At 63.7% G+C, this 44860-nt stretch carries 46 protein-coding genes; 12 read left to right on the plus strand and 34 right to left on the minus strand.

Annotation, left to right across the window (positions count from 1 at the left end; genetic code table 11):
* The first annotated feature begins 38 nt into the window (after positions 1-38).
* The 3 genes from ACEN8I_RS21775 to fabG are packed head-to-tail and all read left to right on the plus strand — an operon-like array spanning position 39 to position 4188.
* Positions 39-1247, plus strand: coding sequence for an acetyl-CoA C-acetyltransferase (locus ACEN8I_RS21775; RefSeq protein ID WP_413330698.1), 1209 nt, complete (start codon positions 39-41; stop codon positions 1245-1247).
* Positions 1248-1252: 5 nt separating this feature from the next.
* Complete coding sequence (locus ACEN8I_RS21780) at positions 1253-3400, plus strand: 3-hydroxyacyl-CoA dehydrogenase NAD-binding domain-containing protein (protein ID WP_413330699.1); 2148 nt, start codon at positions 1253-1255, stop codon at positions 3398-3400.
* 44 nt (positions 3401-3444) lie between these two features.
* The gene (fabG, locus tag ACEN8I_RS21785; protein ID WP_413330700.1) at positions 3445-4188 is read left to right on the plus strand and encodes a 3-oxoacyl-[acyl-carrier-protein] reductase; all 744 of its coding nucleotides are present in this window, start codon (positions 3445-3447) and stop codon (positions 4186-4188) included.
* A gap of 861 nt (positions 4189-5049) precedes the next feature.
* On the opposite strand, the gene ACEN8I_RS21790 is transcribed toward fabG, so the two are convergent.
* The 12 genes from ACEN8I_RS21790 to ACEN8I_RS21845 form a co-directional block, all read right to left on the minus strand.
* Positions 5050-5511, minus strand: coding sequence for a DUF4124 domain-containing protein (locus ACEN8I_RS21790; protein ID WP_413330701.1), 462 nt, complete (start codon positions 5509-5511; stop codon positions 5050-5052).
* Positions 5512-5807: 296 nt separating this feature from the next.
* Positions 5808-6281, minus strand: a complete 474-nt coding sequence (locus ACEN8I_RS21795; RefSeq protein ID WP_413330702.1) for an STM3941 family protein — start codon at positions 6279-6281, stop codon at positions 5808-5810.
* An 87-nt stretch (positions 6282-6368) separates the two neighbouring features.
* Positions 6369-6746 carry a hypothetical protein gene (locus tag ACEN8I_RS21800; RefSeq protein ID WP_413330703.1) on the minus strand — a complete coding sequence of 126 codons (378 nt, stop codon included), beginning with the start codon at positions 6744-6746 and terminating at the stop codon, positions 6369-6371.
* A gap of 187 nt (positions 6747-6933) precedes the next feature.
* Entirely contained in the window at positions 6934-7386 is a 453-nt protein-coding gene (locus tag ACEN8I_RS21805) for a DUF2846 domain-containing protein (RefSeq protein WP_413330704.1), read from the minus strand.
* Between the two features lie 286 nt (positions 7387-7672).
* A complete protein-coding gene (locus ACEN8I_RS21810) occupies positions 7673-8173 on the minus strand; it encodes a hypothetical protein (protein WP_413330705.1) in 501 nt (166 codons plus the stop codon).
* Positions 8174-8367: 194 nt separating this feature from the next.
* Positions 8368-8676 carry a hypothetical protein gene (locus tag ACEN8I_RS21815; protein WP_413330706.1) on the minus strand — a complete coding sequence of 103 codons (309 nt, stop codon included), beginning with the start codon at positions 8674-8676 and terminating at the stop codon, positions 8368-8370.
* Between the two features lie 574 nt (positions 8677-9250).
* The gene (locus tag ACEN8I_RS21820; RefSeq protein ID WP_413330707.1) at positions 9251-11128 is read right to left on the minus strand and encodes a PAS domain S-box protein; all 1878 of its coding nucleotides are present in this window, start codon (positions 11126-11128) and stop codon (positions 9251-9253) included.
* 267 nt (positions 11129-11395) lie between these two features.
* Positions 11396-11803 (minus strand): GNAT family N-acetyltransferase, encoded by a 408-nt coding sequence (locus ACEN8I_RS21825; RefSeq protein WP_413330708.1) that lies wholly within the window; start codon positions 11801-11803, stop codon positions 11396-11398.
* 119 nt (positions 11804-11922) lie between these two features.
* Positions 11923-12462, minus strand: coding sequence for a hypothetical protein (locus tag ACEN8I_RS21830; RefSeq protein ID WP_413330709.1), 540 nt, complete (start codon positions 12460-12462; stop codon positions 11923-11925).
* Between the two features lie 121 nt (positions 12463-12583).
* The gene (locus ACEN8I_RS21835; protein ID WP_413330710.1) at positions 12584-12883 is read right to left on the minus strand and encodes a hypothetical protein; all 300 of its coding nucleotides are present in this window, start codon (positions 12881-12883) and stop codon (positions 12584-12586) included.
* A 43-nt stretch (positions 12884-12926) separates the two neighbouring features.
* Positions 12927-13400 (minus strand): YcxB family protein, encoded by a 474-nt coding sequence (locus ACEN8I_RS21840; protein ID WP_413330711.1) that lies wholly within the window; start codon positions 13398-13400, stop codon positions 12927-12929.
* A gap of 80 nt (positions 13401-13480) precedes the next feature.
* Positions 13481-14344, minus strand: coding sequence for an AraC family ligand binding domain-containing protein (locus ACEN8I_RS21845; RefSeq protein WP_413330712.1), 864 nt, complete (start codon positions 14342-14344; stop codon positions 13481-13483).
* Positions 14345-14420: 76 nt separating this feature from the next.
* On the opposite strand from ACEN8I_RS21845, the gene ACEN8I_RS21850 reads away from it, so the two are divergent.
* The 4 genes from ACEN8I_RS21850 to ACEN8I_RS21865 all read left to right on the plus strand — a co-directional run bounded on the left by ACEN8I_RS21850 (position 14421) and on the right by ACEN8I_RS21865 (position 17128).
* Entirely contained in the window at positions 14421-14780 is a 360-nt protein-coding gene (locus tag ACEN8I_RS21850) for a cupin domain-containing protein (protein ID WP_413330713.1), read from the plus strand.
* Positions 14781-14858: 78 nt separating this feature from the next.
* A complete protein-coding gene (locus ACEN8I_RS21855; RefSeq protein WP_413330714.1) occupies positions 14859-15815 on the plus strand; it encodes a GNAT family N-acetyltransferase in 957 nt (318 codons plus the stop codon).
* Positions 15816-15962: 147 nt separating this feature from the next.
* Entirely contained in the window at positions 15963-16538 is a 576-nt protein-coding gene (locus tag ACEN8I_RS21860; RefSeq protein ID WP_413330715.1) for a chromate transporter, read from the plus strand.
* Positions 16535-17128 carry a chromate transporter gene (locus tag ACEN8I_RS21865; protein ID WP_413330716.1) on the plus strand — a complete coding sequence of 198 codons (594 nt, stop codon included), beginning with the start codon at positions 16535-16537 and terminating at the stop codon, positions 17126-17128. The genes ACEN8I_RS21860 and ACEN8I_RS21865 overlap by 4 nt, the downstream gene beginning before the upstream one ends.
* Before the next feature lie 15 nt (positions 17129-17143).
* On the opposite strand, the gene ACEN8I_RS21870 is transcribed toward ACEN8I_RS21865, so the two are convergent.
* Together ACEN8I_RS21870 and rlmB are read right to left on the minus strand one after the other, a co-directional pair.
* Positions 17144-18289, minus strand: a complete 1146-nt coding sequence (locus ACEN8I_RS21870) for an NAD(P)/FAD-dependent oxidoreductase (RefSeq protein WP_413330717.1) — start codon at positions 18287-18289, stop codon at positions 17144-17146.
* The gene (gene rlmB / locus ACEN8I_RS21875; RefSeq protein WP_413330718.1) at positions 18286-19038 is read right to left on the minus strand and encodes a 23S rRNA (guanosine(2251)-2'-O)-methyltransferase RlmB; all 753 of its coding nucleotides are present in this window, start codon (positions 19036-19038) and stop codon (positions 18286-18288) included. The genes ACEN8I_RS21870 and rlmB overlap by 4 nt, the downstream gene beginning before the upstream one ends.
* A gap of 206 nt (positions 19039-19244) precedes the next feature.
* Here rlmB and ACEN8I_RS21880 point away from each other — a divergent pair, with 206 nt between their 5' ends.
* Positions 19245-20123, plus strand: a complete 879-nt coding sequence (locus ACEN8I_RS21880; RefSeq protein WP_413330719.1) for a DUF3365 domain-containing protein — start codon at positions 19245-19247, stop codon at positions 20121-20123.
* A 34-nt stretch (positions 20124-20157) separates the two neighbouring features.
* The gene (locus ACEN8I_RS21885) at positions 20158-22416 is read left to right on the plus strand and encodes a protein kinase domain-containing protein (RefSeq protein WP_413330720.1); all 2259 of its coding nucleotides are present in this window, start codon (positions 20158-20160) and stop codon (positions 22414-22416) included.
* 28 nt (positions 22417-22444) lie between these two features.
* Here the strand turns inward: ACEN8I_RS21885 and ACEN8I_RS21890 are convergent, their stop codons facing one another.
* Positions 22445-23161 carry an ABC transporter ATP-binding protein gene (locus tag ACEN8I_RS21890; protein ID WP_413330740.1) on the minus strand — a complete coding sequence of 239 codons (717 nt, stop codon included), beginning with the start codon at positions 23159-23161 and terminating at the stop codon, positions 22445-22447.
* Positions 23162-23198: 37 nt separating this feature from the next.
* Here ACEN8I_RS21890 and ACEN8I_RS21895 point away from each other — a divergent pair, with 37 nt between their 5' ends.
* Genes ACEN8I_RS21895 through ACEN8I_RS21905 form a run of 3 tightly spaced genes read left to right on the plus strand, consistent with a single transcriptional unit; the run spans position 23199 to position 26070 of the window.
* Positions 23199-23912: an arylesterase gene (locus ACEN8I_RS21895; RefSeq protein ID WP_413330721.1), complete on the plus strand. Its 714-nt coding sequence runs from the start codon at positions 23199-23201 to the stop codon at positions 23910-23912.
* On the plus strand, positions 23909-24976 hold the full coding sequence (mnmH, locus tag ACEN8I_RS21900) for a tRNA 2-selenouridine(34) synthase MnmH (RefSeq protein ID WP_413330722.1): 1068 nt from the start codon (positions 23909-23911) through the stop codon (positions 24974-24976). Before ACEN8I_RS21895 ends, mnmH begins: the two co-directional genes overlap by 4 nt.
* Positions 24973-26070, plus strand: coding sequence for an SMP-30/gluconolactonase/LRE family protein (locus ACEN8I_RS21905; protein WP_413330723.1), 1098 nt, complete (start codon positions 24973-24975; stop codon positions 26068-26070). The genes mnmH and ACEN8I_RS21905 overlap by 4 nt, the downstream gene beginning before the upstream one ends.
* A 75-nt stretch (positions 26071-26145) precedes the next feature.
* Here ACEN8I_RS21905 and ACEN8I_RS21910 read toward each other — a convergent pair whose 3' ends face one another.
* The 19 genes from ACEN8I_RS21910 to ndk all read right to left on the minus strand — a co-directional run bounded on the left by ACEN8I_RS21910 (position 26146) and on the right by ndk (position 44671).
* On the minus strand, positions 26146-26331 hold the full coding sequence (locus tag ACEN8I_RS21910) for a hypothetical protein (protein WP_413330724.1): 186 nt from the start codon (positions 26329-26331) through the stop codon (positions 26146-26148).
* Positions 26332-26410: 79 nt separating this feature from the next.
* Positions 26411-27589, minus strand: a complete 1179-nt coding sequence (locus ACEN8I_RS21915; protein WP_413330725.1) for a PLP-dependent transferase — start codon at positions 27587-27589, stop codon at positions 26411-26413.
* A gap of 224 nt (positions 27590-27813) precedes the next feature.
* The gene (locus ACEN8I_RS21920) at positions 27814-28338 is read right to left on the minus strand and encodes a phosphoribosyltransferase (RefSeq protein WP_413330726.1); all 525 of its coding nucleotides are present in this window, start codon (positions 28336-28338) and stop codon (positions 27814-27816) included.
* A gap of 89 nt (positions 28339-28427) precedes the next feature.
* Entirely contained in the window at positions 28428-29771 is a 1344-nt protein-coding gene (locus ACEN8I_RS21925) for an adenylosuccinate synthase (RefSeq protein WP_413330727.1), read from the minus strand.
* Between the two features lie 54 nt (positions 29772-29825).
* Positions 29826-31016, minus strand: coding sequence for an ATP phosphoribosyltransferase regulatory subunit (locus ACEN8I_RS21930; protein WP_413330728.1), 1191 nt, complete (start codon positions 31014-31016; stop codon positions 29826-29828).
* A gap of 118 nt (positions 31017-31134) precedes the next feature.
* Positions 31135-31323, minus strand: coding sequence for a DUF2065 domain-containing protein (locus tag ACEN8I_RS21935; RefSeq protein ID WP_413330729.1), 189 nt, complete (start codon positions 31321-31323; stop codon positions 31135-31137).
* A gap of 6 nt (positions 31324-31329) precedes the next feature.
* Complete coding sequence (hflC, locus tag ACEN8I_RS21940) at positions 31330-32232, minus strand: protease modulator HflC (RefSeq protein ID WP_413330730.1); 903 nt, start codon at positions 32230-32232, stop codon at positions 31330-31332.
* Positions 32233-32243: 11 nt separating this feature from the next.
* Positions 32244-33662: an FtsH protease activity modulator HflK gene (gene hflK / locus ACEN8I_RS21945; protein WP_413330731.1), complete on the minus strand. Its 1419-nt coding sequence runs from the start codon at positions 33660-33662 to the stop codon at positions 32244-32246.
* Between the two features lie 57 nt (positions 33663-33719).
* The gene (hflX, locus tag ACEN8I_RS21950; RefSeq protein WP_413330732.1) at positions 33720-34853 is read right to left on the minus strand and encodes a GTPase HflX; all 1134 of its coding nucleotides are present in this window, start codon (positions 34851-34853) and stop codon (positions 33720-33722) included.
* A 44-nt stretch (positions 34854-34897) separates the two neighbouring features.
* Positions 34898-35149, minus strand: coding sequence for an RNA chaperone Hfq (hfq, locus tag ACEN8I_RS21955; protein ID WP_007871209.1), 252 nt, complete (start codon positions 35147-35149; stop codon positions 34898-34900).
* A gap of 69 nt (positions 35150-35218) precedes the next feature.
* Positions 35219-36562, minus strand: coding sequence for a ribosome biogenesis GTPase Der (der, locus tag ACEN8I_RS21960; protein ID WP_413330733.1), 1344 nt, complete (start codon positions 36560-36562; stop codon positions 35219-35221).
* Positions 36563-36593: 31 nt separating this feature from the next.
* A complete protein-coding gene (gene bamB / locus ACEN8I_RS21965; protein ID WP_413330734.1) occupies positions 36594-37748 on the minus strand; it encodes an outer membrane protein assembly factor BamB in 1155 nt (384 codons plus the stop codon).
* On the minus strand, positions 37745-38437 hold the full coding sequence (locus ACEN8I_RS21970) for a YfgM family protein (protein ID WP_413330735.1): 693 nt from the start codon (positions 38435-38437) through the stop codon (positions 37745-37747). The genes bamB and ACEN8I_RS21970 overlap by 4 nt, the downstream gene beginning before the upstream one ends.
* Before the next feature lie 99 nt (positions 38438-38536).
* Entirely contained in the window at positions 38537-39886 is a 1350-nt protein-coding gene (gene hisS / locus ACEN8I_RS21975) for a histidine--tRNA ligase (RefSeq protein WP_413330736.1), read from the minus strand.
* Between the two features lie 5 nt (positions 39887-39891).
* Positions 39892-41148, minus strand: coding sequence for a flavodoxin-dependent (E)-4-hydroxy-3-methylbut-2-enyl-diphosphate synthase (gene ispG / locus ACEN8I_RS21980; protein ID WP_413330741.1), 1257 nt, complete (start codon positions 41146-41148; stop codon positions 39892-39894).
* Positions 41149-41168: 20 nt separating this feature from the next.
* Positions 41169-42209, minus strand: a complete 1041-nt coding sequence (locus ACEN8I_RS21985; protein WP_413330737.1) for a helix-turn-helix domain-containing protein — start codon at positions 42207-42209, stop codon at positions 41169-41171.
* Positions 42202-43020 (minus strand): type IV pilus biogenesis/stability protein PilW, encoded by an 819-nt coding sequence (pilW, locus tag ACEN8I_RS21990; RefSeq protein WP_413330738.1) that lies wholly within the window; start codon positions 43018-43020, stop codon positions 42202-42204. The genes ACEN8I_RS21985 and pilW overlap by 8 nt, the downstream gene beginning before the upstream one ends.
* The gene (gene rlmN / locus ACEN8I_RS21995) at positions 43017-44165 is read right to left on the minus strand and encodes a 23S rRNA (adenine(2503)-C(2))-methyltransferase RlmN (protein ID WP_413330739.1); all 1149 of its coding nucleotides are present in this window, start codon (positions 44163-44165) and stop codon (positions 43017-43019) included. The genes pilW and rlmN overlap by 4 nt, the downstream gene beginning before the upstream one ends.
* A gap of 80 nt (positions 44166-44245) precedes the next feature.
* Entirely contained in the window at positions 44246-44671 is a 426-nt protein-coding gene (gene ndk, locus ACEN8I_RS22000; RefSeq protein WP_007871196.1) for a nucleoside-diphosphate kinase, read from the minus strand.
* Between the last annotated feature and the right edge of the window lie 189 nt (positions 44672-44860).

Genomic DNA, 44860 nt, shown 5'->3' on the forward strand with positions numbered 1-44860 from the left:
GCTCCGAATCATCCCCGCCCTCCCCCGAGGAAAAACCCATGAGCACCGAAGCCTTTATCTACGACGCCATCCGCACGCCGCGCGGCAAGGGCAAAAAAGACGGCAGCCTGCATGAGGTCAAGCCCGTCAACCTGCTGGCCGGCGTGCTGGCGGATTTGCAAAAGCGCAACGGCTTTGACACCGCGGCCGTCGACGACGTGGTCATGGGCGTGGTTTCACCCGTGGGCGAACAGGGCGCCGTCATTGCCAAGGTAGCTGCGCTCAAGGCCGGCTGGGACTTCCGCGCATCCGGTGTGCAAATCAACCGCTTTTGCGCCTCGGGCCTGGAGGCCGTCAATCTGGCCGCGCAGAAAGTGCGCTCCGGCTGGGAAGAGCTGGTGGTGGCTGGCGGCGTTGAAAGCATGAGCCGCGTACCAATTGGCGCCGACGGCGGCGCCTGGGCGCAAGACCCCGAAACCAACAGCGCAACCCTGTTTGTGCCGCAAGGCATAGGCGCCGACCTGATCGCCACGCTCGAAGGCTTCAGCCGCGCCGACGTGGACACTTTCGCGCTCGAAAGCCAGCAACGCGCCGCCAGGGCGCGTGCTGCCGGCTACTTTGCCAACTCCATCGTTCCGGTCAAGGACTTCCTGGGCCAGACCATCCTGGGCGAAGACGAATTCATCAAGCCGCAAACCACGCTCGAAGGCCTGGCCTCGCTCAGGCCCGCCTTCGACCAGCTGGGCGCCATGGGTTTTGACGCCGTGGCGCTGCAGCGCTACCCGCAGGTCGAGCGCATACAACATGTGCACCATGCCGGCAATTCTTCAGGCATCGTCGACGGCGCGGCCGCCGTGCTGGTGGGCTCGGAAGCCGCCGGCAAAACCCACGGCCTCAAGCCGCGCGCCCGCATCGTCGCCGCGGCGCTCAGCGGCGCCGATCCCACCATCATGTTGACCGGCCCCATGCCGGCTACGCGCAAGGCCCTGGCCAAGGCCGGCCTCACGGTGGAGCAGATCGATCTGTTCGAAGTCAACGAGGCCTTTGCCGCCGTGGTGATGCGCTTCATGAAAGAGATGAAGGTGCCGCACGACAAGGTCAACGTGAACGGCGGCGCCATCGCCATGGGCCACCCGCTAGGCGCTACCGGTGCGATGATTTTGGGCACGCTGGTCGACGAGCTGCACAGGCGCAAGCTGCGCTACGGCCTGGCCACGCTGTGTGTGGGCGGCGGCATGGGCATTGCCACCATTGTGGAAAGAGTCTGAACGCCATGAAGACCATCCAGTACCAGATCGACGATGGCATCGCCACCATCACCTTTGACGAGCCCAACTCCCCCGTCAACACCATGTGCCTGCAGTGGCAGGAGGACCTCAGCGAAGTCACCGCCCAGGTGGTGAAAGACAAAGCTGCGCTGAAGGGCATCATCCTGGCGTCGGCCAAATCCACTTTTTTTGCCGGCGCCGACCTCAAGGCGGTGATGCGCCTCACGCCGGCTGACGCGCCCAAGGCCTATGCCGAAGTCGAGCGCGTCAAGAAAAACTTCCGCACCCTGGAAACCCTGGGCATTCCCGTGGCCAGCTGCCTCAACGGCACGGCGCTGGGCGGCGGCTGGGAGGTCGCGCTGGTCGGCCACTACCGCGTGGCGGTGGACGACCCCAAAACCCAGTTCGGCCTGCCCGAGGTGACCCTGGGCCTGCTGCCCGGCGCCAGCGGCGTGACCAAGATGACGCGCCACCTGGGCCTGATGGGCGCCCAGCCCTACCTGGTCGAGGGCAAGACCTTTGGCCCACGCCAGGCGCTGGAGTTGGGCCTGGTGCATGAACTGGTGGCCGACGCGGGCGAGTTGCGCGCCAAGGCCCTGGCCTGGCTGGCCGCCAACCCCCAGGCGCAACACCCCTGGGAAGCCAAGGACTACAAAATCCCGGGCGGCACGCCCGCCAACCCCAAGATCGCCGCGGCCCTCAGCGTCGCGCCCGCCATGCTCAAAAAGCAGACGCGCGGCCTGTACCCCGCGCCCGAAGCCATCCTGGCGTGCATGGTCGAAGGCACGCAGGTGGACCTGGAAACCGCCTTGCGCATTGAAAGCCGCTACCTCGCCAGGCTCATGACCGGCAGCAATGCCAAGGCCATGATCAACACCTTTTTCTTCAACCTGAACGCCATCAAGAGCGGGCAGTCGCGCCCGGCGCGGGTGCCCAGGTTCAAACCCAACAAGGTTGGCATCCTGGGCGCCGGCATGATGGGCGCGGGCATCGCCTATGCGCAGGCCAGCCGGGGCATCGCTACCGTGCTCAAGGACGTCAGCCAGGACAAGGCCGAGGCCGGCAAGGCCTACAGCGGCAAGATCACCGCGCCGCGCGTCGAGAAAGGCCGCATGACGGCCGCCGAGCAAAGCGCCCTGCTCGCGCGCATCACCGCGACCGGCCAGGCCGCCGACCTGTCCGGCTGCGAACTCATCATCGAGGCCGTGTTCGAGCGGCGCGACCTCAAGGCCAAGGTCACGCAGGAGGCCGAACCGCTGCTCGCGCCCGGCGGCTTTTTTGCCTCCAATACCTCCACCCTGCCGATTTCCAGCCTGGCTACGGCCAGCGACCGCCCTGAAAAATTCATAGGTATCCACTTCTTCAGCCCGGTCGACAAGATGAAGCTGGTCGAGATCATCCGCGGCAAACAAACCGATGACGAAACCGTGGCCCGCGCCTTCGACTATGTGCAGGCCCTGGGCAAGATCCCCATCGTCGTCAACGACTCGCGCGGCTTTTACACCAGCCGCACCTTCGGCACCTTTGTGATGGAAGGCGCGGCCATGCTGGGCGAAGGCATTCCCGCCGCCGCCATCGAGAACGCCGGCATCCAGGCCGGCATGCCCGTGGGCCCGCTGGCCGTCCTTGATGAAACCGCGCTCTCGCTGAGCGTGCACGTGCTGGACCAGACCCGCACCGACTTCACGGCCGAAGGCAAGACCTACACGGCAACGCCCGGCGAACTGCTGGTCGAGCGCATGGTGAAAAAACTCAAGCGCCCCGGCCGCGCGGCCGGCGGTGGCTTTTACGACTACCCCACAGAGCCCGGCGCGAAAAAGCAGCTGTGGCCCGAGCTCAAGGCCCTGTTCGAGAAACCCGGCATGGCCTGGGAGATCCAGGAACTCAAGGACCGCCTGCTCTACCGCCAGGCCGTGGAGACCGCCCGCTGCCTGAGCGAAGGCGTGCTGACCACGGTGCACGACGCGAACATTGGCTCCATCTTCGGCATAGGCTTTCCGGCCTGGACGGGCGGCGCCATGCAGTTCATTTACGGCATGGGGTTTGAGGCCTTTGCCAAACGCTGTGCCGAACTGGCCGCCAAGCACGGCTCCGGTTTTGCGCTCAGCGACACAGTCAAGGACACGATCCGCAGACACCAGCCTGTATATTGAACGGCGCCTCGCCCCTTTTTTCATTCACCTCATCCGACCATTTCATGCCAAGACTCCAGAACAAGATCAGCCTCATCACCGGCGCCGCTCAGGGCATAGGCCTGGCCACCGCCCTCAAGTTCGCGACAGAAGGCGCCACCGTCATCATCTGCGACGTCAAGCAGGCCGGCGTCGACGACGCCGTCAAGCAGTGCCAGGCCTTGGGCGCCCAGGCCATGGGATTTGTGATGGACGTGACCCAGCGCGCCATGGTCGACGCCGTGGTCGGCAAGGTCAAAGACCAGTTCGGCCGCATCGACGTGCTGGTCAACAACGCCGGCATCACCCAGGACGCCCGCCTGCAGAAAATGACGCTGGAACAATTCGACAAAGTCATAGACGTCAACCTGCGCGGCGTTTTTCACTGCGCACAAGCCGTGGCCGACACCATGGTGGCCCAGGGCAGCGGCGTGATCCTCAATGCGAGCTCCGTCGTCGGCATTTACGGCAACTTCGGCCAGACCAACTACGCCGCCAGCAAGTTCGGCGTGATCGGTTTCACCAAAACATGGAGCCGCGAACTGGGCCCCAAGGGCGTGCGCGTCAACGCCGTCGCACCGGGTTTTGTGGCCACGCACATCCTGGACACCATCCCCGAGAAAGTCCTGAAAGAAATGGAAGCCCACGTGCCGCTCAAGCGCCTGGGCCGGCCTGAGGAGATTGCCAATGTCTACGCTTTCCTCGCAAGCGACGAGGCGAGTTATGTCAACGGGGCGGTGATTGAGGTGTCTGGGGGGATGTCGGTTTAGGAGCGGCGGAAGCGGACGCTTGGGACGCGGAGCGCGATCTCAACGACCAGCTGACCGATGAGGCACATCTATCGGTCGGCGAACTCATTCAGGGACTAACCAAGGCCCAACAGGAAGAGATCACGGGCCGCTACAAGAAGGACCACGACGCGGGCAAGGCGCCTTCCAAGGCCGCAGACGTTTTGAAGCCGCGAGGCTTGCACAAGCTGATCGAGGGGAACTACGACGCGGACAACTGGAAGACGACGGCCGTCATATTGGGCAGTTCAGGGGTCAAACCGACACTGTTGGACTCGGCCGCCAAGGTGCACGCGCTGATGCATGGGGAGGCTCGATCGTGATGGCCAGCTAAGTCCTCATGGGGATTGGGACGATCCTGATTGTTTGGCTTGCTGGCCTGGACATGCTCGGCGAACTGACAGCCAGCGAGGAAACCAGCTCGCTCATTGAGCGCCTCCTGGCATTGGATCAGAACCATCACCTGGCGGAGGCGTTTTGCGTCTGCGAGGCCCTGCGTCGGTAAAGTGCACAAGCAAAACGCAGACTGTTCCGAGGATAGGCAGTAACCACACGATCAGGCATTGAAGGACCTTCTGAGTCGTAGTGAGTGCCGGCATGAGTGCAACCCATGCAGTGAGGGCAATGTTCGCCACGGTCAGAACGACGACGCATAGGGCGAGTGTGTTCATCATCTAACGTAATGTATACCGCCAGGTTGATACCGGGAAAATGGTCGGGTCGAAGAAGGAGCAGCGGGCGAGGCAGGAGGAACCCGGGCCGTGATTCGCATGCGATACGAGGAATTGCCCCGAGGGGCGGTTTCATTGGCGTGGAATTGCGGCTTCCGGGAAAACGCCGGCGCTACCGCTGGCGGCAAAACGCGCGCACATCATTCTGCGCAACCTCAAGATCATATTTGTCCGTGGGTTTTCCATTGCTGTGCCTGACTGCGCCGCTCAGAACATCACGGGCAAGCACGCATCGTGACGCATCAGTGCCATCTTCTTTGCCCCCTGAGAGTGAACGGGGAGGCTTTGGCGGGAGTGACGTGTCCACTCCGCTCTCCGGCGAAGATGATTGGCTTTGTTTGCTGGATTCACGCAGGTATTCAGTTGAGGGTTTGGCGATTGGGGCCTGTGCCGGCTGCGTTGGCAACTTCACGACGTCTGTCCTGGCCGCGCCCGCATCATCCTTGTTCGCGGAATAATGGGTTTGCCCCTTGGCATCTACCCATTTATAGACTTGCGCATGGCTGCTTGGCACGAACAGCAAAGGCACCAGCAAGGCGCCCCATATCCACAGCTTGAGGTTTGAATTTTTCATGTTTTGATGTGTGGGGATAGCATCCACTTTATTGACTGGATACGAACGGCCGACCAAGCGCCGTGCGCTAACTTTCACCGGGGACCTTGCTATAGCACTCTACGCCATGCATGCCCATTGGAACAGAGAACTCCGTGGGTGACAGGAAGCGCATATGTGTACCCCCTTCACTGCGTCCTGTGCCACCGACGTACACCTGGTCTCCGTTTTGATCGCAAGCAGGCTGCAATGTGAATCCCGAAAACGGCCGGACTAGCACTTGCCGGCAGCCGCCGGCACGATGGCAAGTTCGGGCCTCACGCCTGGTACCTGGCTCGGAGAGCATTCAACAGCGCGGCCAACTCTTCGGCGTCCATGCCATAGGTGTCCGGAAAAGCAGCCTCGACGCCGGCCAGCGTGGTTGAAACCTTACGCATCTTCACGCTGCCCTGAAAATCAGTGGCATAGTTCCAGCCTACCATCTGATTCATCTGAATACGTATCGGCATAAAGCCCCGGACATCGCGCCAAGGCACAAAGGCTCGCCGAAACAGGCTCGTGAACGCAAAGCCCTGCTCCGTCAGTTCAAGGCAGGAGGCCCGTGGATGCAGGTTCACCGCGCCGACCACCGCACACAGCCCGAAGAATGCGATGCTCATCCACCCTGTCAACGGCTCCTTGTCCAACAGGAACACGCCGCCCGCCACGAACAGGAGCGAGCCGAACAGGACGCCCAGCATCTTTCGCTTGCTTGTGTACAGCATGAGCGGCAGTTCGTTGTGCTGGGGCATTGTTTGAGGCCTAACTCTGGAGACAAGCGGCCGTCAATGGGCAGGCGAGGCACGCCGCCTTGAGCGGCATAAGGGAACTCACACACGCTAGCATTTCAGGCCGGTCCTGCGGGAACTCCAATAAACCAAGCCGAGGGCGATCGTAAAAATTACGGCCGTGACAATAGATGCCGTATCAATTTCGTCCTTGAGGAAGTAAGAGACCGCCGCGGTCCCCCACATCACCAGGGAGAGCAGCAACCAGAGCAGGACGCCGGTCGAAGGCATGCGCGACTTGTAAGCGCCTATCCCGTAGATCTTTGCACTTCGATCCCACATTTCATTGAGCTCAAGCACCTTGGCCTCACATGCGCCTTTGCAGGCGAGCCCATTTCCAACGTCTACGGCACATTCGGGACAAACCGCCCTGAAGCAGGTTTTGCATAAACCCACGGCCGGTGCCGGACCATGTTTAAAACAATTCATTTTTAAAGTGTGCTGAAAGGACGACGGCGAAACGGAACCTGAGCTCAAACGATTCTAGGTGTGCAGCCTGCGCGCCGTCTCCTCAAAATGGACCGGCGCAGGCAAAAACAACCGATGGTGTTGTATTCGCCCCCGTGAACTGCTTTGCGCCGGGATAGGAATGCCGAAACGATGGCCCCAGCCCAAACTAGTCGGACCGGGTCGTCTTTGCAAGCTCCGGCAGGGCTTCGGCTTCCGGCACTTCCTCGATTAGCACTGTCTTTGAAACCATGAGCATGGGGCGGATGACCATGGCTGAGTTGAAGCGCGAAAGCACACGGTAATAGCGGCGCTGTCCACTCTGGGCATCAAATGTGAGCTCCTGTTTGCCGTCCCACCACCAAATGTTTTGCAAAGTCAACTTGTGGCTTCCTGGCGAAACGCCGAAAAAAAGGTGGCCCGCATTCATCAGGCGGCCGACCTTGGCGTCGTCAACGTAGACGTAGGGATAGCCCGCGCCGTTCACGAATCCGCCTGGCCGGTATATGGTAATGGCGGCTTGCTCTTCCGTGGGTACTTGTACGGGAAGATGCGCACCTGGCCCCGCGCATCCCGCCAGAAAAAAAACACCCAAGGCACAGACCATGGTTCGGATAAACATCGGAAAACCTCTTTCATGAAATGGAGTACAGACAGACTGCGCTGGGCCTGGGACGGCGCATGTGCGGCCTGGGCCACGCCGGCCCGCCATCATTTCAGCCGCCTTATATGTTGCAACCGCAGGCTATAGACCAGGATCCCGGATATGAGAGCCAGGTCCAGACGTCCGGGAAACGAGACACTCTGCGTCTGCACCTTTTGCAGGCCCAAGAGCAGGTAAACCACAAAAAAGGAAACGGTAGCCCGCGCAGGCAACGCCGGTTTGGCACGGCTCCGATCCCGGCCCGTCATGTGTGATCTCCGCCCGCGCCTTGGCGGTGGCCTTCGCCCATGGCCGTACCGGCCCCGGCGGCGCGGAGGTCCTTTGCCTCATAACGCTTGCTCACTTTCCGGCCCTGCTCCTCAAGAAAGAAAACCCACCGGCCTTGCTGGTGGTGCCAGTTCCGGCCCCGCACCGGTGCCACGCGGTAGGAGGGATTACCCGCATGGGCAAGAACCTCAACGAGTTGGCCCTGAAAAAATTCCGGCTCCGGCTTCCCCTGGGTCACCTCTTCATCCGACAGGCTGGCGGCGACGGGTTGGAGCTCCGGCATTGAAATCAAAGACGCTTGCAGCTCCGCGCGGGTGAAACCCATGGAAAAACCAAAGGCCATGTAGCGATTCACGGCCGGCCTGGGCCCGCTGTCAAAAAAACCGGGACCTTCCAGGTATCGCCTCAACTGGCCGACGAGCCATTCGAGGCGCCGCAGCCGCCCTGTGGTCGAAGAGGCAAAAATTTTCGGATTCACGATTGCTCCGTAAAAGTGGTGGAGCCGTATGAAACGAAGCAACTGTTACAGCGGGGTTAACAAGTTCAAAAAAAAGTTACCGGCAAAACCAGCCCTTGGGCAAACGCCGACGCGCCCCTCTGCCGTTCGAAAGCTGTCATGGCGATGCACCGCCGCCAAAATGAGAAACGGCCACCAAGGGCCGTTCTTTGCATTCAGTCATTAAATTCACTCGGATGAATCGTGTCGTAGACATGGCCTTCGCAGCAGAAGACCACCATCCAAAGCCCGAACTTGTGGTCGGAATCAGGGGGGATCAATTTGTTGAGCGCCCGCGCAACAGCTTGTTTGATTCCCACATCGACGTCCTTCCCGTCTGATGCCAGTGTTTCAACCGTCACCATCACCAGGGCCTCTTTTTCATAGAGCTCAACCTGCGGGATCGACCACCGCGCATCCGTTGCATCGACAAAGGCGAGCGCTACTTTTTCAGGAAGTTCCGGCTGGGAAGTAAACGTACCCATGGCTTGTGATGTGAGTCCTGCAAGGCAGCTGAATCAGCGATGGCTGGATGATGCTTTATGGCAAGGGCGCGTCAACAGCTTCGGGAGGAAACGGAATTTTTCACCGAAATTAGTTCCTGTTTTGCGCCTCAAAACCGCGCCTGGCCGCCGCCGGCTTAATCCGAAACGCCCCGGAAAGTGGCGAATCCCCCCTCCGTGACATATTGCGCTTCCACGGGCCTCGCCTCGGCCTCTCGGGAAACTACTCACTCAAGGTGTGCAAAATGCCATGGCGCGCCGGCGCCCGACGTGTCAGCATTCAGTCAACACCCAAGGAAATACATGCCCGCCGTTTTGCCCACCCGTTTGCCCCTTCCCGGGGATGCCACCCTCGAGAAAACCCGGCATGCCGACGGTGCAGCGCGTGAGGAGCGTCATAACAGCCTGGCGGCGAGGATAGCCGCGCACCGGCAAGGCACCGGCCCCGCGCCAACTGCCGCGGAATTAGAGCAATGCAGGGAAGACGCCGCATTCGAGCAGGCCATGGGCAGGCTGCTGGCGGAGGCGCCTCTGTCCCGCTAGGCGCTCAGCCAGGTCAGTCCAGGCGCTGGATCAGGTCTTCCAGGGAAGGAAAATCGACCGGCTTCACCAGGTGGCAGTCAAAGCCGCCGGCCAGGGTCCGGTTCCTGTCGTCCTCATGGCCGTAACCGGTAATGGCGGCAATGAGCATGCCGGGGCCGTACGACAAGCCGCGCAGCTCGCTGGCGACTTCAAACCCATTCATGCCCGGCATGCCGATATCGACCAGCGCGGCATCCGCCCGGTAGGTTTTTGCGATCTCCAGCGCGTCGGGCCCGTTGTAAGCAACCTTGGCCGAATGCCCAAGCAGGCGGAGCACTTCCGCGAGGCTGTCGGCCGCATCCCGGTTGTCGTCAACGACCAGGAATTTTTTTGCAGGTTCATCGGCAGCCGCCGGCTTGCCGACGCTGGCCCCGGGAATTGAAAACTTGAAGCGGCTTCCCCTGTCTGGGCCCTCGCTCTCGGCGCTGAGCACGCCGCCATGCATTTCCACCAGCGACTTGGCCAGCGTCAAGCCTATGCCCAGGCCGCTTTCCTTGGCGGCCGACTGCATGTCGCCCTGGGAAAACAGCTCAAAAATCTCCTGGATCGCGGTCCTGGTAAGGCCCAGCCCGGTATCCGACACCTCGGTCCACACCTGGGCCCCTTCCGCCCAGCAGCGCAGCGTGATACGCCCGCCCGATGGCGTGTACTTGGCCGCATTGGTCAAAAGGTTCTGGACCACCTGGGTCAGCCGTATGCTGTCGGCGTCCACATAGACGTCGTCCTGCGGCAGCTCCAGGGAGAAAGTGTGGTGCCTGGCGTCCATCATGGGGCGCATGGCCTCCGCGGCCCGGCTCAGGACCTGGTTGTAGAGCACGGTTTCTTTTTTGAGATGTATCTTGCCCGTGGTCAGGCGCCCCACGTCCAGCAGGTCGTCGACAAGCCGTGTCATATGGGTCAGCTGGCGGTCTATCATCTCGCGGCTGTTTTTGACCACCGGGCTGGGCGCGGGCTCGAGCTGCAGGACGGTGACGGCATTGCGTATGGGCGCCAGCGGGTTGCGCAGCTCATGCGCGAGCATGGCCAGGAATTCATTCATGCGTCGGCTGGAGCGCTCCAGTTCCTCGAGCCGCCGGCGCTCGGACATGTCGCGGGTGATTTTGGCGAAGCCGCGCAACTGCCCTTCGGCATCGCGGATGGCCGTGATGACCACATTCGCCCAGAACCGGGTGCCGTCCTTGCGCACGCGCCAGCCCTCTTCTTCCGCGCGGCCTTTTTCAAGCGCCGTCCGCAACTCGTTTTCGGGCATGCCGATCGCCAGCTCCTCGGGCCGGTAAAACATGCGGAAGTGCCGGCCTATGGCTTCGGCGGCGGTGTAGCCTTTGAGGATCTGCGCACCGGTGTTCCAGCTTTGGATGATGCCCTCGGGGTCCAGCATGAAGATCGCATAGTCCTGCACGCCCTCCACCATCAGGCGCAGCCGCTCTTCGCTTTCGCGCAGGGCCTGTTCCTGCCTGCGCCTTTCGCTGAGGTCGCGGGTCACCTTGGCGAATCCCGCATGGGTCCCGTCCGGATCGGTCAGCGAGGTGATGATCACGTTGGCCCAGAAGCGCGAACCGTCCTTGCGCACCCTCCAGCCCTCGTCCTCGAAGCGGCCCTGTTTTTTGGCGAAAGCCAGTTCCTGCTGGGGCCAGCCGGTGGCCCGCGCCTCGTCCGTGTAAAACATGGAGAAATGCCGCCCTATCACCTCATCGGCGGTATAGCCCTTGATACGGGTTGCGCCCGCATTCCATGACACCACGTGCCCGTCCGGATCCAGCATGAATATCCCGTAGTCCACCACGGAATCGACCAGCAGGCGAAAGCGTTCGATGCTGACGGAATCCACCGGCAGGACGGCACTGAGGTTCACGGCGCTCAATCTCCCGCCCTGGCAAACGGCTCGCGCACGCTCGGCGTGAACATTGAGCTGACTGCGTACAAATACAGCATCACAAGAGGACCCAGGCAAAAAAAAACCCGGGCGGCCCGGGCCTTGAAACTGGTAATTCCAGAGGAGTGAGTGCGGTCCCTGGACGGGACCGCAGCTTCAATATAGCCAAGCCAAAAGTAACATTCTGTAGGAGAATGCCGCGTTCCAAAGCCCCCAGGCGCTTGCGGCAGGCCGTGGCGCCTGGCCTTAGTGCTTTCGCCGGATCAGAAACGCGCTGCCAGCCGGCTCAAATCCCTGCGTCGGGTAATAAGACATCGCGTCGGGCGCGGAGAGCAGTATCAGGGACACCTGGTCGCCAATCACGGCGCGCGTGCGCCGGATCAGCTCCTTGCCTATGCCGGCGCCCTGGTACTTTTTATCGACGGCGAGATCCGAGAGGTAGCAGCAATAGGCATAGTCGGTCAGCGAGCGGCTCAGGCCCACCAACTCATTGCCCACCCAGGCCGACAGCACCAGGCTGGGCACGGAAAACATGCGCGCGATCCGGGGCAGGTCGCCCGTCGGGCGCTTGAGGCCGGACTGGTCAAAGACGCGCACGACGTCAATCGGGTCCAGCGGGTAGTTGTGGCGGTATTCAACGGTGATGTCTGTCATGGGCAAGGAGGGTAGAGTTTGTCGTCATCGTTTTATCCGGCATCGGCCATCGCCGCAATGGACAGCTTTCGGCCAAAGACACCAGAACAGCACCTCACGCCCTAAGGTGGCATCGAGTCTCAGGCAGCGTTTCGCTCAAAGTACCGTTGGTAGACATTGGTGTAATTTGTACCTGCCTGGCACGAGGTGATGTCCTCGTACTTGAGGCTCACCAGCTCATCGTCCCAATTTGCGGCGCCTGAAAAACACTCCAGCCGCACCTCGCCATGCGCCATTTCTTTCACCCTTCCAATCACGAAGTCCGGCGCCTCCAGGCGCTCGCATTCAAGAATCAGCAGTGGATACCTGTGTGCGAGATCAGCGATGGCGGAGCTCCAGTCCTCCAAATTGATTCGTAGTCCAAACGGAACCTGCGCTACAAGCCCATCCGCATCCAGAAGGGTTTGTTGGAATCTATCCGTTGCAGTGCAACGCACCTCCGTGATGTCGGCAACAGCCAGAACCATGAGCCCATCGAGGTGGAAATCGTAGACATACTGAAGAAGCACCAGTTCGTCCGACGCACCGATGACGAATCCCTGAATGGTGTGGTCGTCGATCTCATCCCGCCGGAGCGAGATGAGCGAACGCTGGTCCTGATGAGTGACAAGGTCGTGCATTGTCAGTGTGTCCTGGGGGTTGAAGATGGCAAGCGGCTCTTCATTTGGCGAATGATCAACTTAAAAATCAGCCGGGTGCGCGTTCTCCACATAAAGAAAAGAAGCGCGACCGTTCGACTCGTCAGCAGCCCTTCAAAGAAATACCACCAATACAAGCAGCTTCGTGCGGATATATGACAACCAGCAACCCTGCAGCCAGTAACGGTAAAACGACGAGAAACTTCATCCATCCACGCAACACGGCAATCTCGCGCCCTTCAGAGCGCAGAAACAACCGGGAAGCCGTCACCATTTCAAGCCAGATGAGCAACACGCCTATTCCGGCAAAACGGATTCCTTCGACTTGCCCAAACCGCCATACAACGACTACCCACAAAATGGGATAGATGAGCAGAGTCAGGAGCAAGAGGAGTACGCGCATAGGTCCGGCGGATCAATGAATTAGCAGCAGGTAGGGCCTCGGCTCAAGCAGCATCTATTTTTTCCCTGACCAACGCCAAAAAGCGGTCTCTTTGTTCTTTCGAGGAGAACGCCCTATTGGGAATGATGTGCGCCATGTGAGCGGCTACATAGACGGCAACAAAACCAGGACGGGAAACTGCTTTGACGATTCCCGGCCAATAGAAGAATGACTTGTTGAACTTTGTTTCTTCAAAAAAAGCCTCATCTTGAATTTCAACAATGTGCATCGTCAGAACACTCTTGTTGTCTTTTGAAAAAAGGTACGCAGCGTTAAAACCGAACTGTAATACCCACATGGCAAGGTACCAAAGAGAGGCAGAAGTGGCCGCAGCCGACGTGGTCCCATAGTTCAATTCCGACCAAAAGAACAAAGCAAAAAAGAGCAGATACAAGCCTTGAAGAACCGGGGAGCGAAACTGATGCACGGCGTTAAAAAGCAGAAGATCGGAAAATTTGTTTTCGTATTCGATGCGCATGATGTAGAGACTCAGGATTGGAGATGAGCGGCCACCCTGGGTCCATCCGCTCGCCGAAGACGTTGACCGTCATTTTGCACTCACGAAGATGACATCACGAACCCAGCCCTCATCTGCCGCAGCCACGCCCCGGGCGCCAGCCCCACACTGCCCTTGAAGCGCCGGCTGAAGTGGCTCTGGTCGGCGAAGCCGCAGGCGGCGGCCACCTCGGCCAGGCCTTGCCCGGCCAGCATGGCGGACTGGGCGCGTTCCAGGCGCACGGCATTGAGGTAGATATGGGGCGGCACGCCGAATTGTCGGGCGAAGGCGCGGGTCAGGTGCACGCGCGACAGGCCAGCCTCGCGCGCCAGGGCATCGACGGTGATGTCCTGGTCGTAGTGGCTGCGCAGGTAGTCGCGGATGCGGGCCATGCGGACGGCGCCGGCGGCCTTGCTGTCCTCGCCCGCGCTGCGCCGCTCGCCGTAACGCTGCAGCAGCCGCACCAGCACGTCGCGCGTGAGCTCCTCGGCGCGCAGCGACTCCTGGGCCTGGCCGGCCGCGCCTATGGCCTGCGCCAGCGCGCGGCCCATGGCCGCGTCACGCACCACGGGCTGGCGAAAGTAGGCCGCCATGTCGAGGCCGGCTTCCTTGTCGCGGCATTCATCGACCACCTGCGGCGCCACGTAAAGCATGCTGTAGCCAAAGCCCTCCTGCGTGCCGCGCTGGCCGTCGTGCGGCTCGTCGGGGTTGAAGAGGATGACGTCGCCGCGCAGGCTGGCATGCAGGCTGCCGCCGCAATGAAAGGTCTGCACGCCGGAGGCGGTGACGCCTATGGAATAGGTTTCGTGGCTGTGGCGCTCAAACGTGTGTTCAGTGAAGTGGGCCTTCATCTGCGTCACGCCGGCTAAAGCGCCGGGACGAAAGCGAGCCCAGTCCTGGGTAGTGGGTTCCTGGGCGTGGTGCATGAAACAATCGTACAAGACGCGGCAGGCGCGGACAAGCAGACTCCTTTCTTCCAACACAACGCAAGAGGAGTTTTCCGTGAAAACAGACGCCGTAGACCTGCAGGCCAAGCTCGCGAGCTTTGAGGGCCACTGGCAGCCGCGCACCGTGAGCGAATTCAACGGCCATGACGTGATGGTGGTCAAGGTGCAAGGCGAGTACAGCTGGCATTCGCACCCCGAAAGCGACGACTTCTTCCTGGTGCTCAAGGGAGAACTGCACATCGACATCGAGGGCAGCCCCACCGTGATACTCAGGCCCGGCCAGCTTTACGTGGTGCCGCGCGGCGTGCGGCACCGGCCGCGCGCCGCACAGGAGGCCCAGCTGCTGCTGATAGAACCGACGGGTGCGCCCAACAGCGGCGATGCGGCCACGGCGGCCCCGCGCAGGGTGATCTGAAGCCGGACCTCGGCATTGGAATCCATCGGGGAATTCAATTACTTGACTTTGTCAATTAATTGCTTGACGATAGCCGACATGGCCACGTCAAGCTCCCCCACCCTTCCCACTCCCCCTGCCACGGCGCACATCAAGGCAATACGCGGCTTTAACCGCTTCTACACCCAGCGCATCGGCGTGCTGGACCCTTACCTGGGCAGCGAGTTCTCGCTGACCGAGGTGCGTGTGCTTTACGAACTGGCCCACCGCGACCAGCCGACCGCGACCGAGCTGGGGCGCGATTTGTCGCTGGACGCAGGCTACTTAAGCCGCATCCTGCGGCGCTTTGAAAGCAAAGGCTGGCTGGCGCGCGTGCCTTCGCCGGCCGACGCGCGGCAAAGCCTGCTCAAGCTGACGCAGGCCGGGCACAAGGTATTCGCGCCGCTGCAGCAGCAGTCGCGCGACGAGGCGGCCGCCCTGCTGGCCCCGCTGGCGCCGGAGGACCAGCACAAAGTGGTGAGCGCGATGGGCACGGTGCAGCGCCTGCTGGCCAGCCCGGACGAGGCCGCGGCGACGCGCACGGTGGTGCTACGCGACCCGCGGCCCGGCGACATGGGCTGGGTGGTGCAGCAGCACGGTGAAATCTATGCGCGTGAATACGGCTGGAACAGCGAGTTCGAGGCGCTGGTGGCCGACATCGCGGGCAAATACCTCAAGAACCACCGGCCCGACTGCGAGAAATGCTGGATCGCCGAGCTCGACGGCGATCGCGTGGGCGCGGTGTTCGTGGTGCGCAAGTCGGCCACGGTGGCGCAGCTGCGCATGCTGATCCTCGCGCCGGGCGCGCGCGGCCTGGGCTTGGGCGGGCGGCTCTCGGACGAATGCATCGCCTTCGCGCGTGCCAAGGGCTACAAAAAAATGGTGCTCTGGACCAACAGCTGCCTGACAGCGGCGCGCGCGATTTATGCGAAGCGCGGCTTCGAACTGGTCAAGAGCGAGCCCTACCAGGGCTTTGGCCATGAGTTGGTGGGTGAGACCTGGGAGCTAAAGCTTTAAGGCTACAGATTTGAACGTTCCGGAAGTCCTCAGCGCGGGGGGCCTCGTGAACCGCGAAGGGCGGGCTATTGTTTTAATAGCAGATGAAGCGCCTCGGCTTCTTGCGCGCGAACCGGGCCATGCGCTAGGCGCGGCGATAATGGGCGCATGAGCCTCCCGCCCGCGCAAGAGCATCCGCAACCCAAGTCCCTTACCGACCTCTTTGTTTCATTCACGCTGCTGGCCCTGCAGGGTTTCGGCGGCGTCCTCGCTGTCGTGCAGCGCGAGCTGGTCGAGAAAAAACGCTGGATGACGCGCGAGGAATTCATCGAAGACTGGGCGGTGGCGCAAATCATGCCGGGCCCCAATGTGGTGAACCTGTCCTTGATGGTGGGCGGGCGCTATTTCGGCCTCAAGGGCGCGCTCGCGGCGCTGGCCGGCATGCTGACGGTGCCGCTGGTGCTGGTGCTGCTGCTGGCGGTGCTGTATGCCCAGTTCGCGGGCCACCCCGGCGTGGCGGGCGCGCTGCGCGGCATGGCAGCGGTGGCCGCCGGGCTGATCGGCGCGACTGGCCTCAAGCTTTTCGGCGCACTCAAGAAGAACGTGCTAGGCATGCGGCTGTGCGTGGGCCTGGGTGTGCTGTGCTTTGCGTCGATCGCACTGCTGCGCATTCCGCTGGCTTATGTGCTGCTGAGCCTGGGCCTCATAGCCTGCGTGCTGGCCTACCGGAAGCTCAAGCCATGAACGAATCGCTTCAAACGCTGCATCTGGCCTTCGGTGCGCGCGACTGGTTCGACCTGTTCCTGCACTATCTCTCGCTGTCGCTGCTGTCGGTGGGCGGGGCCATCACCACCGCACCCGACATGCACCGCTTCCTGGTCGACAAGCAACACTGGCTGACCGACGCACAGTTCAACGCCTCCATCGCCATCGCGCAATCGGCACCCGGGCCCAACGTGCTGTTCATCGCATTGCTGGGCTGGAACGTGGGCCTGAACGCCGGCGGCATGCTGACCGGACTGCTGGGCGTGTTCATGACGATGCTGGGCATCCTGATTCCGAGCACCACACTGACCTACACCGCCGCGCAGTGGGGCCATCGCAACCGCGAACTGCGGGCTGTGCGCGCCTTCAAGCAGGGCATGGCGCCCATCGTGGTGGCCTTGCTGATCGCCACCAGCTGGATTCTGGCCAGCGCCAACGGCAGCTCGCTGAAGGACTGGCCGGTATGGCTGGTGACGGCGGCCTCGGCCATCATCGTCTGGCGCACCCGCATCCATTTGCTGTGGCTGCTGGGCGCGGGCGCGCTGCTGGGCTGGTACGGGTTGATCTGAGCCGCAGCCGAACAGCTACTTCGGCTTGCCGCGCCGGTGAAAGTACACCATGCGCGCCGCCTGCCGCATGGGCTCGGTGTCCAGGGCCAGGTTGAAGATCCAGTCGGCCTGGAAATGGTCAAACAGCCAGCGCAGCGTGCGCTTGGCGCGAAATGTCGGGTAGTTCCGCACCAGCCCGCGCATCGGATCGGCCGGGTCGCCGCCGTCGACCGCGCCACCTTGCAGAAACGCCGCCACGGCGCTGCCCACCGCGTCGCCATGCTCCAGCGCCGTATGGATGCCGCCGGCCGTGACCGGCGACACCATGCCGGCGGCGTCGCCGACCAGCATGACGCGCGCATCGGACACGCGCTTCAACACGCCGCCGCAGGGAATCATGCCGGCGCGCGTCGCCAGCGGCGCTGCATTGCCGACATCGACGTGAGGCGCGATCTTGGCCGTGAAAGAGTCCATCCAGGTCTGTTTGGGGGGCACACCCGAGGCCGACATCCGCCGGGCCAGGCCGATCTGCTGGATACCGACGCCGGCGACAGCCCAGCCGATATAGCCGGGGGCGAGCTTGCGGTCTATGAAGCAGTGCAGCAGGTTGACGTCCAGCCGGGCCTGGCCGTATTCATGCTCGATGCCGAACAGGAACTGGGTATTGAGCGACAGGCCCAAGGCCTTGGCGACACGCGAATGCGGGCCGTCGGCGCCGACCAGGTAGCCGGCCTGCAGCACGGCCGGCTCCTGAGAGGCCACCGATTTGACCGACACGACCCAGCCACCGCCGCTGTCCCGCGCGGCGCTCTCAAACAAGGTGCCGGCCAGCAGCGTGACGCCGTCTGCCTGGACGGACGCGCACATCCAGTCCAGCAGCGCCGGAGTGTCGGTGGCCCAGAAGTAGTAGCCGGGCGCGTGCAGGTCCACGTGGCGCAGGTTGGGCGAATACAGCCGCACGCCGTCCACCTGGCGCACCAGCGCCGCGGGTACCTGCTGCAACCAGGGGATGGTGTCTATGGCATCTTTAACAATGATGCCGGTGGTGTGCAGCTTGTCCCCCGAGGAAGACTTCTTTTCCACCACGGCGACTCGCAGGCCGGCCCGGGCCGCGGCGCGCGCGCAGGCCAGCCCGGCAAAACTCGCGCCTATGACGACGAGGTCAAAGCGCTGCGGCATCATGCCCTGCGCTGGCGCAAGGCTTCGTAGAGGCAGACGCCGCTGGCTACGGACACATTGAGGCTTTCCACCGCGCCGCGCATGGGGATGCTGACCAGTTCGTCGCAGGTCTTGCGCGTGAGCTGGCGCATGCCCTCGCCTTCGGCGCCCAGCACCAGGGCGACCGGGCCTTTCAGGTCCACGTCGTAAATGGTTTTTTCGGCGTCGTCGCTGGTGCCTATGCACCAGATGTTGCGCTCCTTGAGCTCGCCCAGGGTGCGGGCCAGGTTGGTGACCATGAAATAAGGCATGGTCTCGGCCGCGCCGCTGGCGACCTTGGCGACGGTGGCGTTGATGCCGGCCGCATGGTCCTTGGGGGCGATCACGGCATGGGCACCGGCGCCGTCGGCCACGCGCAGGCAGGCGCCCAGGTTGTGCGGGTCGGTGACGCCGTCCAGCACCAGCAGCAGGGGCTGGGCAACACCGGCCTCCTCGAGTTGTTCGAGCAGTTCATCGAGCGACTTGACCTGAGCCAGCGCATCGACCCGGGCAACCACCCCCTGGTGGCCGTGGCTGCCGCACATCTTTGCCAGGCGCAGGCCGTCGGACTCGATCAGCCGTATACCGGCCTCGCGGGCCCGGTCCGTGAACTGGCGCATGCGCGCGTCACGGCGCGAAGCGTCGAAGAACACCTCCAGAACGGACTTGGGCGCGGTTTTGATACGCACGCCGACAGCATGGAAGCCAAAAAGGACTTTGGGGGTAGATGACATGCAGGGGATTATCACTGCAGCCCCGGAAGCTGTTGACGTCTGAACGGAACCCTGTGGAGGCCGTCAATGGCTTCTTAGGCATTACTACCGGTGCATCAGGGCCGACCGGCGGTCACAATGCGGGCTGGGTAAGTCTAAAATAGTAACAATTTGTTGATCCTGCAGGCAGGACGTTTTCCGTCATAACGCGCACAGTTGGGGGCACTATGGGATTGAGGCTTAAATTTAATCTGGTGTTGATCGTGGTGTTCCTGGCCGGCTTCGGCGCCGCCGGATTCATATCGCGCCAACTGCTGCAGGAAAACGCTCGCGAGGAAGTCCTGCGCAATGCGCGGCTCATGATGGACACCGCCCTCTCGGTGCGCGCCTACACGGTGGAGCAGATCAAGCCGCACCTTGACAAGCAGCTCGAGGAAGTCTTCCTGCCGCAGACCGTGCCGGCCTACGCCGCCACCGAAACCCTGGGCCACATCCAGAAAAAGTACCGGGACTACGGCTACAAGGAAGCGACGCTGAACCCGACAAACCCGCGCGACCGCGCCACCGACTGGGAAGCCGACATCGTCCAGCAGTTTCGCCAGAACGCCGACTCGAAAGAGCTGATCTCGGAGCGCGCCGCGGCCACGGGCCGGCTGCTGTATATCGCCAAGCCCATACAGATCACCAACGCGGCCTGCCTGCAGTGCCACAGCGTGCCGGCCGCCGCGCCGGCCAGCATGATCAAGATCTACGGCGAGGCCAACGGCTTCGGATGGAAACACAATGAAATCATAGGTGCGCAGGTGGTGACGGTGCCCATGGAGATTCCCATCCGCAATGCCGAGCGCACCTTCAAGACGTTCATGATCTCGCTGGCTGTGGTGTTCGCGGTGGTCTTCGTGGTGCTCAACCTGATGCTGAGCTGGCTCATCGTGCGGCCCATACGCCGCATGTCGCAGGCGGCCGACAAGGTCAGCACCGGCGACTTCGAGGTGCCCGAATTCGCCGACGGCGGCAAGGACGAGATGGCTGTGCTGGGCAGTTCCTTCAACCGCATGCGCCGCAGCCTGGAAAAAGCCATGCAGATGATTGACCGCGGCGACTGACCAGCGGATTGCCCGACACCACGACACCGCACGCATGACCGAACCCGAAGACAAGACCCGAACCCTGCCCGTGCGGCCCGACGCCGCGGGAAGCGGGGATGCGGCCGCGTTGGCGCCAGGGCAGACCGTCTTTGAATACCGCATTGAAAAAATGCTGGGCGGCGGCGGTTTCGGCATCACCTACCTGGCGCAGGACATCAACCTGCAGCTGCCGGTGGCCATCAAGGAATATTTTCCGGGCGACCTGGCCGTGCGCGCAGCCGACCTGTCGGTCCATGTCCGATCCGGCGAAAACCGGGGCCAGTTTCAGTGGGGCCTGGAACGCTTCCTGGACGAAGCCCGCGCGCTGGCCTCATTTCGCCATCCCAACATCGTGCGGGTGCTGCGCTACTTCAAGGAAAACGGCACCGCCTACATCGTCATGGAGTACGAGTCGGGCGACCCGCTCAAGCGCTGGCTGGCCAAACAGCCCGCGCTGGACCAGCAAGGCCTGCTGAAGATCGTCTATCCGCTGATGGACGGCCTGGAGGCGGTGCACAAGGTGAACTTCCTGCACCGCGACATCAAGCCGGACAACATCTACATCCGCGCCGACGGCACGCCGGTGCTGCTGGATTTCGGCGCGGCCAGGCGCCTGACCGGCAACCAGGACATGACCAACATCGTGAGCCCGGGCTTTGCGCCGTTCGAGCAATACCACAGCAAGGGCCACCAGGGGCCGTGGACGGACGTCTATTCGCTGGGCGCCGTGATGTACTGGATGACGACCGGCCACAAGCCCATGGAGTCGGCCTCGCGCGTGCGCGAGGACAGCATGCCCAAGGCCGCCGACACCGCCAGCGCGGTGGTCTTTGGCGCGCCTTTGCTGCGCGCCATCGACTGGGCGATGACGCCCAACGAAACCCAGCGGCCGCAGGACATCGCGGCGCTGCGCCAGGCGCTGCTGAGCTCGGACTTCGTGAAGACGCAAACCCTGCGCGCGGCCAGCGTGCTGGTGCCCGCCGCATCCCCTGCCCCGCCCGTGGCGGCGCCCGTTGAAGCCAAAACGGTCACTGCGCCGCCCGACAACGCCTTACTCGCCTACGCGGCCAATTCGCAGTCCATCCCGCTCAACAGCGCCGAAAACCTGCGCAAGAACGTGCTGGGCACCATCATGTTCCTGGACCTGGTGTCCTATTCCACCTATTCGGTGGACCAGCAGGTGGTGGTCAAGTCGTTGTTCAACGAGCTGATCACCAAGGCCATAGGCGGCGTGAAAGAGTCCTCGCGCATCATGATAGATACCGGCGACGGCGCGGCCATCTGCTTCCTGGGCGATCCCGAGGAAGCGCTGCAGTCGGCCCTGCTGCTGCGCGACCTGCTGGCGCAGAAGTACGGCCGCAGGCTGTCGCTGCGCGTAGGCCTGCACCTGGGGCCCATCCGCATGGTGTTCGACATCAACAACCGGGTCAACGTGGTGGGCGACGGCATCAACGTGGCCCAGCGCATCATGGACTTCGCCAGGCCCAACCAGGTGGTGGTTTCGCGCGCCTACTACGACGTGATCTCGCGCATCACCGACAGCGCGGCCGGCCATTTCGACTACCTCGGCCCGCACATGGACAAGCACCTGCGCTCGCACGAGATCTACGCGGTGCTGGACCCGAACGCCGCCCCGGCGGCGCCCGCGGCGCGCAACCTGGAGTTCGAGCACACGGCCTCCTTCGCCGCGCTGGCCTCGCTGACGCCCGAAGTCGTGCACGACATTGAAACCGAACTCGCCAAGCTGATCGGGCCGCTGGCGCGCGTGCTGGTCAAGAAGTCCGTGCCGCGCACGGTGAGCGCCCAGGGCCTGCGCGACCTGCTGGCCGTTTCCATCCCGGACGCCACGGCGCGCGAAGCCTTTGTGCGGCCGCGCAATGCCAGCATGCCCGTACATTCAACGCCGCTGGGCGCCTCGGGCCTTCGCACCGGCACCACGAGCGCTACCGGGGCCACCAGCGTGCCCAGCCGCGTGCTGTCCACGCCGGTGTCCGGCCTGCGGCAGGAGATGAGTCGGCCCTCGGGACTGTCGTCGCCTTCGGGACCGTCCGCGACCTCGACCTCCATCAATGTGCAGTATTTCAGCGCCGAGCTGCAGGCCCAGCTGGAACGCATGCTGAGCCTGTACATAGGCCCGCTGGCCAAGACACTGGTGCGCAAGGAATCGGCGCGCCACACCACGCTGGGCGGCCTGGCCAAGGCACTGGCGCTGCAGATCGACAAGCCCGACGACCGGGCGAAATTCCTGGCTGCGGCGCAAAAGCTGCGCTGAACCCGGCGCCGGCCTGGGTGGCCCGTGCTCAGGCCGAAACAACCCGTCCCGCGTCTATGGTGATGCGCCGCTCGCAGCGCGCGGCAATGCCCTGGTCGTGCGTCACCAGCACCAAGGTAGTCCCAAGTTCGCGGTTGAGCTCGAACATCAGCGACATGACGGTTTCACCGGTGGCGAAATCCAGGCTGCCGGTGGGCTCGTCGGCCAGCAACACCGCCGGCTGCACCACAAAAGCCCGCGCCAGCGCCACGCGCTGCTGTTCGCCGCCCGACAGCACCTTGGGGTAGTGGCCCAGGCGCTCACCCAGACCGACGCGCTTGAGCATCTCGGTGGCCTGCGCGCGCGCATTCCTGGCGCCTGACAACTCCAGCGGCAGCATGACGTTCTCGAGTGCGCTCAGGTTGCCCATGAGCTGGAAGCTCTGGAACACAAAACCGACCTTCTGGGCACGCAGGGCGGCGCGGTCGTCCTCACTGAGGGCGAACAGGTCCTGCCCGGCCAGCTTGACCGTGCCCTGGCTGGGCGTGTCCAGCCCCGCGATGATGGACAGCAAGGTGCTTTTGCCCGAGCCCGAAGCGCCGACAATGGCGGCGGTTTCGCGCGCGGCGAGCGCGAAGTCAATATCGCGCAAAATGGCCAATGTGCCGGTGGAGTCAGTGACCGACTTGAAAACATGCTCCACGGAAATAATTGATGCCTCAGGCTTTGCAGCCGCGCCGGCCATGCCGGACGCTGTGGACGCCATGGAAGCATCGTTCACGCCATTCACCGCGGGTTCAAACATGTCAGCCTTGTCAAAAAATATGAAATCCGACTTTACCAAGCTTGCCAGTCAAACGGCGGAACGGTTGGCAAAACCTTTGGCCACGCTGTTCACGGCGGTGCTGCTGGGCGCGGCCCTGTCTGCCTGGGCGCAGGCGCCCGCCTCCGCCGCCCAGGGCGACACGGTGCTGGTCGTCGGTGACTCCCTGAGCGCCGAATACGGCCTCAAGCGCGGCACCGGCTGGGTGCCGCTGCTGGAAAAGCAGATCGCCAGCGAAAAGAAAAGCGCCAAGGTCATCAACGCCAGCATCAGCGGAGACACGACTTCGGGCGGCCGCTCCCGGCTGCCGGCCCTGCTGGCGCAGCACAAGCCCGCCGTGGTGGTGATAGAGCTGGGCGGCAACGACGCCCTGCGCGGCCTGCCGCTGGACATGACCGAGCAGAACCTCAGCGCGATGACGCAGGCCGCCAAAAAGTCCGGCGCGCGGGTACTGCTGGTCGGCATGCAGGTGCCGCCCAACTACGGCAGCGCCTATGCGGCGAGTTTTTCGGGCCTGTTCGCCAAGGTTGCCAAGGCCGAAAAAGTGGCGCTGGTGCCCTTCTTCCTCAAGGGCGTCGCCGACGCCGCCGACCCGGTGGCCGCCTTCCAGGCCGACCGCATCCACCCCAACGAGCAGTCGCAGGCCCGCATGCTGGCCAATGTGTGGCCCGAACTGAAGAAACTGCTCAAGTGAGCCTGGACCGCATTTCCGCCGAGGAAGCGCTGGCCAGCCTGGGCCGGTACTCCGACATCATCGACGCGCGCAGCGAGGGCGAATACGCCGAGGACCACCTGCCCGGTGCGCTGAACTGGCCCAGCCTGCACGACGAGGAGCGGAAAATCGTCGGTACCCGGTACAAGCAGATCAGCCAGTTCGAGGCCAAAAAACTGGGCGCGGCACTGGTCGCGAAAAACATCGCCGAACACATACAGCGCGATGTGCTGGGCAAACCGCGGGAATGGCAGCCCCTGCTCTACTGCTGGCGCGGCGGCAAGCGCAGCGGCGCGCTGGCGCTGGTGCTGGAGCAGATCGGCTTTCGGGTCACGCTGGTCGACGGCGGCTACAAGGCCTTCAGGGCGGCGCTGGTGGCCGACCTGCCCCGGCTGGCGGCGCGCTTTCACTACCGCGTGGTGTGCGGCCCCACCGGGTCCGGCAAGACGCGGTTGCTGCAGGCCCTGGCGACCGAAGGCGCGCAGGTTCTGGACCTGGAGGCGCTGGCCAGGCACCGCAGCTCGGTGCTGGGCGCGATTCCCGGCCTTGAGCAGCCCAGCCAGAAGGCCTTTGACAGTGGTATCTGGTCCACCCTGCGCGGCTTCGATCCGGCCAGGCCGGTCTATGTTGAAAGCGAAAGTAAAAAGGTCGGCAATGTGGCGGTGCCCGAAGGCCTGATGACCGCCATGCGGGCCAGTCCCTGCCTGGACCTGCGCCTGCATGAAGACGAGCGCGTGGCGCTGCTGCTCGAGGACTATGACTTCTTCGTCACGGACACCGCTTTTTTCTGCGAGCGGCTGGGCGCCCTGACGGAGGTGCGCGGCAAGGCCACGGTGCAGGACTGGCAGGCCCGCGCGCGCGCCGGCGACGCGGCCTCGGTGGTGCGCGAGTTGCTGACCCTGCACTACGACCCGGGCTATGCGCGCTCCATGGAGCGCAACTTCAGCCAGTACCCGAAAGCCACCCCGCTCAATGCGGCCGACCGGTCAAGGCAGACCATGGCGGGGCTGGCCAGAGCCATTCTTGAGGAGGAGACAACAACATGAAAAAAATCCTTGCCGCCACCGGCATCGCCCTCGCCGGGTTGGCCGCCTATCTGTGCCTGTGGCCGGTGCCCATCACGCCGCAAAGCTGGGAAGCGCCCGCGGCGCCCGGCTACAGCGGCCCATTCGCGGTCAACGACAAACTCGCGAAGCTCAAAACCATCCCGCTGGGGGCTGAAGAAGGCCCTGAGCACCTGGTGGTGGCCCGGGATGGAAAACTCTACGCCGCGATGGCCAGTGGCGCCATCCTGCGGATGAATCCGGACGGCAGCGGCCGGGAGGTGGTGGTCAACACCGGCGGCCGCGTGCTGGGTTTTGACTTCGATGCGGCCGGCAACATCATCGCCGCCGATGCCTTCAGGGGCCTGCTGTCGATTTCGCCGGACAAAAAAGTGACGGTGCTGGCGGACAAAGCCGCGGGCACGCCGATTCTGTATGCCAATGCGGCGGTGGTAGCCCGCAATGGCAAGGTGTATTTCAGCGATGCCTCCACCCGCTTCGGGGCGCAGGACTGGGGCGGCACCTTCGAAGCCAGCATTCTCGACATCCTGGAGCAGTCCGCCACGGGCCGGGTGATTGAATACGATCCGGCGACCCGGGCCACACGCATCGTGGCAAAGGGCCTGAGCTTTGCCAACGGTGTGGCCTTGAGCCAGGACGAGCGCTCGCTGTTTGTTGCCGAAACCGGCAAATACCGCATCTGGAAGCTGCCGGTGGATGCGCGGGAGCAGGACATCGGTCAACCCGGCGCCGGGCTCAAGCCGCTTTTTGACAACCTGCCGGGCTACCCCGACAACCTGATGCGCGGCCTGGACGGCAAAGTCTGGGTAGGCCTCGTCAAGCCGCGCAACCCGAAAATTGACGGCATGGCCCGCAAGCCCTTTATGCGCAAACTCACGCTTCGCCTGCCGCGCGCCTTCTGGCCTATTCCCAAGGCCTACGGCCATGTGGTGGCGTTCACCGAAGAAGGAAAAGTGGTGGCCGACCTGCAGGACCCGTCGGGCGCCTATCCCGAAACCACCGCCGTGACGGAGACGGCGGACAGGCTGTATGTGCAAAGCCTGCATGCCAGGGAACTGGGCTGGCTACCCAAATAAAGCAGAATCCATCAACAGAAAACCCGGCAACACGCTGGGTGTGCCGGGCTTTCGGGGTGCGTAAAGCCTGAAACTTTAGGGCGCCGAATCGCTGGGGGGCACCCCGGCCGGCGCATTGCCGTCAGCGGGTGGCGCAGCGCTTTCATCGTCGACCGCATCATCCTGCTTGCCCTCCGCCTTGCGCTTGAGCTTTTCTTCTTTTTTGCGTTTTTTCGCGAGCTCTTTCTGGCGCTTTTCGTAAGAGTAATTGGGAGTTGCCACTGCGTGCTTTCGTAAGGAGGTAACCCTTACTGTACTGCATTGCCGTCAGGCAATGCCAGGCTTTTGATGCGGCTTTGGGTCAGGCTTTTTCCAGGGCCTGGGCGATATCGGCCTGCAGGTCGGCCACGGCCTCCAGCCCCACCGAAAACCGCACCAGCCCGCCCTTGTGGGGCCATGGCGTGGTGCGCAGCGCCGGAATGTCGTAGGGCGCGCACAGACTCATGGGCCCGGCCCAGCTGTAACCCAGTTTGAAAAGTTTCAGGCTGTCACAAAAGCGATCCACCCGCTCGGGGGTGAACTCAGGCTTGAAGACCGCACTCATCAGGCAGGCTGCGCCTGTGCAATCGCGCTTCCAGGCTTCATGGCCGGGCGAGCCGGGCAAGGCCGGGTGCAGCACGGTGGCGATTTGCGGGCGGGCGGCCAGCCAGGCGGCCAGTTCGCGCGTGGCGGCATCCTGGGCGGCGTAGCGCAAGGCCATGCTGTTAAGGCCACGCAGCACCAGTTCGGCATCGTTGCCGCCTATGCCGTAACCGACGCGCATATGGCAAAAATGGACGAGGTGATGCAGCGCCTCATCGCGCGTGACGACGGAGCCCATCAGCACGTCGGCGCCGCCGCTGGGGTATTTGGTCAGGGCCTGGACCGAGATGTCCAGGCCGAGGTCAAAGGCATTGAAGGCCAGCCCTGCCCCCCAGGTGTTGTCGAGCGCGGTCACGACGCCGGCGGGGTGGGCGTTCTTGTGCGCCTTGACGGCCGCGACCAGGGCCGGCATGTCGGGGAATTCCAGTGTGATCGAACCCGGCGCTTCCAGCCACACCAGCCGGGTTTTCGGGCCCAGCTTGGCAGCCAGGTCGGCCGGGTTCATCGCGTCGTAGAACCGGTGGGTGATGCCCCAGGCGGCCAGCTCGCCCTGCGCGAAGGTCTTGTTGGGCCCGTAGGCGTTGTCGGGGATCAGCAGCTCATCGCCGGCCTTGAGCAGCGCCATACCGACCAGCACCACAGCGGCCAGGCCGCTGGGGACCAGGGTGCAATGCTTGCCGCCTTCGAGCGTGGCGATGCGCTCTTCCAGCGTGAAGGTGGTCGGCGTGCCGTGCAGACCGTAGGTGTAGCCGGTCTTGTGTTTCCAGTCGCGGCTGCGCAGCGCGGCGACGGTGGAAAAGGCAATGGTCGAAGCCTTGTAAACCCCGGGCGGGATGGCGTCAAACCCGGCGGGCGGTTTATAAGGATGGTGGATCAGGGTGGTGGATGTTTCACTCATCCAGTGATGTTAACGGCAAGCGTCAATTTCCACTTCAAGCAGGGGCCGCGGAACCGGCTTTGCCGGGCCCCTGGCGCAGCGGCCCCCGAGGGGCTGGAGCCCGCGGCTCCAAGCCTGCCTGCGTAGGCTTGGACGGGCGACAGAGGCGAAGCGTCTCGCGAGCCGCGGCCTGCAAGGCCTCGCGCATTACACGAAGTCGAAGACGCAGTGAAAAGCGTGGGGGCTCAAATCTTCCACTTCGCCATGAGCTGCGCGGGTGACAGCGAGTCATAGCCTTCAAACGGCTGGTGAATCCAGGGGTTGGTAGGCAACAGCTCAACCGAGTAGTCAGGCTGGAAGGTGGACACACCCTTGGTCCAGATCACCGCACTGCGCAGCTCGGTGATGGGCTGGTAGTTGTTCTTGAGCTGGTGGATCACGGCATTGAGCGTGTGGCCGGAATCGGCCAGGTCGTCGACCAGCAGCACCTTGCCGGCGATTTCGCCTTTGGGTGTGGTGATGAAGCGGGCAATGTCGAGGTTGCCCTGCGTCATGCCGGCGTCGGCGCGGTAGGAGCTGGTGGACATGATGGCCAGCGGCTTGTCGAAGATGCGCGACAGGATGTCGCCGGGGCGCATGCCGCCTCGAGCCAGGCACAGGATGGTGTCGAACTGCCAGCCCGACTGGTGGATCTTGATGGCCAGTTTTTCAATCAGGTTGTGGTACTCGTCGTAGCTCACATAGAGATGCTTGCCGTCTTCTGTCAACATGGGTGGCGCTCCTGATGTTCCTGGTGTATTCGCTGCCTGTACCGGTTTGGGCCGCAGGCTGTTTGGCTAAAGCTGTGGCCTGTATCCGCTCAAGCTGCGGCGTAGGGGTTGCGCAGCAGGATGGTGTGGTCGCGGTCCGGGCTGGTGGAGATCATGTCGATAGGCACGCCGGTCACTTCCTCGATACGGTGCAGGTATTTTTGCGCGGCCGCGGGCAGTTTGTCGTACTCCGTGACACCGACCGTGCTCTGGCTCCAGCCCGGCAGGGTTTCGTAAATCGGCTTGCAGCGCGCGATGTCCTCGGCGCCCATGGGCAGGATGTCGGTGATGTGGCCGTCGAGCTCGTAGCCGGTGCACAGCTTGAGCTCGTCGATGCCGTCGAGCACGTCCAGCTTGGTGATGCACAGGCCGGACAGGCCGTTGACCTGGGCCGAGCGCTTGAGCAGCGCGGCATCGAACCAGCCGCAGCGGCGGCTACGCCCGGTGGTCACGCCTTTTTCGGCGCCCACGGTGCTCAGGTGGTAGCCCACGGTGCCGGGTTTTTCCCAGTCGAGTTCGGTGGGGAAAGGCCCGCCGCCCACACGCGTGCAATAGGCCTTGGTGATGCCCAGGATGTAGTGCAGCATGCCCGGGCCCACGCCGGCACCGGCCGCGGCATTGCCGGCCACGCAATTGCTGGAGGTGACATAAGGGTAGGTGCCGTGGTCGACGTCGAGCAAGGTGCCCTGCGCGCCTTCAAACAGCAGGTTGGCGCCATCGCGGTGGGCGTCGTTGAGCTCGCGCGAGACGTCGGCCATCATGGGCTTGAGCAACTCGGCATGGCGCATGGCTTCGGCGTACACGGTGTCGAAGTCGACGGCCGGCGCGTGCAGGTAGCCGGTCAGCACGAAGTTGTGCAACTCCAGCAGCTCGCGCAGCTTGGCGGCGAAGCGGTCGGGGTATTTGAGGTCCTGCACGCGCAGGGCGCGACGGGCGATCTTGTCCTCATAGGCCGGGCCTATGCCACGGCCGGTGGTGCCGATCTTGGTGGTACCGCCCTTTTCGCGGTAGGCTTCGCGCGCGATGTCGAGCGCGGCGTGGAATGGCAGGATCAGCGGGCAGGCCTCGCTGATGCGCAGGCGCGAGCGCACTTCGACGCCGGCTTTTTCCAGGCCTTCGATTTCCTCGAACAGCTTGGCGGCCGACAGCACCACACCGTTGCCGATGTAGCACTTCACGCCCGGGCGCATGATGCCGCTCGGGATCAGGTGCAGCGCGGTCTTCACGCCGTTGATGACCAGCGTGTGACCGGCATTGTGGCCGCCCTGGAAGCGCACCACGCCCTGCGACATCTCAGTCAGCCAGTCGACCAGCTTGCCCTTGCCTTCGTCGCCCCACTGGGTGCCCACGACCACGACATTGCGGCCCGCGTCTGCGGTTTGTTTGTTTGTCATCTTCAATTCTCGTTAAGGTGTGTTGGGATCAAGCCGGACGGGGGCACGGGGCCCTCACGCGGCTTTCTTCAGGGGCTGGACCACCCATTGACCGGCAGCGTTGGCCAGTTCGCGGTCGCAATCGAATTCGTTGACTTCGTGTTCATGGCCAGGCAGTACACAGGCCACGGTTTCGCCGCCGGCGCGCAGGCGGGCGATGGCCGCGCGCAGGCCGGCGTCCTCGCTCCAGGGTGCGCGTATGGCGGCCTTCAGGGGCCGGGGCGGCAGCACGCTGACGAGTTCCTTCAAGTCCAGGCTGAAGCCGGCCGCCGGACGGTTGCGGCCGAACACGGCGCCGACCTCGTCATAGCGGCCGCCTCGCGCCAGTTCGGCGCCCTGCCCGTAGATGGCAAAGCGTGTGCCGCTGTAATAGGCATAACCGCGCAGGTCGGCCAGGTCGAAGCTGACCTTGACCTCGCCGCTTTCACCACCGGTGTGGGCGGCCAGCCATTTGAGGTTCTGCAGCGCGGCCTTGAGGCCTGTCGACGGCGGCAAGGCTTTTTCGGCCTCGGCCAGGACTTTTTCGTCGCCGTATAGCTGCAGCAGCGCCTTCAGGCCCTGGCGCGCTGCGGCGGAAATGCCGCTGCTGGGGCTGGCGGTGAGGCTGTCGAGCTCGCTCGCGTCCTTGGCGGCCAGCGCGGCGTGGATCAAGGCCAGGGTCTTGGCGCTGACGGTGGCGCCGGCCAGCAGGCTGCCCACGATGCGCACGTCGGCCATGTCGACGCTCAATGCGGTGACGCCGGCGGCCTTCAGGCCCTGCAGCGCCAGCTGCTGGGCTTCGAGGTCGGCCTCGAGGCCGGCATGGCCGTAGATTTCAGCGCCGAACTGCAGCGGCTCGCGGGTGGCGTGGGGCCTGTCGGCGCGGGTGTGCAGTACCGGGCCGCAGTAGCACAGGCGCGCCACCCCGCTGCGGTTGAGCAAGTGGGCGTCAATACGGGCAACCTGGGGGGTGGTGTCGGCGCGCAGGCCCAGGGTGCGGCCGGAGAGCTGATCAACCAGCTTGAAGGTTTGCAAATCCAGCGCTTCGCCGGTGCCGGTCAGCAGCGACTCGAGGTGCTCGAGCAGCGGCGGCATGACGAGTTCATAGCCGTAGCTGCGGGCGGTGTCCAGGAACAGGCGGCGCAGCTCTTCGATGTGGCGCGCCTCGGAGGGCAGGACATCGGCAATTTGATCGGGCAATTGCCATGATGACGACCAGGCGGGCATTGTGATTTTCGTGGGCTGTTAAAAACAGCATTTTACCGGGCTTGAAGCCGGTTTTCCGCTTGCCGGAGGCTGATAAGGCCCCCGCAGAGAAATAGTGCCTGGACCGTGGATGTGAAATTCAGCCCAGCAGCACCAACAGGACGACGCCCGCCACGATGCTGCACAGCCCGAAGAAGCGGATCTGGCCGTCGCCCAGCGTGAGGATCTGCTCGAACATGCGGCGCCAGCCACCGGGAGAGATGAAGGGCAACAGGCCCTCGATGACCAGCATCAGGGCCAGTGCCAGCCAGAAGGTGTTGCCGTCCACGCCGGCTTATTTTTTGGCCGGTGCGGCGCTGCCTGAGCCGGGGCCGCGCATCGCCTTGAAGAAGTCGGACGAAGGATCCAGCACCATCACGTCGCTTTTCTTGCTGAAGCTGGCCTTGTAGGCATCCAGGCTGCGGTAGAACTGGGCGAACTGCGGATCGCGGCCGAACGACTCGGCGTAGGTGCGCGCCGCTTCGGCATCGCCCTCGCCTTTGACCTTTTGCGCGTCGCGGTAAGCATTGGCGATAGTCACCTCGCGCTGGCGATCGGCGTCGGCGCGGATTTTTTCGCCTTCGGCCTGGCCGGTGGAACGCAGTTCATTGGCCACGCGCTGGCGCTCGGCCACCATACGTTTGTAGACGGAATCGGTGATGGCTTCGACATAGTCCACGCGCGTGATGCGCACGTCGACCACGTCCACGCCCCAGGGCTGGGCGCCCTGTACGGCCTGCAGTACCTCACGCTTGACGTCGGCCATCAGCGCTTCGCGCTTGAGCGAGAGCAGGTCCTTGACAGTGCGCTTGTTGATCTCTTCCTGAAAGGCGTTGCGGACCACGCGGTTGAGCTGGTTGGCACCGGCTTTTTCGTCCAGGCCGACATTGCGGATGTACTCGCTGGGCTGGGTGATGCGCCAGCGCACATACCAGTCGATCACGACGCGCTGCTTTTCAGCCGTCAGCATGGGCTCGGCATCGACGCTGTCCAGCACCAGCAGGCGCTTGTCGATGTACGTGACATTCTGGAAAGGCGGCGGCATCTTGAAATGCAGGCCGGGCTCGGTAACCACGTCCTTGATCTGCCCCAGGGCATAGACCACGCCAAACTGGCGCTGGTCGACCACGAACAGCGTGGAACTGAGCAATGCCAGGAGGACGAGCAGCGAGGAAACAATAAATCCAACTCTATTCACGATCGTCTTCCTTAGCGTGTTTCACGGTCGCGCGATCGGGCGGAGTCGCGCGAACGGGCATCGATGGGTGGCAGGCTGGAGGTGGGCGCGGCAGGGACCGCGGCGGAAGAAGCCGGGCCGGGGATCAGCGCGGTCTCGCCCGACACAGCGGCATCGCCCTGGGCCGTCATCTGCATGATCTTGTCCAGCGGCAGGTACAGCAGGTTGCTGCCCTGGCGCGATTCGACCAGCACCTTGGTGACATTGGTGTACACCTGTTGCATGGCATCGATGTACATGCGGTCGCGTGTGACCTGGGGCGCTTTCTGGTATTCGGCCAGCACGGAACGGAAGCGCTGCGCATCACCCTGGGCCTGCGCCACGATCTTGGCCTTGTAGGCTTCAGACTCTTCCTTCAGGCGCGAGGCGGAACCGACCGCGCGCGGGATCACGTTGTTGGCATAGGCCTGGGCTTCGTTCTTGGTACGTTCCCGCTCCTGGCCGGCCTTGAGCACGTCGTCGAAGGCCGACTGCACCTGCTCAGGCGGGCGCACGCCGCTTTGCTGCAAGTTGATGCCGACCACTTCAACACCGACCTTGTAGCGGTCCAGGATGGTCTGCATCAGGGTACGCACGCGCGGCCCGATCTGGTCGCGTTCGTCGGCGAGCGCCGAGTCCATCTTCATCTTGCCGACAACTTCGCGCACAGCGGTCTCGGCGGCCTGTACCACCGCGGCGGCCGGGTCCTTGCTTTCAAATAGGTAGGCGCGTGCGTCGCTCAGGCGGTACTGCACGGCGAATTTGATTTCGACGATGTTTTCGTCCTCGGTCAGCATGGCCGAGTCGCGCAGCCCCGTGGCCTTGATGATGACGTCGCGGCCGACGTCCACCGAGCGGATCTGCGTGACCACGACGATCTCGTGGCGCTGGACGGGATAAGGCAGGCGCCAGTTGAAACCCGCGCCCACGGTGGAGTGGTATTTGCCGAACTGGGTGATGACGGCCTGCTGGCCTTCCTGGACGATAAAAAAGCCGGTGCCCAGCCAGATCAGCACGGCGACGCTGGCGATCAGGCCGACGCCTATGCCGGCGCTTTTCATGTCGGGCTGGAAGCCGCCGTTATTGCCGCCGCCGTTGCCGCGGCCGAAACCGCCGCGGTTGGGGTTGTTGTTTTTGCCACCACCAAAAAGCCCGCCCAGCTTGCGATTGAAGTCGCGCCAGAGTTCGTCGAGGTCGGGCGGGCCCTGGTTGGGGCCTTGCCCTTGCGGACGGTTAGGGGGACGTTGCGGCTGCTTGTCGTCCCGGGGCGCCTCCGGCTTGCTGTCGTCGGACGAGGCTTTGTCTTCGTCCCGGCCCCAGCGCGGATCATTGAGGTTGAACATGCCTTGGGCGCGTTGCCTGAGCCGACCTGGCAAGGTCGTCAAAGTCTGCAGCACGGGGTTCAGATTCATGGGATCAAACTCACTTTTTTTCATTACACCGACATTGTGCCTAATGAATTCGCCATATCAGGCAAGGTCCTCGGCGGCCAGGGGGATTTCCTCGGCCGGCGCATGGGCCGCGTAGCCGGCCAGCAAGGCACGCAGAAGCGGCAGGCCCTCGCCCGTCCGGGCGCTCACAAACACCCGTTCAGCGCTGCGGCTGGAGCCCTCAAACGCGTCCCTGAGTTCGAACATATCCTGCAGTTGCAGGGGCAAGCTGTCCTTTTCAATGGCATCCAGCTTGTTGAAGACAAGTATTTGCGGCACGTCGGCCGCGCCGATCTCCGAGAGCACGCGCTGCACCTGCTCGATCTGCTCGAGATAGTCGGGGTTGGCGCCGTCCACCACATGCAGCAGCAAGTCGGCGTCGGCGGCTTCCTGCAGGGTCGCGGCGAAGGCGTCTATCAGGCCGTGCGGCAGGTCGCGGATAAAACCCACGGTGTCCGACAGCGAAACCGAGCGCCCGGCATCGCCCAGGTAGAGCTGGCGGGTGGTGGTGTCCAGCGTGGCGAACAGCTGGTCGGCGGCATAGGCGCGCGCCTTGACCAGCGCATTGAAGAGCGTGGACTTGCCCGCGTTGGTGTAGCCCACCAGGGAGATGGTGAAGGAATTGCGGCGCTCGCGCTGCTTGCGCTGGGTTTGCCGCTGCTTTTTGACTTTGGCCAGGCGTTCCTTGGTGCGCTTGATGGCGTCGCCGATCATGCGTTTGTCGAGCTCGATCTGCTTTTCACCGGGGCCGCCGCGCACGCCGGCGCCGCCGGTTTGCCGCTCCAGGTGGGACCAGCGGCGCACCAGGCGCGTGGACATGTACTGCAGCCGGGCCAGCTCGACCTGCAGCTTGCCTTCGTGGCTGCGCGCGCGCTGGGCGAAGATTTCAAGGATCAGCAGGGTCCGGTCGTTGACCGGCATGTCGAGGTGACGCTCAAGGTTGCGCTGCTGGGCCGGGCTCAGGGACTGATCGAACAAAACCTCGGTGGCGCCGGTGTCCAGCGCCAGCAGCTTGATCTCGTCGGCCTTGCCGCTGCCGATGAAAAGTGCGGCGTCGGGCGCCTTGCGCCTGCAAGTGACGCGCGCGACCGGCTGCAGGCCCGCTGTTTGCGCGAGCAAACCCAGTTCCTGCAGATCAGAATCAAAGTTCGGGAACCCGAGATCAACCCCCACCAGAAGCACAAGGGGTTTCGGGCTCACCGGAGCATCGGACGAACTCAGCTGGCGGGGCTTTCTTCAGACTCGCTGGTCGCGAAATTTACCGCGCGGCCGGGAACGATGGTGGAAATCGCATGCTTGTAGACCATCTGGGTCACAGTGTTGCGAAGCAGAACCACGTATTGATCGAAGGATTCGATCTGGCCCTGCAATTTGATCCCGTTGACGAGATAGATGGAAACAGGAACATGCTCGCGACGCAAGGTGTTGAGAAATGGGTCCTGCAAGAGCTGGCCTTTGTTATTGCTCACGATATTTTCCGTGTTCAAAAGTTAATAGAACCTGACCTTACCACAGCGCTAGCGCCGGGTCATGTAGTCCTAGGCCGATTCCTTGTCCTTAAAGGGGTTGTGCGAGCTTTTCATCTGGATGCGCAAGGGGGTGCCGACCAGGTCGAACTCCTTGCGAAAACGCCCTTCCAGGTAGCGTTTATAGGACTCGGTGACATGTTCCAGCGAGTTGCCGTGGATGATGATGATGGGCGGGTTCATGCCGCCTTGGTGGGCGTAGCGCAGCTTGGGGCGGAACACGCCCGAGCGCTGGGGCTGCTGAAACTGCACCGCCTCGAGCAGTAGCCGGGTCAGCACCGGGGTGGACATCTTGCGGTTGGCCGAGGCATGGGCCTGTACGATGGATTTCCAGACCGGGCCCAGGCCTTGGCGCTTGATGGCCGAAATCGCGTGAATGGAGGCGAATTTGAGAAAACCCAGCCGGGTTTCAATGGAGCGCTCCAGCAGTTCGCGCTGGTAGGAGTCCACCGCGTCCGACTTGTTGACGGCCACCACCACGGAGCGGCCGCTTTCCAGGATGTAGCCGGCGATATGAGCGTCCTGGTCGGTCACGCCCTGGGTGGCGTCCAGCAGCAACAGCACCACATTGGCGTTTTCGATGGCCTGTAGGGTCTTGACGACGGAAAACTTCTCGATGGCCTCGAAAACCTTGCCCTTGCGGCGCAGCCCGGCGGTGTCTATGAGCTCAAACTTCTGCCCGGCGCGCTCAAAAGGCACGGAAATGGTGTCGCGGGTGGTGCCGGGCAGGTCGAAGGCCACCAGGCGTTCTTCGCCCAGCCAGGTGTTGATCAGCGTGGATTTCCCCACATTGGGGCGTCCCGCCACGGCCAGGCGGATGACGGAGGGGTCCTGCGGCTCAGGCTCTTCTTCCGGGTCGGGCAGGTTGAGCGGCGCCAGCGCCGTGTCGACCAGCGTGCGCATGCCCTGGCCGTGCGAGGCGGAAACCGGAAGCACCTCGCCCAGGCCCAGTTCGAAGAACTCGGACATCTGCACGCCTTCGGTCATCCCCTCGGCCTTGTTGGCTGTCAGCACCGTGGGCTTGCCCAGTTTGCGCAGGTATTTGGCGATGTCATGGTCCTGCGCGCTGATGCCGGCGCGGGCATCGACCACAAAAACCACCACGTCGGCCTCGGCGACCGCCTGCCGCGTCTGCTTGGCCATTTCCTTGTAGATACCGGAGGCCGCGTCGGGCTCGAAGCCGCCGGTGTCGATCACGATGTACTCGTGGGGGCCCAGTTTGCCGTTACCGTAATGACGATCCCGCGTCAGGCCGGCAAAGTCGGCCACGATCGCATCCCGCGTCTTGGTCAGCCGGTTGAAAAGCGTCGACTTGCCCACATTGGGGCGGCCGACTAGCGCAATGACAGGTTTCATCAATCAGTTTCTGGCGGAGCCGCAGGGCTCTTTATTGGGGCTGGAAGCCGTAAACGCCGCCGCCCTGGGTCACGGCAATCAGCGTATTGCCCACCAGCACGGGGGTGGCGGCGATGGCGGTGCCATCGGTGGGCAGGCGGTTGAGCAGAGAGCCGTCTTCACGCGACAGCAGGTGCAGGTAACCGGTGAAGTCGCCGATGGCGATGGAACGCCCCACGACCAGCGGCGCGGTCAGGCCACGGTAACGCAGGCGGTCCGTGCTCCAGGCGCGCTCGCCGTCGGTGCGGCGCCAGGCAAGCACGTTGCCGTCGGCTTCAGTGCCGAACACAAATCGGTCGTCGCCGTCCAGGCCCTGCACGCCATTGGCGGGTTTGGTCCAGAGCAGGTTGCCGCGCGCGGCGTTGACGCAGCCGACGCTGGCCTGGAAGGCGCGCGCGCAAACGACGTCGCCCTGGCGGCTGACGCGCCCGACCAGGTCGACCAGGCGCTCCACGTCATTGATGCCGCGCGGCGTCGCGATCGGGGCTTCCCAGCGGATGCTGCCGGTGGAGGGATTCAGGCCCGCCAGGCGGCCAGCCAGGCCCACCACCAGGGTGTCACCGACGGCCAGCATCACGCCGGACTGGCGCAGGATCAGGGGCTCATTGGGGCGCTGCTGGGTCCAAAGCTTGCGCCCGGTCTGCCCGTCAAAGGCGTTGACCGAGCGGTCCGCCGCGAGCACAAACACTCGTGCGCCGGCCACGAAAGGTGCGGTAAAGGCCTGGGCACCCAACTTCTGGCGCCACAGTTCGCGGCCATCCTGCAGGGCGACGATTTCGTTGGTCTTGGTGACCACAGCTACGACTTTGCCGTCGTTGCCGGCGCCTGCCGCCAAGGGCGTGTTGAGCGCCAGACGCCACACGTCACGGCCGGTCTGGGCGTCAATCAGGGCAACGGTGCCGTCCCCGCTGGCCACCGCCACGCTATTGCCCGAAACACCGGTATCCAATGGGAAATTTACCGGCCCGACACGCGTGGCCCAGGTCTGGCGGGCCGACACCAGGGCCGTCACCGGTTGGAGTTCAGCGGGCTGGGGCTTGGCGGGACCGCTGCCGAACATCGAGCACCCGCCAAGGGCGGCCAGCAACAGGATGAGGGCCGGCACTCGCGCGGCATGGGTCAGGGGCCTGAAAGACGGACGGATCATTTCTTCACCTCGGTAGTCGATGCTGCGGTTGCGGATTTGGCCTGAGCGGCCGGGTCTACACCCAGCGCATTGAGTTTGACTTCCACGAGGCGGCGGTATTCGGCGCGCTCGTCGAGCTCCTTGTAGGCCTTCTCATATTCCGCCTTGGCCTCGGCCTTTTTGCCCTGGGCGGCGAAGATGTCGCCGCGGCGGTCGGCGGCGAGCGCCGTGAAACCCTTGGGGAAGCTGCCCGAAACCTGCTGGAGCGCTTCGTCGTAAGCCTTCTTCTCGAGCAACAGGCCCGCCAGGCGCAGTCGCGCGACGGCCTGGTAGCCTTCGTCGGAGGCCTTTTCGGCAACCCAGGTCAGGGCGGCACGCGAAGCGTCGACATTGCCCTTGTCGTAGTAAGCCCGGGCGGCCAGCAGGCCGGCCTGCTGGGCATAGGCGGTTCCGCTGAAACGTTCTTTCATGTCGGCCAGGGAGCGGTCAATTCGGGCAACGTCGCCCGATTGCACGGAACGCTCGACCTCCTCGTACATGACCGCGGCCTGGGCCGCCTTGTTGCGCTGCCAGTACTGGTAACCATTCCAGGCCGCGAAGGCGCCCAACACGACAATCAGCGCCCAAGTGATCATGTCACCGTACTGTTTCCAGAAGTGCTTGAGTTCGTCAAGCTGTTCCTGTTCTTCCAAATCGAGGTGTTTTGCCATAAAAGTCTTCTTGTTCTGCCCGGTGACGGCGCGGATTGAGTTGGGGTGATTGTAGAGGCCAGCGACAGGCGCCCGGGGGGGGGGGCGCTACCCGCTGGTTCAGCCGCGCAGGGTATGGGCCCAGGTAGCTACGTCGTCCAGCGGCTGGAGTATCTGGGCCTGCAGGGCCTGGTCTTTTTCGCCGCGCAGGTGCTTGACGGCGACCCGGCCCTGGGCCAGTTCGTCGTCGCCGAAAATCAGCGCATAACGCGCGCCACTGCCGTCGGCCTTCTTGAACTGGGATTTCATGCTGCCCATGCCTTCGGCCGTGCCGCCGTGCATCTGCACCTTGATGCCGGCGCCGCGCAGGGCCTCGCAGGCGGCCATGGCGGCGGGCAAGGCCTGGGCCGACGGCAGAATGGCGTAGGCGTCGGGCGCGTTGTCGGGCGGCAGCACGCCGACCGCCTCAAGCAGCAGCAGCATGCGCTCCACGCCCATGCCCCAGCCGACCGCTGGCGTCGGCTTGCCGCCCAGCTGCTCGAAAAGGCCGTCGTAGCGCCCTCCCCCGCAGACCGTGCCCTGCGAGCCGAGCTTGTCGGTGATCCACTCGAACACGGTGAGGTTGTAGTAGTCCATGCCGCGCACCAGGCGCGGGTTGATGTTGTAGGCCAGCCCCGCCGCGTCGAGCACCGCGCGCACCGCGTTCAGGTGGGCGAGCGAGGCTTCGCCGAGGAAGTCCATCAGTTTGGGCGCCGCTTCGACGATGGCCTGCATGGCGGGATTCTTGGTGTCCAGGATACGCAGCGGGTTGCTGTGCAGCCGGCGCCTGGCGTCTTCGTCCAGCACTTCGGCATGCGCCTCGAAGTGCGCGATCAGCGCAGCGCGGTGCGCCATGCGTTCGCCGGGCTGGCCCAGGCTGTTGAGCTCGAGCCGCACGTGCTCCATGGGAATGCCCAGGTCGCGCAGCAGCGCCCGGCACATCAGAATCTGCTCGGCGTCCACATCGGGCCCGGCAAAGCCCAGGGCCTCGACGTCGATCTGGTGGAACTGGCGGTAACGCCCCTTTTGCGGCCTTTCGTGGCGAAACAGCGTCACCGCGGACCAGACCCGCATGGGCCCGTTGTACAGCGCGTTGTGCTCGACCATGGCGCGCACGATGCCGGCCGTGGCCTCGGGACGCAGCGTGAGCCTGTCGCCGTTCATCGAATCCACGAAAGAGTACATCTCTTTTTCGACGATGTCGGTGACCTCGCCGAGGCCGCGCACAAACAGTGCGGTCGGCTCGACGATGGGGGTGCGCACATTGGCGTAGGCATAGCGCGCCATCAGCGCGCGCACCTTGGCCTCAAACCACTCCCAGCGCGCCGATTCGGGCGGCAGGATGTCGTTCATGCCTTTGACGGCCAGGAGTTTTTCCGTCTTCGCCAAAGCGGGCTTCTCCGCCGCAGCGGCAACTGTTTTTTCAGCCATGGGTATTACGCGGTTTCGGCGACAGCGTGCGCGCCAAACCGTTTTTCAATGTAGTTTTCAACGATGACCTGGAACTCGCGCGCGATGTTGTCGCCGCGCAGGGTCAGCTTTTTCTCGCCGTCGATGAAGACCGGCGCGGCAGGTGCTTCGCCCGAGCCTGGCAGGCTGATGCCGATGTCAGCGTGCTTGCTCTCGCCCGGGCCGTTGACGATGCAGCCCATCACGGCCACTTTGAGTCCTTCGACGCCTGGGTACTGCTCGCGCCAGACGGGCATCTGGGCGCGCAGGAAGTCGTCGATCTGCTTGGCCAGTTCCTGGAAGGTGGTGCTGGTGGTGCGGCCGCATCCGGGGCAGGCCGTCACGCTGGGCACAAAGGTGCGCAGGCCCAGCGCCTGCAGGATTTCGGAAGCGATCACCACTTCCTGGGTGCGGGCCTCGCCCGGTTGGGGGGTCAGGGAGACGCGTATGGTGTCGCCCACGCCCTCCTGCAGCAAAACCGACAGCGCCGTGGCCGAGGCCACCGTGCCCTTGGTGCCCATGCCGGCTTCGGTCAGGCCCAGGTGGAGAGCATGGTCCGTGCGCCGGGCCAGCTCGCGGTAGACCGAAATCAGGTCCTGCACGCCGCTGACCTTGCAGGACAGGATGATCTGGCTGCGGGGCATGCCCATTTCCTCGGCGCGCTGGGCCGACTCCACCGCGGAGGTGATCAGGGCCTCATACATCACCTGCTTCGCATCCCAGGGCACCGCACGCGCGCTGTTTTCATCCATCAGGCTGGCCAGCAGTTCCTGGTCCAGGCTGCCCCAGTTCACGCCTATGCGAACGACCTTGTTCCAGCGCATGGCGACTTCTATCATCTGGCCGAACTGCCGGTCGCGCTTGTCGCCCTTGCCGACATTGCCGGGGTTGATGCGGTATTTGGACAAGGCCTGGGCACAGTCCGGATAGTCGGTCAGCAGGCGGTGGCCGTTGTAGTGGAAGTCGCCGATCAAAGGTACGTCTATCCCCATGCGATCGAGCTGCTCGCGCACGTACGGCACGGCCTGGGCAGCTTCGGGCGTGTTGACCGTGATGCGGACCATTTCGGAGCCCGCCAGCGCGAGTTCTTTGACCTGGATCGCGGTGCCTATGGCATCGACCGTGTCGGTGTTGGTCATGGACTGCACGCGCACCGGCGCATCGCCGCCCACGGTGACGATGCGCGAACCCCAGGCGACCTGCGCCTGGAGGGAGCGCCGCGCCTTGGGAAAGGCGGATTCAATGGGAAGACTGGCCTGCGGCACTATTTCACCTCGAAGCGGGCAACGTTGTCCCTGGCGACGGCGTTCAGGTCGAAGGCCTTTCCGCGCACCTGCACCTGCGTCAGATCGGCCTTGCCGACCACAGCAGCCAGCGGCAAGACACCGGATGCGCCGGCGACCTCACCGGCCGTCAGGGTGCGGCGCAACACGACCGTGCCCCTGGCATCGGTCACCTCCACCCAGGATTCACCCTTGGCGCTGAAGGTCACGATGCCTGCGGGCATAGGCTGCGAGGCGGCGGCGACGGGAGCTGGCGCCACAGGGGTAGCAGGGGTCGCAGGTACCGAAGGGGCCACAGATGCGACGGCAGGCGCCGAGACGCTGGCTGCCGGCGGCGCAGGGTTGACCAGCGTCGGGGGAAGTGCAGCGGTAGACATGGGAGCCACAGCGGGGCCAGCAGCGATATCAGGCGCGTTGGACGGCTCAGCCGGGACGGCAGGTTTGGCGAGGCCAGGGCCGGCGATGGCAACCGGTAGCGGCTTGCCGACGTCTGCGCTGCCCGGTGGCATGGTCGCGTCGGCGTTGCCATTGCTGCCGTCGTGTTTGACGGCCGGCAGGAAAATCAGGACCAAGGCGCCCAGCAGCAGGAGCAGGCCAGCCAGGACCGCAGGCCTGGAAACCTGGGTCCAAATCGAAGGCCCAGGGCCTTCGCCCGGCGAGCGGAACGGGGCATTGATGCTCGTTCCCTGGTAGGTCAGCTTGGGCGCGCTGGTCTGAGGCAGAAGGCCCAGCACGGGGGCCGCATCGAGTTTGAGGGTGCGGCATACGCTGGAGGCCAGTGCCCGCACAAAAACGGCATCAGGCAGGAGGTCGAAGCGGTCCTGTTCGAGTGCCTCGAGTTTCTTCACGGGAACCTTGAGCGACACCGCAAGCGCGGCAATGTGTATGCCCGCAGCTTCCCTGGCCTCGCGCAACAGGCTGCCAGCCGTCGCATCGGGCGCCGGCATGCCGCTGTGGCTGAAGCCGGAGGGCGCCGCCTCGCTGCTCGAGGGCCCCAGGGGTATCGGGTCAAGTTCACTCATTGAAAGCGCCCTTCTCGTAGGCCGCCGCTTCGCGAGACTGAGCAAACCGCTTTTTCAGCTGCTCGCCCAACTGAAGCACCGCTTGCCGGTTGTTCAGCTTTTGCTCGGTCTTGATGCCCAGCCACAGGCTTTCGGCGTTGGCCAGGTCGCTGTTGTTGATGCGGCGAATGTAGAACTGGGCGCGGGTCAGTTCACCGCGCTCATACAAAAGATGGGCCAGGTTGTAGCCCGTAATGGGATTGCCCGCGTTCAGCTCGTAGGACTGCATGAAGCTTTGCTCGGCTTCGGCGCGCTGCCCCGCGCGAACCTGGCAGATCCCCTGCATCATCAAAGTCTTGGCCATCCCCCCATAGTTGGGGTTGGACGCCGCCTGGCCGAACAAACGCAGGGCATCGTTGTAACGCCCTTGCTGGCACATCAGCCAGCCGTAGTTATGCGCAGCATCCGAATCACGCGCATTCATCGCGAGCGCGCGTCGAAAGCTGTCCTCGGCCATCGGGATGTCATTGAGGCGCATGTACACCAGGCCGCGCAGGTTGTAGGCATCCCCGTAAGTCGGGTCGGCCAGCAAGGCTTGCTTGATTTCGTCGAGCGCCACATTGGTCTGGCCTTGCTCGAAATAGCCCGAGGCCAGTTCAAGCCTGAGCCGGGCGCGCCGGCGGCCGTCGGGCTCATCCGATTCGGTGACGATGTCAGTACGGCCGGTGGAAGCCCCGGCCGACCCGGGAGCGCCTGGCTGATTGGCGCAACCCGCCAGCATCACGACCAGCCAGCACACCGGCAACCAGATCACATTGGAGAAAAACCTCATACACCCATCCCCTTGGCCACAACGACTTTAATTCCCCCGAGCATACCTTGCCGCTGGGCGGCCATGCGCTGCTCCACTCCCGTGCGGTCCTGCACATCGCCAGCGAGTTGCCCGCAAGCCGCATCGATATCGTCTCCCCGGGTTTTTCGCACCGTGGTCACAATGCCCGCGTCCATCAGGATTTTCGCAAATGCGGCGACCTGCGTCATGTCGGAGCGCTTGAGGCCCGAGGCCGGAAAAGGGTTGAAGGGAATCAGGTTGAATTTGCAGGACAGGCCGCGCGCCGCGTGCGCCTGGACCAGCGCCACCAATTGGCGCGCATGCGCGGGCTGGTCGTTCACCCCGTCCAGCATGCAATATTCAAAGGTGATGAAGTCCCGGGGGGCCGAAGCTTGGTAGCGAGTGCAGGCCTCCAGCAATTCCGCGATGGGGTATTTTTTGTTCAGCGGCACGAGGTTGTCGCGCAGCGCGTCTTCGGGGGCATGCAACGAGACGGCCAGGGCCACCGGGCAATCGCCCGCAAGGCGGTCGATCATGGGCACCACGCCCGAGGTGGAAACCGTGACGCGGCGCCGGGACAGACCGTAGCCGTGGTCGTCCAGCATGACCTTGAGCGCCGGAAGCAATTGCCCGTAGTTTTGCAGGGGCTCGCCCATGCCCATCATGACCACATTGGAGATGATGCGCTCCTCGCGGCCCAGGTGCTGGCGCAGGAAGTGTTCGGCAAACCACAGCTGGGAGATGATTTCCCCGGTGGTCAGGTTGCGGCTGAAGCCCTGGTGGCCCGTCGAGCAGAAACGGCAGCCCACGGCGCAACCGGCCTGGGAGGAAATGCACAGGGTGCCGCGGTCGGTTTCCGGGATGAAAACGGTTTCAATGACATCGCCTGCGCCGACGTCGAACAGCCATTTGATGGTGCCGTCGGCGGAATCGTGTCGGGACACCACTTTGGGTCCCTGGATATGGGCCGAACCGGTGAGCTTTTCGCGCAGGGACTTCGCCAGGTCCGTCATCTGCGTGAAATCGGTCGCCCCCTTTTGATGGATCCAGCGAAAAAGCTGGGTGGCGCGAAAGCGCTTTTCGCCGAGCCGCTCGCAGAAGGCGGCCAAACCATCGAGATCGAAGTCAAGAAGGTTGGCCGTCATCGCAGCAGGCAACCGGCTGAACCGCCCCAGGCAAGCGACAGCCCCGGCAAAGGGTAGCGAAGCATGGGGTCGGACATGATTTAACGCGAGTAGACGTTCATGCCGGGGAAAAAGAAGGCGATTTCCACCTTGGCGGTTTCCGCGGCGTCGGAACCGTGCACGGCATTGGCGTCAATGCTGTCGGCGAAGTCGGCGCGAATGGTGCCGGGAGCGGCCTTCTTCGGGTCGGTGGCGCCCATCAGGTCGCGGTTCTTCAGGATGGCGCCCTCGCCTTCCAGCGCCTGGATCATGACTGGGCCGGAAATCATGAAGGACACCAGGTCCTTGAAGAAAGGACGCTCTTTGTGCACGGCGTAGAAAGCCTCGGCTTCGCCTTGCGACAGGTGCGCCATGCGGGCGGCCACAACCTTCAGGCCGGCGGCTTCAAAACGCGCGTAGATCTGGCCGATCACGTTTTTGGCCACTGCGTCGGGTTTGATGATGGAGAGAGTGCGTTCGATAGCCATGAAAGTTCCTTAACTGAGATTTTTTGGATTTTTAAATTATTCAAAAATTGAATAAAGCCCATGATTTTAACCTGCGGGCTTTCTACCGCAGATCAACCCTGTGATTCAAGGTGCTTCTGCGGCGCTCAGCGGTTGCCGCCACGGTTTCCACCACCGCGATTGCCGCCACCCCGGTTGCCGCCCCCGCCC

Origin of the sequence: Polaromonas sp. CT11-55, assembly GCF_047303325.1 — a bacterium.
Classification (GTDB): domain Bacteria; phylum Pseudomonadota; class Gammaproteobacteria; order Burkholderiales; family Burkholderiaceae_C; genus Polaromonas.

Bases quoted from the DNA above. Each gene is read 5' to 3' on its own strand.
- ACEN8I_RS21775 (WP_413330698.1), top strand. From the start codon at position 39: ATGAGCACCGAAGCCTTTATCTACGACGCCATCCGCACGCCGCGCGGC.
- ACEN8I_RS21780 (WP_413330699.1), top strand. From the start codon at position 1,253: ATGAAGACCATCCAGTACCAGATCGACGATGGCATCGCCACCATCACC.
- fabG (WP_413330700.1), top strand. From the start codon at position 3,445: ATGCCAAGACTCCAGAACAAGATCAGCCTCATCACCGGCGCCGCTCAG.
- ACEN8I_RS21790 (WP_413330701.1), bottom strand. From the start codon at position 5,511: ATGAAAAATTCAAACCTCAAGCTGTGGATATGGGGCGCCTTGCTGGTG.
- ACEN8I_RS21795 (WP_413330702.1), bottom strand. From the start codon at position 6,281: ATGCCCCAGCACAACGAACTGCCGCTCATGCTGTACACAAGCAAGCGA.
- ACEN8I_RS21800 (WP_413330703.1), bottom strand. From the start codon at position 6,746: ATGAATTGTTTTAAACATGGTCCGGCACCGGCCGTGGGTTTATGCAAA.
- ACEN8I_RS21805 (WP_413330704.1), bottom strand. From the start codon at position 7,386: ATGTTTATCCGAACCATGGTCTGTGCCTTGGGTGTTTTTTTTCTGGCG.
- ACEN8I_RS21815 (WP_413330706.1), bottom strand. From the start codon at position 8,676: ATGGGTACGTTTACTTCCCAGCCGGAACTTCCTGAAAAAGTAGCGCTC.
- ACEN8I_RS21825 (WP_413330708.1), bottom strand. From the start codon at position 11,803: ATGACAGACATCACCGTTGAATACCGCCACAACTACCCGCTGGACCCG.
- ACEN8I_RS21830 (WP_413330709.1), bottom strand. From the start codon at position 12,462: ATGCACGACCTTGTCACTCATCAGGACCAGCGTTCGCTCATCTCGCTC.
- ACEN8I_RS21835 (WP_413330710.1), bottom strand. From the start codon at position 12,883: ATGCGCGTACTCCTCTTGCTCCTGACTCTGCTCATCTATCCCATTTTG.
- ACEN8I_RS21840 (WP_413330711.1), bottom strand. From the start codon at position 13,400: ATGCGCATCGAATACGAAAACAAATTTTCCGATCTTCTGCTTTTTAAC.
- ACEN8I_RS21845 (WP_413330712.1), bottom strand. From the start codon at position 14,344: ATGCACCACGCCCAGGAACCCACTACCCAGGACTGGGCTCGCTTTCGT.
- ACEN8I_RS21855 (WP_413330714.1), top strand. From the start codon at position 14,859: ATGGCCACGTCAAGCTCCCCCACCCTTCCCACTCCCCCTGCCACGGCG.
- ACEN8I_RS21860 (WP_413330715.1), top strand. From the start codon at position 15,963: ATGAGCCTCCCGCCCGCGCAAGAGCATCCGCAACCCAAGTCCCTTACC.
- ACEN8I_RS21865 (WP_413330716.1), top strand. From the start codon at position 16,535: ATGAACGAATCGCTTCAAACGCTGCATCTGGCCTTCGGTGCGCGCGAC.
- ACEN8I_RS21870 (WP_413330717.1), bottom strand. From the start codon at position 18,289: ATGATGCCGCAGCGCTTTGACCTCGTCGTCATAGGCGCGAGTTTTGCC.
- rlmB (WP_413330718.1), bottom strand. From the start codon at position 19,038: ATGTCATCTACCCCCAAAGTCCTTTTTGGCTTCCATGCTGTCGGCGTG.
- ACEN8I_RS21880 (WP_413330719.1), top strand. From the start codon at position 19,245: ATGGGATTGAGGCTTAAATTTAATCTGGTGTTGATCGTGGTGTTCCTG.
- ACEN8I_RS21885 (WP_413330720.1), top strand. From the start codon at position 20,158: ATGACCGAACCCGAAGACAAGACCCGAACCCTGCCCGTGCGGCCCGAC.
- ACEN8I_RS21890 (WP_413330740.1), bottom strand. From the start codon at position 23,161: ATGGCGTCCACAGCGTCCGGCATGGCCGGCGCGGCTGCAAAGCCTGAG.
- ACEN8I_RS21895 (WP_413330721.1), top strand. From the start codon at position 23,199: ATGTCAGCCTTGTCAAAAAATATGAAATCCGACTTTACCAAGCTTGCC.
- ACEN8I_RS21905 (WP_413330723.1), top strand. From the start codon at position 24,973: ATGAAAAAAATCCTTGCCGCCACCGGCATCGCCCTCGCCGGGTTGGCC.
- ACEN8I_RS21915 (WP_413330725.1), bottom strand. From the start codon at position 27,589: ATGAGTGAAACATCCACCACCCTGATCCACCATCCTTATAAACCGCCC.
- ACEN8I_RS21920 (WP_413330726.1), bottom strand. From the start codon at position 28,338: ATGTTGACAGAAGACGGCAAGCATCTCTATGTGAGCTACGACGAGTAC.
- ACEN8I_RS21925 (WP_413330727.1), bottom strand. From the start codon at position 29,771: ATGACAAACAAACAAACCGCAGACGCGGGCCGCAATGTCGTGGTCGTG.
- ACEN8I_RS21930 (WP_413330728.1), bottom strand. From the start codon at position 31,016: ATGCCCGCCTGGTCGTCATCATGGCAATTGCCCGATCAAATTGCCGAT.
- hflK (WP_413330731.1), bottom strand. From the start codon at position 33,662: ATGAATCTGAACCCCGTGCTGCAGACTTTGACGACCTTGCCAGGTCGG.
- der (WP_413330733.1), bottom strand. From the start codon at position 36,562: ATGAAACCTGTCATTGCGCTAGTCGGCCGCCCCAATGTGGGCAAGTCG.
- bamB (WP_413330734.1), bottom strand. From the start codon at position 37,748: ATGATCCGTCCGTCTTTCAGGCCCCTGACCCATGCCGCGCGAGTGCCG.
- ACEN8I_RS21970 (WP_413330735.1), bottom strand. From the start codon at position 38,437: ATGGCAAAACACCTCGATTTGGAAGAACAGGAACAGCTTGACGAACTC.
- hisS (WP_413330736.1), bottom strand. From the start codon at position 39,886: ATGGCTGAAAAAACAGTTGCCGCTGCGGCGGAGAAGCCCGCTTTGGCG.
- ACEN8I_RS21985 (WP_413330737.1), bottom strand. From the start codon at position 42,209: ATGAGTGAACTTGACCCGATACCCCTGGGGCCCTCGAGCAGCGAGGCG.
- pilW (WP_413330738.1), bottom strand. From the start codon at position 43,020: ATGAGGTTTTTCTCCAATGTGATCTGGTTGCCGGTGTGCTGGCTGGTC.
- rlmN (WP_413330739.1), bottom strand. From the start codon at position 44,165: ATGACGGCCAACCTTCTTGACTTCGATCTCGATGGTTTGGCCGCCTTC.
- ndk (WP_007871196.1), bottom strand. From the start codon at position 44,671: ATGGCTATCGAACGCACTCTCTCCATCATCAAACCCGACGCAGTGGCC.